57 protein-coding genes (2 of these 57 cut by a window edge) are annotated in these 55,963 nt (G+C 66.4%); 30 read left to right on the top strand and 27 right to left on the bottom strand.

The window, feature by feature from the left end; translation table 11 throughout:
• The 3 genes from ACQP2D_RS34560 to ACQP2D_RS34550 form a co-directional block, all read right to left on the bottom strand.
• Positions 1-1,356, bottom strand: partial view of a vWA domain-containing protein gene (locus tag ACQP2D_RS34560; protein WP_433680131.1) — the 5' portion only. Its footprint begins 69 nt before the window's first position; only the first 1,356 of its 1,425 coding nucleotides appear in the window; it begins with the start codon at positions 1,354-1,356; the stop codon falls past the left edge of the window.
• 2 nt (positions 1,357-1,358) lie between these two features.
• Complete coding sequence (locus tag ACQP2D_RS34555; protein ID WP_354960336.1) at positions 1,359-2,240, bottom strand: AAA family ATPase; 882 nt, start codon at positions 2,238-2,240, stop codon at positions 1,359-1,361.
• An 84-nt stretch (positions 2,241-2,324) separates the two neighbouring features.
• On the bottom strand, positions 2,325-3,590 hold the full coding sequence (locus tag ACQP2D_RS34550; protein ID WP_433680130.1) for a glutamate-5-semialdehyde dehydrogenase: 1,266 nt from the start codon (positions 3,588-3,590) through the stop codon (positions 2,325-2,327).
• Positions 3,591-3,665: 75 nt separating this feature from the next.
• Here ACQP2D_RS34550 and ACQP2D_RS34545 point away from each other — a divergent pair, with 75 nt between their 5' ends.
• Complete coding sequence (locus tag ACQP2D_RS34545) at positions 3,666-3,878, top strand: DUF2510 domain-containing protein (protein WP_433680129.1); 213 nt, start codon at positions 3,666-3,668, stop codon at positions 3,876-3,878.
• 183 nt (positions 3,879-4,061) lie between these two features.
• Here the strand turns inward: ACQP2D_RS34545 and ACQP2D_RS34540 are convergent, their stop codons facing one another.
• Genes ACQP2D_RS34540 through ACQP2D_RS34530 form a run of 3 tightly spaced genes read right to left on the bottom strand, consistent with a single transcriptional unit; the run spans position 4,062 to position 4,928 of the window.
• A complete protein-coding gene (locus tag ACQP2D_RS34540) occupies positions 4,062-4,304 on the bottom strand; it encodes a hypothetical protein (protein ID WP_433680128.1) in 243 nt (80 codons plus the stop codon).
• A 10-nt stretch (positions 4,305-4,314) separates the two neighbouring features.
• Positions 4,315-4,635, bottom strand: a complete 321-nt coding sequence (locus ACQP2D_RS34535) for a hypothetical protein (RefSeq protein ID WP_433680127.1) — start codon at positions 4,633-4,635, stop codon at positions 4,315-4,317.
• Positions 4,635-4,928 (bottom strand): hypothetical protein, encoded by a 294-nt coding sequence (locus ACQP2D_RS34530; RefSeq protein ID WP_433680126.1) that lies wholly within the window; start codon positions 4,926-4,928, stop codon positions 4,635-4,637. The genes ACQP2D_RS34535 and ACQP2D_RS34530 overlap by 1 nt, the downstream gene beginning before the upstream one ends.
• A 312-nt stretch (positions 4,929-5,240) precedes the next feature.
• Here ACQP2D_RS34530 and ACQP2D_RS34525 point away from each other — a divergent pair, with 312 nt between their 5' ends.
• Together ACQP2D_RS34525 and ACQP2D_RS34520 are read left to right on the top strand one after the other, a co-directional pair.
• Positions 5,241-6,149 carry a helix-turn-helix domain-containing protein gene (locus ACQP2D_RS34525; RefSeq protein WP_433680125.1) on the top strand — a complete coding sequence of 303 codons (909 nt, stop codon included), beginning with the start codon at positions 5,241-5,243 and terminating at the stop codon, positions 6,147-6,149.
• Positions 6,139-6,351, top strand: a complete 213-nt coding sequence (locus ACQP2D_RS34520; protein ID WP_433685850.1) for a DUF397 domain-containing protein — start codon at positions 6,139-6,141, stop codon at positions 6,349-6,351. Before ACQP2D_RS34525 ends, ACQP2D_RS34520 begins: the two co-directional genes overlap by 11 nt.
• A gap of 270 nt (positions 6,352-6,621) precedes the next feature.
• On the opposite strand, the gene ACQP2D_RS34515 is transcribed toward ACQP2D_RS34520, so the two are convergent.
• The gene (locus ACQP2D_RS34515) at positions 6,622-7,464 is read right to left on the bottom strand and encodes an SDR family oxidoreductase (RefSeq protein WP_433680124.1); all 843 of its coding nucleotides are present in this window, start codon (positions 7,462-7,464) and stop codon (positions 6,622-6,624) included.
• 145 nt (positions 7,465-7,609) lie between these two features.
• Here ACQP2D_RS34515 and ACQP2D_RS34510 point away from each other — a divergent pair, with 145 nt between their 5' ends.
• Positions 7,610-8,074, top strand: coding sequence for a MarR family winged helix-turn-helix transcriptional regulator (locus ACQP2D_RS34510; protein WP_433680123.1), 465 nt, complete (start codon positions 7,610-7,612; stop codon positions 8,072-8,074).
• A gap of 450 nt (positions 8,075-8,524) precedes the next feature.
• On the opposite strand, the gene ACQP2D_RS34505 is transcribed toward ACQP2D_RS34510, so the two are convergent.
• Positions 8,525-11,974 carry a protein kinase domain-containing protein gene (locus tag ACQP2D_RS34505; RefSeq protein WP_433680122.1) on the bottom strand — a complete coding sequence of 1,150 codons (3,450 nt, stop codon included), beginning with the start codon at positions 11,972-11,974 and terminating at the stop codon, positions 8,525-8,527.
• A gap of 531 nt (positions 11,975-12,505) precedes the next feature.
• Between ACQP2D_RS34505 and ACQP2D_RS34500 the strand changes: the two genes are divergently transcribed.
• The 8 genes from ACQP2D_RS34500 to ACQP2D_RS34465 all read left to right on the top strand — a co-directional run bounded on the left by ACQP2D_RS34500 (position 12,506) and on the right by ACQP2D_RS34465 (position 18,718).
• Positions 12,506-13,285: an RsiV family protein gene (locus ACQP2D_RS34500; protein ID WP_433680121.1), complete on the top strand. Its 780-nt coding sequence runs from the start codon at positions 12,506-12,508 to the stop codon at positions 13,283-13,285.
• A gap of 65 nt (positions 13,286-13,350) precedes the next feature.
• Positions 13,351-14,031, top strand: coding sequence for an RsiV family protein (locus ACQP2D_RS34495; RefSeq protein ID WP_433680120.1), 681 nt, complete (start codon positions 13,351-13,353; stop codon positions 14,029-14,031).
• A gap of 48 nt (positions 14,032-14,079) precedes the next feature.
• Entirely contained in the window at positions 14,080-14,721 is a 642-nt protein-coding gene (nadD, locus tag ACQP2D_RS34490; protein ID WP_433680119.1) for a nicotinate-nucleotide adenylyltransferase, read from the top strand.
• 1 nt (position 14,722) lies between these two features.
• Entirely contained in the window at positions 14,723-15,160 is a 438-nt protein-coding gene (gene rsfS, locus ACQP2D_RS34485) for a ribosome silencing factor (protein ID WP_433680118.1), read from the top strand.
• The gene (locus ACQP2D_RS34480) at positions 15,157-15,816 is read left to right on the top strand and encodes a histidine phosphatase family protein (protein WP_433680117.1); all 660 of its coding nucleotides are present in this window, start codon (positions 15,157-15,159) and stop codon (positions 15,814-15,816) included. The genes rsfS and ACQP2D_RS34480 overlap by 4 nt, the downstream gene beginning before the upstream one ends.
• A gap of 481 nt (positions 15,817-16,297) precedes the next feature.
• Positions 16,298-17,032 carry a diglucosylglycerate octanoyltransferase gene (gene octT, locus ACQP2D_RS34475; protein WP_433685849.1) on the top strand — a complete coding sequence of 245 codons (735 nt, stop codon included), beginning with the start codon at positions 16,298-16,300 and terminating at the stop codon, positions 17,030-17,032.
• Between the two features lie 4 nt (positions 17,033-17,036).
• Entirely contained in the window at positions 17,037-17,879 is an 843-nt protein-coding gene (locus ACQP2D_RS34470; protein WP_433680116.1) for a DegV family protein, read from the top strand.
• Positions 17,880-18,271: 392 nt separating this feature from the next.
• Complete coding sequence (locus ACQP2D_RS34465) at positions 18,272-18,718, top strand: HIT family protein (protein WP_433680115.1); 447 nt, start codon at positions 18,272-18,274, stop codon at positions 18,716-18,718.
• A gap of 61 nt (positions 18,719-18,779) precedes the next feature.
• On the opposite strand, the gene thrS is transcribed toward ACQP2D_RS34465, so the two are convergent.
• The gene (thrS, locus tag ACQP2D_RS34460) at positions 18,780-20,003 is read right to left on the bottom strand and encodes a threonine--tRNA ligase (RefSeq protein WP_433680113.1); all 1,224 of its coding nucleotides are present in this window, start codon (positions 20,001-20,003) and stop codon (positions 18,780-18,782) included.
• Between the two features lie 209 nt (positions 20,004-20,212).
• Entirely contained in the window at positions 20,213-20,971 is a 759-nt protein-coding gene (locus tag ACQP2D_RS34455; RefSeq protein WP_433680112.1) for an SDR family oxidoreductase, read from the bottom strand.
• 158 nt (positions 20,972-21,129) lie between these two features.
• Here ACQP2D_RS34455 and lexA point away from each other — a divergent pair, with 158 nt between their 5' ends.
• The 3 genes from lexA (at position 21,130) to ligD (ending at position 23,634) form a co-directional block, all read left to right on the top strand.
• Positions 21,130-21,792 carry a transcriptional repressor LexA gene (gene lexA, locus ACQP2D_RS34450; protein ID WP_433680111.1) on the top strand — a complete coding sequence of 221 codons (663 nt, stop codon included), beginning with the start codon at positions 21,130-21,132 and terminating at the stop codon, positions 21,790-21,792.
• A 107-nt stretch (positions 21,793-21,899) separates the two neighbouring features.
• Positions 21,900-22,391, top strand: a complete 492-nt coding sequence (locus ACQP2D_RS34445) for an FBP domain-containing protein (protein WP_433680110.1) — start codon at positions 21,900-21,902, stop codon at positions 22,389-22,391.
• A 295-nt stretch (positions 22,392-22,686) separates the two neighbouring features.
• The gene (ligD, locus tag ACQP2D_RS34440; RefSeq protein ID WP_433680108.1) at positions 22,687-23,634 is read left to right on the top strand and encodes a non-homologous end-joining DNA ligase; all 948 of its coding nucleotides are present in this window, start codon (positions 22,687-22,689) and stop codon (positions 23,632-23,634) included.
• A gap of 147 nt (positions 23,635-23,781) precedes the next feature.
• On the opposite strand, the gene ACQP2D_RS34435 is transcribed toward ligD, so the two are convergent.
• Positions 23,782-24,384, bottom strand: coding sequence for a TetR/AcrR family transcriptional regulator (locus ACQP2D_RS34435; protein WP_433680107.1), 603 nt, complete (start codon positions 24,382-24,384; stop codon positions 23,782-23,784).
• Positions 24,385-24,444: 60 nt separating this feature from the next.
• Between ACQP2D_RS34435 and ACQP2D_RS34430 the strand changes: the two genes are divergently transcribed.
• From ACQP2D_RS34430 to holA, 4 genes are all read left to right on the top strand, one after another.
• Positions 24,445-25,326, top strand: coding sequence for a class I SAM-dependent methyltransferase (locus ACQP2D_RS34430; RefSeq protein WP_433680106.1), 882 nt, complete (start codon positions 24,445-24,447; stop codon positions 25,324-25,326).
• A 138-nt stretch (positions 25,327-25,464) separates the two neighbouring features.
• On the top strand, positions 25,465-26,571 hold the full coding sequence (locus tag ACQP2D_RS34425) for a helix-hairpin-helix domain-containing protein (RefSeq protein ID WP_433680105.1): 1,107 nt from the start codon (positions 25,465-25,467) through the stop codon (positions 26,569-26,571).
• Positions 26,568-29,189: a ComEC/Rec2 family competence protein gene (locus ACQP2D_RS34420; RefSeq protein ID WP_433680103.1), complete on the top strand. Its 2,622-nt coding sequence runs from the start codon at positions 26,568-26,570 to the stop codon at positions 29,187-29,189. The genes ACQP2D_RS34425 and ACQP2D_RS34420 overlap by 4 nt, the downstream gene beginning before the upstream one ends.
• Positions 29,190-29,563: 374 nt before the next feature.
• The gene (holA, locus tag ACQP2D_RS34415; RefSeq protein WP_433680102.1) at positions 29,564-30,535 is read left to right on the top strand and encodes a DNA polymerase III subunit delta; all 972 of its coding nucleotides are present in this window, start codon (positions 29,564-29,566) and stop codon (positions 30,533-30,535) included.
• Between the two features lie 134 nt (positions 30,536-30,669).
• Here the strand turns inward: holA and ACQP2D_RS34410 are convergent, their stop codons facing one another.
• Together ACQP2D_RS34410 and ACQP2D_RS34405 are read right to left on the bottom strand one after the other, a co-directional pair.
• Entirely contained in the window at positions 30,670-30,849 is a 180-nt protein-coding gene (locus ACQP2D_RS34410; protein WP_433680101.1) for a toxin-antitoxin system HicB family antitoxin, read from the bottom strand.
• A gap of 178 nt (positions 30,850-31,027) precedes the next feature.
• On the bottom strand, positions 31,028-32,098 hold the full coding sequence (locus ACQP2D_RS34405) for an aldo/keto reductase (protein WP_433680099.1): 1,071 nt from the start codon (positions 32,096-32,098) through the stop codon (positions 31,028-31,030).
• Between the two features lie 123 nt (positions 32,099-32,221).
• On the opposite strand from ACQP2D_RS34405, the gene ACQP2D_RS34400 reads away from it, so the two are divergent.
• Positions 32,222-33,133, top strand: coding sequence for a helix-turn-helix domain-containing protein (locus tag ACQP2D_RS34400; RefSeq protein ID WP_433680098.1), 912 nt, complete (start codon positions 32,222-32,224; stop codon positions 33,131-33,133).
• Positions 33,134-33,190: 57 nt separating this feature from the next.
• Here the strand turns inward: ACQP2D_RS34400 and ACQP2D_RS34395 are convergent, their stop codons facing one another.
• Positions 33,191-33,436, bottom strand: a complete 246-nt coding sequence (locus ACQP2D_RS34395) for a hypothetical protein (protein WP_433680097.1) — start codon at positions 33,434-33,436, stop codon at positions 33,191-33,193.
• Between the two features lie 380 nt (positions 33,437-33,816).
• Positions 33,817-34,077 carry a 30S ribosomal protein S20 gene (gene rpsT / locus ACQP2D_RS34390; RefSeq protein WP_354952934.1) on the bottom strand — a complete coding sequence of 87 codons (261 nt, stop codon included), beginning with the start codon at positions 34,075-34,077 and terminating at the stop codon, positions 33,817-33,819.
• Between the two features lie 281 nt (positions 34,078-34,358).
• On the opposite strand from rpsT, the gene ACQP2D_RS34385 reads away from it, so the two are divergent.
• The 4 genes from ACQP2D_RS34385 to ACQP2D_RS34370 all read left to right on the top strand — a co-directional run bounded on the left by ACQP2D_RS34385 (position 34,359) and on the right by ACQP2D_RS34370 (position 38,866).
• On the top strand, positions 34,359-36,098 hold the full coding sequence (locus ACQP2D_RS34385; RefSeq protein ID WP_433680096.1) for a circularly permuted type 2 ATP-grasp protein: 1,740 nt from the start codon (positions 34,359-34,361) through the stop codon (positions 36,096-36,098).
• Positions 36,098-37,072, top strand: coding sequence for an alpha-E domain-containing protein (locus ACQP2D_RS34380; RefSeq protein ID WP_433680095.1), 975 nt, complete (start codon positions 36,098-36,100; stop codon positions 37,070-37,072). Before ACQP2D_RS34385 ends, ACQP2D_RS34380 begins: the two co-directional genes overlap by 1 nt.
• On the top strand, positions 37,069-37,911 hold the full coding sequence (locus tag ACQP2D_RS34375) for a transglutaminase family protein (RefSeq protein ID WP_433680094.1): 843 nt from the start codon (positions 37,069-37,071) through the stop codon (positions 37,909-37,911). The genes ACQP2D_RS34380 and ACQP2D_RS34375 overlap by 4 nt, the downstream gene beginning before the upstream one ends.
• Before the next feature lie 166 nt (positions 37,912-38,077).
• Positions 38,078-38,866 (top strand): aquaporin, encoded by a 789-nt coding sequence (locus ACQP2D_RS34370; RefSeq protein ID WP_433680093.1) that lies wholly within the window; start codon positions 38,078-38,080, stop codon positions 38,864-38,866.
• Positions 38,867-39,038: 172 nt separating this feature from the next.
• Here the strand turns inward: ACQP2D_RS34370 and ACQP2D_RS34365 are convergent, their stop codons facing one another.
• The 3 genes from ACQP2D_RS34365 to ACQP2D_RS34355 form a co-directional block, all read right to left on the bottom strand.
• Positions 39,039-39,446 (bottom strand): DUF5360 family protein, encoded by a 408-nt coding sequence (locus ACQP2D_RS34365; RefSeq protein ID WP_433680092.1) that lies wholly within the window; start codon positions 39,444-39,446, stop codon positions 39,039-39,041.
• Positions 39,447-39,465: 19 nt separating this feature from the next.
• Entirely contained in the window at positions 39,466-40,044 is a 579-nt protein-coding gene (locus tag ACQP2D_RS34360) for a type II toxin-antitoxin system PemK/MazF family toxin (protein WP_433680091.1), read from the bottom strand.
• 124 nt (positions 40,045-40,168) lie between these two features.
• Positions 40,169-40,891 (bottom strand): EthD domain-containing protein, encoded by a 723-nt coding sequence (locus ACQP2D_RS34355; RefSeq protein ID WP_433680090.1) that lies wholly within the window; start codon positions 40,889-40,891, stop codon positions 40,169-40,171.
• Positions 40,892-41,037: 146 nt separating this feature from the next.
• Here ACQP2D_RS34355 and ACQP2D_RS34350 point away from each other — a divergent pair, with 146 nt between their 5' ends.
• Together ACQP2D_RS34350 and lepA are read left to right on the top strand one after the other, a co-directional pair.
• Positions 41,038-41,691, top strand: coding sequence for a DUF6304 family protein (locus ACQP2D_RS34350; protein WP_433680089.1), 654 nt, complete (start codon positions 41,038-41,040; stop codon positions 41,689-41,691).
• A gap of 64 nt (positions 41,692-41,755) precedes the next feature.
• On the top strand, positions 41,756-43,642 hold the full coding sequence (gene lepA / locus ACQP2D_RS34345; RefSeq protein ID WP_433680088.1) for a translation elongation factor 4: 1,887 nt from the start codon (positions 41,756-41,758) through the stop codon (positions 43,640-43,642).
• Between the two features lie 164 nt (positions 43,643-43,806).
• Here lepA and ACQP2D_RS34340 read toward each other — a convergent pair whose 3' ends face one another.
• From ACQP2D_RS34340 to ACQP2D_RS34330, 3 genes are read right to left on the bottom strand one after another with little or no spacing between them, the layout of a single operon-like run.
• Entirely contained in the window at positions 43,807-45,276 is a 1,470-nt protein-coding gene (locus ACQP2D_RS34340) for a sensor histidine kinase (protein ID WP_433680087.1), read from the bottom strand.
• Positions 45,273-45,971 (bottom strand): response regulator transcription factor, encoded by a 699-nt coding sequence (locus tag ACQP2D_RS34335; RefSeq protein ID WP_433680086.1) that lies wholly within the window; start codon positions 45,969-45,971, stop codon positions 45,273-45,275. Before ACQP2D_RS34335 ends, ACQP2D_RS34340 begins: the two co-directional genes overlap by 4 nt.
• A 60-nt stretch (positions 45,972-46,031) precedes the next feature.
• Positions 46,032-46,415 (bottom strand): hypothetical protein, encoded by a 384-nt coding sequence (locus ACQP2D_RS34330; protein WP_433680085.1) that lies wholly within the window; start codon positions 46,413-46,415, stop codon positions 46,032-46,034.
• A gap of 403 nt (positions 46,416-46,818) precedes the next feature.
• Here ACQP2D_RS34330 and ACQP2D_RS34325 point away from each other — a divergent pair, with 403 nt between their 5' ends.
• Complete coding sequence (locus ACQP2D_RS34325; protein ID WP_433680083.1) at positions 46,819-49,122, top strand: hypothetical protein; 2,304 nt, start codon at positions 46,819-46,821, stop codon at positions 49,120-49,122.
• An 85-nt stretch (positions 49,123-49,207) separates the two neighbouring features.
• Positions 49,208-51,007 carry a hypothetical protein gene (locus ACQP2D_RS34320; RefSeq protein WP_433680081.1) on the top strand — a complete coding sequence of 600 codons (1,800 nt, stop codon included), beginning with the start codon at positions 49,208-49,210 and terminating at the stop codon, positions 51,005-51,007.
• A gap of 7 nt (positions 51,008-51,014) precedes the next feature.
• Here ACQP2D_RS34320 and ACQP2D_RS34315 read toward each other — a convergent pair whose 3' ends face one another.
• Positions 51,015-53,000, bottom strand: a complete 1,986-nt coding sequence (locus ACQP2D_RS34315) for a glycoside hydrolase family 15 protein (RefSeq protein ID WP_433680080.1) — start codon at positions 52,998-53,000, stop codon at positions 51,015-51,017.
• 182 nt (positions 53,001-53,182) lie between these two features.
• Here ACQP2D_RS34315 and ACQP2D_RS34310 point away from each other — a divergent pair, with 182 nt between their 5' ends.
• Entirely contained in the window at positions 53,183-53,491 is a 309-nt protein-coding gene (locus tag ACQP2D_RS34310) for a hypothetical protein (protein ID WP_433680078.1), read from the top strand.
• Between the two features lie 148 nt (positions 53,492-53,639).
• Here the strand turns inward: ACQP2D_RS34310 and ACQP2D_RS34305 are convergent, their stop codons facing one another.
• The 5 genes from ACQP2D_RS34305 to ACQP2D_RS34285 are packed head-to-tail and all read right to left on the bottom strand — an operon-like array spanning position 53,640 to position 55,066.
• Complete coding sequence (locus tag ACQP2D_RS34305) at positions 53,640-53,792, bottom strand: hypothetical protein (RefSeq protein WP_433680077.1); 153 nt, start codon at positions 53,790-53,792, stop codon at positions 53,640-53,642.
• Positions 53,789-54,097, bottom strand: coding sequence for a hypothetical protein (locus ACQP2D_RS34300; RefSeq protein WP_433680076.1), 309 nt, complete (start codon positions 54,095-54,097; stop codon positions 53,789-53,791). The genes ACQP2D_RS34305 and ACQP2D_RS34300 overlap by 4 nt, the downstream gene beginning before the upstream one ends.
• Complete coding sequence (locus ACQP2D_RS34295; RefSeq protein ID WP_433680075.1) at positions 54,094-54,348, bottom strand: hypothetical protein; 255 nt, start codon at positions 54,346-54,348, stop codon at positions 54,094-54,096. The genes ACQP2D_RS34300 and ACQP2D_RS34295 overlap by 4 nt, the downstream gene beginning before the upstream one ends.
• A 14-nt stretch (positions 54,349-54,362) precedes the next feature.
• Complete coding sequence (locus ACQP2D_RS34290; protein ID WP_433680074.1) at positions 54,363-54,707, bottom strand: hypothetical protein; 345 nt, start codon at positions 54,705-54,707, stop codon at positions 54,363-54,365.
• The gene (locus ACQP2D_RS34285; protein WP_433680073.1) at positions 54,707-55,066 is read right to left on the bottom strand and encodes a hypothetical protein; all 360 of its coding nucleotides are present in this window, start codon (positions 55,064-55,066) and stop codon (positions 54,707-54,709) included. The genes ACQP2D_RS34290 and ACQP2D_RS34285 overlap by 1 nt, the downstream gene beginning before the upstream one ends.
• A gap of 269 nt (positions 55,067-55,335) precedes the next feature.
• Between ACQP2D_RS34285 and ACQP2D_RS34280 the strand changes: the two genes are divergently transcribed.
• Positions 55,336-55,963, top strand: the 5' portion of a protein-coding gene (locus ACQP2D_RS34280; protein WP_433680072.1) for a helix-turn-helix domain-containing protein. 248 nt of this gene lie beyond the right edge of the window; the window shows 628 of its 876 coding nt (coding positions 1-628); the start codon lies at positions 55,336-55,338; its stop codon lies beyond the right edge, outside the window.

The following is a 55,963-nucleotide window of genomic DNA, read 5'->3' as shown; positions in this document are numbered from 1 at the left end:
CACCTCGCGGTACTTATCCGCGGCGGAATCGCCTGAGCCCCAATTGCTTTCCTTCTCCGGATTGAGCCAGTGCGCGTGTTTGGCGGTCTGCACCAGTTGGCGCAGCGTATCCAGTCGCGGGTCGCGGTAATTGGTGCGGGCATCGCCGAGGATCAGCAGTGAGCTGCGGGCGGTGACGGCATCGGGCCAGTTGGTGGCGAAGCCGGTGAGCGCATGGCCGTAGTCGGAGTGTCCGTCCAGGCCGACCACTTTGCCCTCGGTGAAGATGCGTGCCATGGCCTGGTCCAGCTGGGTGTTCGGATCGAAGAACCGGGTCACCTCATCGGTGCGGTCCACGAACGCGAAAATGCGCACCCGGGAGAACTGTTCGCGCAGCGCGCTGACGAGTAGCAGCGTGAAGTTGCTGAATCCGGCCACCGATCCGGACACATCGCAGAGCAGGACCAACTCGGGGCGCCCCGGGCGTGGTTTGCGGTTCACCAGGTCGATGGGCACACCGCCGGTGGACATGGATTTGCGCAGCGTTTTGCGCAGATCGATCTCGCCGCGGCGCGCATGTCTGCGTCGCACGGCCAGTCGGGACGCCAGTATCCGGGCCAGGCGCTGGGTGCTGCGCCGCAGCTCCGCGAGCTCGGTTTCCGAGGCACGCAGGAAATCGACATCCTCCGCCTGCCGCGCGACGGCATAGCTGGCGACGCGCTCGCGGCCGATATTCTCGGCCACCCGCCGATGGGTTTCCGCCTCCACGATGGCGCGGAATCCGGCGATGCGCGCCCGGCCGATCCGGCGGGCGACCTCGGTGTCGAATTCGCTGGTATCCGGTCCGGCGCCCAGGCCCGCCAGAATCCGGGCCAGCAGGGTTTCCGGCTGCACCTCGCGCAGGGTGCGGTACGCCGAGAAGGAGGGACCGCGCGAGGACTCGTACTGCCCGAGCTGCTCGACCAACTGCGCGGCGATCATTTCCAGCTGCTGCGCCGAATCCTCGCGGCTCAGCAACGCCGCGAGCAATCCGCGCAGTGCGGGCATGTCGATCTCGCCGGTGGGCGTGCGCGGAATCTCGAGGTCATCCGGTGTGCCGCCGCGCTCGCCGAGCGCGGCGGGGAACCACAGGTCGAACAGACCGTCGAACGTGCTGCGATGTGTGGTGCGGCGCAGCAGTGCGCAGGCCAGACCCTCGCGCAACACCTCGCGGTCCATCAGATCCAGCACCGACACCACCCGGCCCGCGTCCACCGTCTCCGAGGGGCCCACCGCGATGCCGCGCGCCCGCAATGCCTCGACGAAACCGACGAGATGCCCCGAAAGCCCGTGCGGCGCATTGATTGTGGGTGTCGCGGGCACCGATCCGGCCGCCATGATCAGGCCAGCTTCAGCTCGGCCAGCGCGCGCTGGTGGTCGGCCTGATGTTTGAGCACGACACCCAGCGTGGCGCGCACGGTGGTGTCGTCGAGATCCTGCATGCCGAGCGCGAGCAGGGTGCGTCCCCAGTCGATCGACTCGGCGACACTCGGCAGCTTCTTGAGCTGCATACCGCGCAGTACGTGCACGATCCGCACCAGCTGGGCGGCGACCGCGGCGGACAGTTCCGGAACCCGACTGGCCAGGATGCGGCGCTCGAGTTCTTCGTCCGGGAAGTCCAGGTGCAGGTAGAGGCAGCGGCGCTTGAGCGCCTCGGACAGTTCGCGGGTGGCATTGGAGGTCAGCACCACGAACGGCTTGCGGCTGGCGGTAATGGTGCCGAGCTCGGGCACGGTGACCGCGAAATCGCTGAGCACCTCGAGCAGCAGCCCCTCGATCTCGACATCGGCCTTATCGGTTTCGTCGATGAGCAGCACGGTCGGATCGGCGCGCCGGATCGCGGTCAGCAGCGGTCGGGAGAGCAGGAATTCCTCGGTGAAGACGTCGGCCTTGGTCTCTTCCCAGTCGTTTTCACTGGATGCCTGGATGCGCAGGATCTGCTTGGCGTGGTTCCACTCGTACAGCGCGCGGGCCTCGTCGACGCCCTCGTAGCACTGCAGGCGCACCAGTTCCGCGCCAGCGGTCTGCGCCACCGCCCTGGCCAGTTCGGTCTTGCCGACACCGGCCGGACCCTCGATGAGCAGCGGCTTGCCGAGCCGGTCGGCAAGGAATACCGACGTAGCCGTCGCCTTATCGGCCAGGTATCCGGTCGTGGCAAGCCGTTCGATCACATCGTCGACCGATGTGAAGATCGGCTCCTGCACTGCGCTTTCGGTAGCCACCCTTGCGTCCTTCCCTCGAAACCACCCTTCACGCTACGGCAGGCTCCGGAGCAGGCGCTCAGCGGTTCTTACACCGCACGAAATCTAGACCGGACGGATCTGGCCGTCGCCCCAGACGATCCACTTGGTCGAGGTCAGTTCCGGCAGTGCCATCGGGCCGCGGGCGTGCAGTTTCTGGGTGGAGATGCCGATCTCGGCGCCGAAGCCGAATTGCTCACCGTCGGTGAAGGCGGTGGAGGCGTTGACCATGATGGCGGCGGCGTCGACGCGGCTGGTGAATTCGCGGGCCGCGGCCAGCTCGCCGGTGACAATGGCCTCGGTGTGGCCGGTGCCCCAGGTATTGATGTGCTCGACGGCCGCGTCCAGGTTCTCGACCACCTTGAGTGCGATGTCGAGGGTGAGGTATTCCTCGCCCCAGTCCTGATCGTTGGCGGGTACCAGGCCGGGCAGGTCACCGTGCACGGTGACGCCGTGCCGTTCGAGTGCCTCGATCATCCGGGGCACCGCCGTGGCCGCGATCGCGTCGTCGATGAGCACCGTCTCGGCCGCATTGCACACGCTGGGACGGCGGGTCTTGGCATTGATGAGGATCTGCTCGGCCATCTCCAGATCGGCGGCGGCGTGCACGTAGACGTGGCAATTGCCGGTGCCGGTCTCGATGGTCGGCACCTGCGCGTCGCGGACCACGGCGTTGATCAGCCCGGCGCCGCCGCGCGGAATCACCACATCGACCAGGCCCCGGGCCTGGATCAGGTGGGTCACGCTGGAGCGGTCGTGGCTGGGCAGCAGCTGCACCGCATCGGCCGGGATGCCCTGTGCGACAAGCGCTTCCCGCAGCACCTCGACCAGCGCGGCATTGGACTGCGCGGCCGAGGAGGAACCGCGCAGCAGTGCGGCATTACCGGATTTGAGCGCCAGCCCGAACGCATCGACGGTGACATTCGGCCGGGCCTCGTAGACCATGCCGACCACGCCGAGCGGCACCCGGACCTGACGGATCTCCAGCCCGTTCGGCAGCGTCGACCCGCGCACGACCACCCCGACCGGATCGGGCAGCCCGGCGACCTGGCGCAAGCCGGAAGCGATCCCGTCGATGCGGGCCTTGGTCAGCCGCAGTCGATCCAGCAGCGACTCCTCGGTGCCCGCCGCCTGCGCCGTCGCGATGTCCTCGGCATTGGCCGCGAGCACGGTATCGGCCGCCGCGAGCAACGCATCGGCGGCCGCGTGCAGCGCCTCGTTCTTCTGCGCCGTGGTCAGCTGTGCCAGCACCCGCGAAGCCACCCGAGCCTTCCGCGCCGCGTCGTGCACCGCTTCGCGGATATCCTGGCCGGTCGTCGTCCCTACCGTCATAGGTGACAGCCTACTGACCGGTGCGAAAGCGGTTCCAGCCACGGCGCGAACCGGCGGCTCGTCCATACTTGCCGCATGGGACTCCTGCTGCTCTTGATCGTGGCACTGGTGGTCGTCGGCGTGGTCGTCGGGCTGGTCCTGCTCATCGTGCAGTCCGGATCTCGCAGACCGAACCATCCCGGACCATCGATGACACCGGGGTGGTATCCGGATCCGGCGAACCCCGGCGTCGTGCGCTGGTTCGACGGGCAGCAGTGGACGCCGCATACGCAGCCGCGGACGCACTGACCACCGACACTGCCCCAACGCGTCCCCCGGATCCACAGCGATCGAATCGGCTACGACGGATTGAGGTACCGGATCATCGACATAGCGGAGTCGGCGAGTTCCGACCGCCCGATCACGTCGACGCCGGTCACCGATTCATCTTCTTCGGTTGATAGCGCAAACCCAGTGCGGTCAGATCTTGCCCTATGAATGCTCTTGGGGGGATAGGGATTGCGTCCAATACTCGTGGCGTACCGCGTCCCACAACCGCGACAGTTCCGGGAACCGCTCGCGCATCTGCACCAAGTCGGGCGCGGTGGCCCAACTCGCGGCCGACATCAGCGGCTCCGAGTCGAAGAGGTTGCGTACCAGCATCATTCGGATGCAGTGGTAGTCGAGACACCAGAGCGCCTGCCACCCGTCCACTTCGGTGCGATGCTCGCTCATGCCGGACTGTCTACCCGTCCCCGCCCGCGCTTGGTCGCGCGAGAGAGAGTTTGTCCAGCACCTCACACAGGGTCTGCAACGTCGGCCCTCCGCCCGCGAGCACCTGACTGTCGAGCGGTGGAAACTCGAGCCCACGTGCGGCAGCGCGCTCACGCGGCGTCAACGACTGTGGCGCAAGGCGACCCGCCTCTATCAGGGTGTAATACGCCGCCGCTTTCCACACGCACCGCCCGATCCGACAGGCGCGATGCTCGGGCATCTGCTCATGGGCCAACGCGATATCGGCAAACCGGCAAACTCTCGGCGGCGTGACGATCGTGTCCTCGCGCATCACGCCGCCCCCGTCTCGGCGATGGCCGGGCATGCGACCTTCGCCCATGTGGTTGCGGGACAAACGGTTTCGAGATCGAAATCCTCACACACCCGCGCTGGTTGATCGTCGACCTGAGCCAGGTCGTAGACCACGATCGCGGCCACACCCAGCCCGGCGGCGATCCCGAGGGCGTACCCGATCGGATCGGAAGTGTCTTGCGGGGGCCGTACCGTGTAAACGTACTGGTAGCCCAGTAGCCGGGCGTGCTGCGTTACGGCGTTCGCGTGTCGGGGTGTTGCGAGTCCGGACACGTCACGTCACCGCGGACAAATCCAACCGCCTTCGGCGCGTCGAATCTTTCTGTATGTGATTCTGCCACTTGATTGTTCGTCATCGCTCCAGGCCTTCGGTCGATGGAGTTGCGGGGGTGGCGGTCGAATAGGCCTTGTACCTCAACGATTCCCATCTCGAGCGCCGCCCACAGCACAGCATCAGCAACCGATAGACAGCAGCAGAAACGAGAACTCGATTGCGATTGCTCCATAACGCCAGAACGGGGCTCGGTTCTGCAGTAAGAACAGGCTCAGTTTCCGATCCGACGTGACTCGATTCCAGGAGACCCCGTGACCAGCACCGAAGAGGACGGCCCGTCATCAACCCTGCCGCGCCGCCAGCTCGGACGGTTCCTTCGTGAACGCCGCGAAGCAACCGGATTCACCATCGCCGAAGCCGCCAAATTGGTCGACCTTTCGAGAGCCGTGCTTCAGCGCATCGAGACCGGACAGATTCAGAAGGTCCGCCGACAGGATGTGCAGGCGCTATGCGAGGTCTACGACGTCGGCGCCGCCGACACCAAGGCCGCCGTCGACCTCGCCCAGCAAGGCAGAGCCAAGAGCTGGCACCACGTCTACGGCGGCCTGTACAGCACCGCATTCAACATGTACGTCGGCCTCGAAGCGTCTGCACGCCGACTCACCACCTACCACGAGCAACACGTTCCTGGCCTGCTCCAGACGGTCGACTACGCACGGGCAATCATCGCCGCGGTCCCCATGTTCACCAGCCCCGACGACGTCGATCGGCGCGTTGAGCACCGACTGAAACGGCAAGCCCTCGTCACACGCAAGACGAACCCAATCCAGCTGGACGTGATATTGCACGAGTCGGTGCTATACCGCGTGATCGGCAGCCGGAGCATCATGGCCGCGCAACTGAAACATCTCGCCGAGATGTCCAAGCGACCCAACATCACGGTGCGGATGCATCCATTCAGCGCAGGTTTGACCTGGGGGACGCCCTACAGCTCGTTCATCATCCTGGAGTTCGAGCGTGTTGCCAAAGGTGAACTCCTCGAGCCTCCAGTGGTATTCATCGACGGCGGAGCGGCCCAGGACGTATATCTTGAGAAGCCCGAGGACGTGCGATTCTATGCCGAGCTTGCTTCGGCCATCCGGGATACATGTCTGGGCGAGGTGGAAAGCAGAAACCTGCTCCGGCAGGTGGCGAAGGAGCACGAACGTGGTGAACGTTGACCTATCCGGGATGAACTGGTTCAAGAGCAGCTACAGCGAAGGCAGCGGGCAGTGCGTCGAGGTGGCATGGCTCGACAGCGGCAAGGTCGGCGTTCGGGACTCGAAGAACCCAACCGGCCCAGCACTGGTATTCACTCCCAGCGAGTGGGATGCCTTCGCGGCAGGCATGCAAGACGGTGAGTTCACCCGTCCCACCGCCTGACAACCACCCTGATCAACCACAAATGACGGCCTCGATCCGACACGTAACGGGTTGGGGCCGTTATCGTTTCAGCCAGGGTGTGAAGGTGGCATCGTGATTCAGTAGGTCCAGTTCTTGCGAGCACTGGTGTTCACTCCCGGCGAGTGGGATGCCTTCGCGGCAGGCATGCAAGACCGTGAGTTCACCCGTCCCATCACGTAACAGCCTCCCCGAAACGATCACAGTCAACGACCTCGGTCCGACCCGTAATGGACTGAGGTCGTTACCGTTTCAGCCCGGGTTGCCGCTGCCGACGCGCTCGCTGTCTTCCGATGGAGCATCAAGTGCCGCCAACAGCCCGCGCTTCTTGTACTTGGGTCGAAGCGCCCGTCCGACCATGTCGGCCGGTGACAACCAGGAGATGACGGCGCCGTGTTCCTGGTTCGTGAGCAGCCGCGGAACGAGGTCCGCCGCGATGGTTTCGGGTAGATCGGCAAAAGCCGAGTAGAGCCCGCGTCTGCGGGGCGAGGCCGCCCGGTACTGCTCGGCCAGCATGTCGCTGACGACGATCCCGGGGATGATGGTGCCGACGCGGACCGGGCCGCCCGCGACCTCTTTGATCACGGACCGGGTGAAATAGCGAATCGCCTGCTTGGTGGCACCGTAGATCGCCATGCCATTGCGCTTCATGCCGTTACTTCCGAAACCCTCGGTGTTGAAGATCTGACCGGTTGTCTGCTGCTTCCGCATTCCGGCAAGCGCGACGACGCAGCCATTCATGGTGCCGGTGAGATTCGCCGCAACGACGTCGGCTATCTCCGTCGCCGTCAGTTCGACCAAAGGTACGGGGTTTGTGCCGATTCCGGCATTGTTGATCCACAGGTCGACCCGGCCGAACGCGGCTGTGGCGGCCGCGAATAGGTCCTTCACGTCCTCGATACAGCCGACGTCGGCCGCAACCCCGGTGACCATTGCGTTCGGGTGCGTCGAGCGCAACTTCTCGATGCATTCGCCGACCGCGCTCTCGGTTCGCCCCGACACCACAACCGCGCAGCCCGCCTCGAGAAACGCATCAGCCAAAGCGAATCCAAGACCGCGGGTACTTCCGGTGACAACGACGCAATGCTTGTCCATGCGCGCTCCTCTCGAGTTTGGATGCGTTCCGGGACGCCGGAACGTGATAGTGGTGGTCTACCACCACTTTATGAAAGTATGTCTATCACAGCGAAATATGGTGGTCAACCACCACCAATTCTCGGACACCGCTACGGTGAGAAACATGAGTCAGCAACCAACCGGCGCCGACGCGAACCCCAGCAACGCCGAGCTGGTCCAAGCGCTTCAGCAGGCGGTAGGGCTTGTGCGTGCCCACTTCGCCGCAGCCACAGCCCAAGCGGGCGTGACGCCGGTGCAAGCGAAGGTGCTGCGTGAACTCTCCGACCCCCTCACCCTCAAGGATCTGTCGGCACGATTGGGCGCCGACCTGTCCAACACCTCGGGGACCGTCGACCGTCTGGAGTCGCAGGGCCTACTTCGCAAGCAGCCGCACCAAACCGATCGGCGAGCACGCATGCTCACCTTGACCGCCACCGGCAAGCGCATACGGCAAACCCTGGAAGACCTCGCCTTCAGCACCGTGCCCCCACTCGACGTACTCAGCCCACGCCAGCGTCACGACCTGAACACGCTGCTCCGACTGATCACCTCGACACAGACCCCGCCCGTAGATACCGAATCACCGTAGCGACGAATCGCCCGCAGCCCAGCGCGTCGACTCACGCATCGGCGGTCATGGCCCGCCGCCGCAGCCGGAATCGGATTCAACTCCGCATGCCTCATAAACGCCGACGGACCCAAAATCGCGCGGTCATTGTTGCCGAGACCACCCCAAGGGGCCTCGTCACCAGTCTGGAGACTGCTGCCGCATACACAGTGACTATCGCGCAGACGGTATATGTTCTGCGCGATAGTCATTGGGTGTGCGGGACGCTTTGCCGATGACAGACACCGATCCGCCTCGTCGCCGCCGTCGGTGGCCTGCGGGGTGCGGGTCTCGAGCCGTTCCCTGCACTCGCGGTCCGGACTTCCGATCGATTTGCGGAATCTCTTTCCCGGGCAAGGCTTTACAGGTTTCGGTGTGTACTGCGCTACGGGACGCGGTGGATGGTCTTGTCGCTGACAAGGTCGGGGCGGCTTATTCGTGAGATGTCCGCTCGCTGATTCCATCGACCTCTTTCAGGATCTGTCGCAGGAAGGGCCGGGGTGGCTGGTCGGATGCCTCCGGGGCGGCGAGCAGGGCTTCCACGACCGGCGCGAGCGCGGGGGCGCTGTCCACGGCCATCCGGACGAGACCGAGTTCGGCGCACCGAGAAAGGGCCGGAGCCAGGCAGGCGATCGCCTGATCGGCTTGTCCGGCGACGGAAAGGCAACCGCCGTACAGCAATTGAGCCTGCAAGAGCGCGCGGGGGCGGGGTTGGGTACGGATTTCGGCGACGATCTGTTCGGCGTCGGCGGCGGCACGCTCGGCGGCGGCCGATGACTGTTGGGCGAGCAGGAGACGAATGGCCGAGTCGTGGGTGAGTTCGGCGGTGACCGCGAGTGGGTGGTTCGGTTGCCGCTCGTACGCGGGCAGGTGCTCGAGCATGTGCCGGTCTTCGTCGGTGATCGGCAGACCCAGTCGGACCCGCTCGTTCAAAACGCGGGCGGTCAGCCGTGGCAGGACGATGTGCTCCGCGACCGTTTGCCCCTCGTCCAACCGTTGTCGTGCGGCCTCGAGGTCGCCGCGTACTGCCGCAAACCTGGCACCGGTCCCGTAGTTGGCGATCAGGAATTCCACGGCGCCGCTCGCCACGCCGGGACCGGATGCCAGCAGCTCGGCGGCTTCGGTGTATTGCCCTTTCTGGTAGAGCAATTCGCCGAGCAGGCCGCTGGCCAGCCGGGTCGCGTGGGATTGGCTGCCGGTATTCTTGGCGAGGGCGAGCGCGGAGCGGAAGAGTTCCTCGGCGCCGGCGATGTCGAGTTCTTCGGCGGCGGCTTGGCCGGCGATACAGGCGCCGTATACCACGCCGGCCGGGCCGTTGATGCGGGTCCGGTAGGGCTCGGCCCACGCATGCCAGCGGCGGGCACCGACAAAGTCGAAACGATAGTAGGCGGCCGCTTCCGCGGTGGTGGCCGCGACGCTGGCGAAGAACGGTCGTACCCGCTGCTGCAGCCATGCCACGGCGGTATCGGGGAAATCCTTGAAACGGTCCGTCACCAGGTATTCCGCGGCTCGCGTCACATCAGCCTGGATGCGCAGCTCCGTGGTCTCGCGATCGTTCGGTGCGGTTGCCAGTGCCGCGTCCACGCGATCCAGCGCGGCTCGGGTGGCGGCGGGGCGCTGGAGGGAGATGTTGGCCCAGGCCACCGACAGTTGCAGCCGTGGATCGGCAACCGTGATCTCGGCGGGCAGCTTCTTCATCAGCCCCAGGAAGGTGGCCATGCGGGAATCTTCGATCAGCGTGTCGGCGTGTTCTTGCACGAGTTGTTTCGCCTGCTCGGCGGCGTCGGCCGCGAGTGCGTGATCCACGGCTTCGGTGACCATTTCGTGCTCGGCGAACCAGGTCGACGCGGTCAGATGGAGCTGTTCGAGCAAGCCGGGATGCTGCCGGATCAGTCTGCGGCGCAAGAAGTCCGCGAAGAGCGCGTGATAGCGAAACCACCGCAGCTCGTCATCGACGCTGCGCAGGAACAGGTCTCGGCGCCGCACCTCCTCGAGCTGTTCCTGCCCGGACCGAACTCCGGTCAATGCCTCCGCGAGATCTCCACAGACGGTGTCGGTGATCGCAGTCCGCATGACGAAGTCGAGCATCGTCGGTTCGAGCGCGCCGACGACGTTCTCCATCAGGTATTCGCCGATGGCGTAGTGCTGCCCCGTGATCTGGTCCAGGTAGCTCCCGGGATCCTCCTTACCGCGCAGTGACAGTGAGGCGAGCTGCAGCGCGGCCACCCAGCCCTCCGTCGACGCGCGCAGCCGGTCGACGTCGGCGTTCGACAGGTGCAATCTCTTCGCACCGACCAAGAAATCCGTCGCCTCCCCGGAATCGAAACGCAGTGCGCTCTCATCGATTTCCACCAGTTCGTCCTGAACGCTCATGCGCCCCAACGGAAGACCGGTGCGAGTGCGACTGGTGATAATCCATCGCAGGTGGTGGGACCCGTTGTCGAGCAAGAACTCCATCGCGGCGAGGGTCGCGGGACTGGTCACCTCATGCCAATCGTCGATCACGACCGCGATGGGCTCCGCATTGTCGTGGATCTCGTTGATCAAGGCCGTCATCACTTGCTGCGCCGCGCCGGCGGAACGCTCCTCGAGAATCTGCGTCAGTTCGATCGCCAGCGTCGGGCGAACTTGCCGAATCGCCTCGACCAAGTGGCTCAGGAACCACACGGCATTGTTGTCGTCCTCCGCGATCGCCAACCAGGCAACCCGGACGCCGTCCGCTTCGAGGGCGTGCGCCCACTGTGCGGCCAGGCTGCTCTTGCCGAAACCGGCCGGACCATGAATGAGGACCAGTCGCCTGGATTGTCCCTCGCGCAAGATCTCCAGCAACCGCGGGCGACCGACCAGGCGGCGCAGTGTCGTCGGTGGACGGAACCGGGTTGTCGGGGCCGATTGCGGCCGCAACGCGGTTGCGGCGGTCGACCTTGTCAGCGAGATCGGCTGCATGCCCACGACAGAGACGGTTTCGACGGATTCGTCGCACTCCGGGGCAGGCATCGTGTCCACCGGCAGTCCGCAGGAGAACTGCACGGTGCGCAACCGCTCGCCGAATTCCCGGGCGGTGGCCGGCCGGTCGGCGGGTTCGGTGGCCATCGCGGCCTCCAGGACAGTGCACACCATTGCCGGTACACCGGCGGATCGCAGGTCGGGGAGGGGTTCGGAGGTGATGCGCACGAACTGCGCCACCAGCGACTCGCCTGCCTGGCGCTCGAACGCGGCGTGGCCGGTGAGCGCCGCGAACAGCGTCGCGCCGAGCCCGTAGATATCGGAGCGAACCGTCGGAGGTGCGCCGCGTATTACCTCCGGAGCCATGTAGGCCGGGGTCCCCGCGACGACGCCGGCCGCCGTCTCGAACGCGCCGCCGATACGCGCGATACCGAAGTCCGCCAGCTGCGGTTCACCGTAGTCGCTGATCAGCACGTTCGCGGGATTGACGTCGCGATGGACGACGCCGCAGGCGTGCGCGGTCGCCAGCGCGCCCGCCAGCTTCACGCCAACGGCCAGTACCTCCTGCCACGACAACGGCCCGTCCGCGCGAATCCGTGCGTCGAGCGAGCCCCTGGGGTGGAAGGGCATCACGATGAACGGTCGTCCGGTCGGGGTGACGTCGGTCGTCAGCACTTGGACGATGTTCGGGTGGGTCGAGAACTTCCCCAGCGCACGTTGTTCGCGCAGGAAGCGGGTCCGGTCCTCATCATCGACCGTGGAGCCGAGAACCTTGACCGCCACGTCCCGATCGAGTGCGGAGTCGGTGCACCGGTACACGATGCCGAATGCGCCGCGGCCGATCTCGCGAGCGTCGGCCAACCCGGCCGCAGCCAGTTCCGCTGCGATGCCGAAAGTCAGGTCGCGTTGCGTCCCCTGGGCATTACCCTCGGACACCGACCGCTCAACCGATCATCGGCGCAGACTTCCCGGATATTCGCGCGTTCGCGGCTGGCTGCCGCCCCGACCGCACCACGAGCGACTCATGTACTCACCTCTCGAGGCGAAAACCAGCTGGTCCCGACAGGTCGATCATAAGCCGCGACGACAGGAGCAGCGCGCCGGCCATCGAATCGGCCGGATAACTGCGGCGCGACGAGGTGGGCCGAATCCCAGCCGTATCCGCCCGCCGAAATGGCGCTCGTGCGCCGCGCATGCCCCGTTTGTCTGTCTGCTGATCGAATGGGCTGCACGACGGTGATGCCGAGGTGGCGTTCAGTGCGTCCGATTCGCGGCCCACAGCGGGTAACGACGTTGATCTGCGATTGCCTCCGACCTACCCGGCATGCACTGGAATGACGCTGGCGGTGCCGCCTGCTGGCTCGGCCCGTCGGGCGTTTGCCGACGATAAGAAAACTGTTAGGCGGCATCGGCATTGTTGGAGGGACACCGAGATCGCCTCGGTGCGATGTGGATTCGGAGTTCCGGATGAACAAGACCGCCGCTGTTATCGGCGCGCTGGCGAGCGCCGCAGTACTCACGGCCTGCGGGCCGGACGATTCGATGACGACCGGGGGTGGATCGTCGTCGATTACCGCGACCTCGTCCGCGGCGGGAGCAGCGTCGACCGCAACGGCGACGTCGGTCGCCGGATCGCCGCGCACCGATGAAACGGCCACCTTCACCGCGACCACCCTGCACCTCGAGGGCGATGGGTACAAACTCGACGTACCCCAGGTGAGCGGTGGGAAGGCCGACGCGAGAGCCGAATTCAACCAGGGGATGCGGGCCGGGGCGCAGGAGTGGATCGACCGCATCTCCGGTCCGGGCGATTCGGTCACCGGTGGTAGTGACAGCCAGGTCGTGCACATCGGCGCGCATGTGCTCAGCGGACATCTGGTCACCATCATGTACAGCGCGGGCGCCGCGCATCCGAACAGCTTCGACTCCGCGCACGTCACCAATGTCGACACCGGCACGGCGATCACCCTGTCCGATCTGTTCACCGATCTCCAGCAGGGCCTGGATGTGCTCTCGACACAGGCGCAAACCCTGGTCGAGCAGAACCCGAGGGCGGCGGGCTACAGCAAGAGCCAGCTCACTCCCGTGGCCGAGCACTTCCGGACCTGGGTCGCCACGCCCGAGGGCATGAAGATCTATCTCGGTGAAATCGCCTCGCACGCCGCGGGCAATATCGATATCACCGTGCCGTGGTCCGCACTCGACGGCGTGCTGAAGCCGGGGATGCGCGCGGTGGTCGGCAGCTGACGCTCTCGGCACAGCTCGCGGTGGTAGCTTCTCGGGCACGCACGCGAGCCATTCGGGGAGGCGAAATGAAGAAGACCGCTGCCGCTGTCCTGATCAGCGTCCTGTTCGCGGTGCTCACGGCCTGCGGGTCCGGCGATCGGGCCGACTCGTCGGCGGCACCGGCCTTCACCGCGACCTCGGTTCGGCTCGAGGGCCCGTGGTACTCCGTCGACCTGCCGCAGGTGGCGGGTGGCAGCGACGATGCGCGTACCGATTTCAATGAGGGCATGCGCGCCGAGGTCGATCCGTTCCTGCGGAACGCGGCGCAGAAGCAGCAGGTGAAGGGGTTCAACAGCGAGGTCGCCCATATCGGCGGCCATGTGCTCAGCGGTGTGCTCGGCATAGAGGTCAGCGACGGCTATCTGCATCCGATCACCTTCAAGCGGACCCACGTGACGAATATCGACACCGGTAAGGCGCTGACCCTGCCCGAGCTGTTCACCGATCTGCAAAAGGGTCTCGACGTGCTGTCGGCGCAGGCGGCGGTGCAGATTCCGAAGACGCGGGTCGGCCCGAACTCCTACGACAAGGAGCGCATCGAGCCGACGGTGGAGAACTTCAAGGATTGGCTGGCCATGCCCGACGGTCTGCGCGTCTACCTCGGGGAGATCGCATCGCACGCGCTCGGCTATATCGACATCACGATCCCGTGGTCCGAACTCGACGGGACGCTGAAGCCAGGTCTGCGGGCGGTTGTCAGCAGTTGACGGTCCGACGCCGGGGCGGGGCGAACCGACCGGTTAAGCTCGGCACTCATGCAGGAGAACGGTCGGCGCCGACGCAAGCTGGGGGTGATGGGTGGCACTTTCGACCCCATCCACCACGGTCATCTCGTCGCCGCCAGCGAGGTCGCGAATCGGTTCGAACTGGACGAAGTGATCTTCGTCCCAACCGGACAGCCGTGGCAGAAGGCCGATAAACAGGTCAGCCCGGCCGAGGATCGCTACCTGATGACGGTGATCGCGACCGCGTCGAACCCCCGATTCTCGGTCAGCCGAGCCGATATCGACCGGGGCAAGGTCACCTACACCGTCGATACCCTGCGCGAGATGCGTGCCAAGCATCCCGATGCCGAGCTGTACTTCATCACAGGAGCTGACGCACTCGCCAACATCCTGACGTGGCAGGATTGGGCGGAGTTGTTCGAACTGGCGAAATTCGTCGGGGTGAGCCGACCGGGGTATGAGCTGAACACCGATCATCTCGAGGCGCATCTGCGTGACCTGCCGGTCGACGCGGTGACCATGATCGAGATCCCGGCGTTGGCGATCTCATCGAGTGAATGCCGTCGCCGCGCCGCCGAGAACCGGCCGGTGTGGTACCTCGTGCCCGACGGCGTCGTGCAGTACATATCGAAGCGGCATCTGTATGTGCCGGTGGGAGTGGAAGGTAGTTAATTTGAGCGCATCTGTCGAGTCGGTGGAGATGGCGCAGGTCGCCGCGCGCGCGGCGGACGAGAAGCTGGCCTCCGACGTCGTGGTGCTCGACGTGTCCGAGCAGTTGGTGATCACCGACTGCTTCGTGATCGCCTCCGCGCCGAATGAGCGTCAGGTCAATGCCATCGTCGACAATGTCGAGGAGAAATTGCGCGAGGCGGGGCATAAGCCGGTCCGGCGCGAGGGCACCCGCGAGGGCCGCTGGGCGCTGCTGGACTACGTCGACGTCGTGGTGCACATCCAGCACAATGACGAGCGCAATTTCTATGCGCTGGAACGGCTCTGGAAGGACTGCCCGGCGGTGCCGGTGCCGGGGATCGCAGCCGGGAGTGAGGTTTTCAAGCACGCGGACGCGGATGACGCCGCGGCGGTACAGCGAAACGGGGACGTCCGCGAGTGAGTAAGTATGCCGGGGTCCGCACGCTGGTCCTGTTGCGGCACGGGCAGACCGAATGGAATGCCGCCGATCGAATGCAGGGGCAGATCGACACCGATCTCACCGAACTCGGCCGTCGCCAGGCGAAAGAGGCCGCGCGCGAACTGGTTTCGCGCAATGCGATCGCCATCATCTCCTCCGATCTGCGGCGCGCCTTCGATACCGCATCGGCGCTGGCCGATCACACCGATCTCCCCGTGGTCCCGGATGCGCGGCTGCGCGAAACCAATCTCGGCGATTGGGAGGGGCTGACCCATCTGGAGGTCGACGCCGACTATCCGGGTGCGCGGGTGGCCTGGCGGTTGGACGCGGCCTACACCCCGCCGAACGGGGAGAGCAAGCTCGAGGTCGGCGCGCGTTCGCTGCCCGTCGTCCGGGAATTGTTCGCCGATCGGCAGGATTGGCCCGGCCGGACTATCATCCTGGTGGCGCACGGCGGGCTGATCGCCGCCCTCACGGCCGCGCTGCTCGACCTGCCGCCGCGGAATTGGCCTGCCCTTGGGGGGCTGGCCAACACCAGTTGGGTGCAGCTGAGCAGTCACGGCCCGAGCATTGATCAGCCCGGTTGGCGCCTGGATGTGTGGAACGCAGCGGCGAAGGTGGCCCCGGATGTCCTCTGAAGAACCGATCCGGCAGGTACCGGACGAATTGTTCCGTCGGGTTTCGGCGAAGCCCGAACGGGCGATTCCGGATGCGCTATTCGGACCGCCTCCGGTGAAGCAGGTCGAGCCGGAGGTATCGGCCGAGTCGGCGACGTCCGAATCCGAAGGTGATGAGCCGGTTGCCGCCGAGTCCGGCGAGGGCAACGACGAGCCAGCCGCCCCTGCGGCCGAGTCCGGTAGCGGAGCCGAGCCAGCTGAACCAGCGGGCGAACCGCCCGAAGGTGTTGCGGCAGTGTCCAACGCGACCGAGTCCGCGACTGTCGGTGCTGCCGCATCGACAGTCGAGTCCGTGGCCGATGCTGTGACAACAACCCCGGCGGACGAGCCTGTATCCGCCGCAGCGGATGCCACGGCTGCCGAAGCTGTCGGCGTCGGATCCGCGCTCGGTCCGGTCGATTCCGAGGAATCGGTTGTCGATGACGAGGTTTCGGCCGCCGCGCTGGCCTCGACCGATGAGCCGCAGCCGACGGATCGGCCGGTGCTGCTGGTGATCGCGGATTCACTATCCTACTTCGGTCCGAAGGGCGGCCTACCCGCGGACCATCCAAGGATCTGGCCCAATCTGGTTGGCGCCGAACTCGATTGGGATGTCGAGCTGATCGGCCGGATCGGCTGGACCTGCCGCGACGCGTACTGGGCCCTGATCGGCGATCCCCGGGTGTGGGCCGCGGTGCCGCGCGCTGGCGCGGTGGTTTTCGCGGTCGGCGGGATGGATACGTTGCCCTCGCCGCTGCCGACCGCGCTGCGCGAACTGATCCGGTATGTGCGCCCGCCCGTGCTGCGCCGCGGAGTCCGCGCCACCTACAACTGGCTGCAGCCGAAACTGTCGAAACTCGGTCGCCCCGTGGCCCTGCCGCCGAAGGTGAGCGTGGACTACCTGGAGCAGTCGCGGGAGGCGCTGGCACAGCTGCGTCCCGATCTGCCCGTGGTCGCGGTGCTGCCGTCGGTGCACGACTGCGCCGCCTATGGACGCGTGCACAGCGGCCGCGAGCCTGCGGTGCAGGCACTGCGCGCCTGGTCGGCGCGGACCTCGGTGCCGCTGGTCGATCTCGCGGAAGCGGTGCGCGACAATATCTTCTCCGGCGAGGCGAATCCGGATGGCATCCACTGGGGCTGGGACGGGCATACCGCGGTCGCGAATTCGATGGTGAAGACCCTGCAGGAGGTTCGGTAGTCCCGTGGCCGTAGTGGTCGTCACCGATTCGTCCGCCAGCCTTCCCGCCGAACTCGTCGATGAGTTGGGCATTGCCGTTGTCCCGCTGCATGTTCTGGTCGGCGACCGCACCATTCGCGAAGGCATCGACGCCATTGATATCGACTACGGCTCCGATACCGTGACGACCTCGGCGGCCTCGCCGGGTGAGCTGCGCGCGGTCTACGAGCAGGCACTCGCCCGCAGCAACGGGGATGGTGTTGTCGCGGTACATCTTTCGCGCCAGCTCTCTGGCACGTGGGAGGCCGGTCGCCAGGCGGTGCGCGATATGGATGCCGCCGATCGGGTCCGACTGGTCGATTCGCTCGGCGCGGGCCTGGCCACCGGGCTACCGGTGCTCGCGGCCGCCCGCCGGGCGCACAGCGGCGCGGCACTGGATGACGTGTACGAGACCGCTGTCGGCGCGGCGAGCCGGTCGCGCACATTCATCCTGGTGAATCGCACCGAACAATTGCGTCGCGGCGGCCGATTGAGCAGCGCCGCCGCCTTTTTCGGCAGCGAACTGGTGAGTAAACCGCTGCTGCAGATCGTCGAGGGCCGACTGGAACTGCGCGAGAAGGTCCGCACCCGGTCCAAGGCCTACGCCAAACTCGTCGCGGCGGCGGTGGATGCGGCGGGTAGTGACGGTGCCGCCGTCGCCGTCCAGCATCTCGGTGCCGAGGACGCCGCGAATACGGTCGCCGCTCAGCTGCGCGAGCTGGTTCCCGGCATCGGTGAAATGATCGTCGCCGAATTCGGCCCCGCCCTTGGCGTGCACTTGGGTGTTGGTGCCGTCGGCGTGCTGGTCGTCCCCGGCGGCTGCGCCTGATTTTGCCCTTCGAGTAGGTGTGGCTACGGTCCAGCATGCGCGGGGGTGTCGCATCTTCCGGTCGAGTGGCCTGGTAGGCGTAATAATTTCTGGCTGATCGCAACCCCTTTGGTCGGCAGCCGAGGTGACTAACGTCGCGGCATGACCCGTTCCGCAACTCCGATCAATCCGCCGCTGACCGTCGCATCGCTCGAATGGGAGCATCCGGACGCGGTGCGGCGCTGAACCGATCGCCGATGCCACGAACCACGATGTGCGGCGGGGCCGCGCGACGGCCGCGCGCGACCCGACCGCGTCAGCGGGATATCACGAAGTGCCGCAAGGGCTCTCGGCGATGTCGAGTCAGCTGGTCGACCTTCGATATCGAGGCGGTGCGCGACTATGGTGACGACGTGGGGAGCGAATGCCCGATCTGCGATAAGCACCGGGGGATCGGTGCGCTGGTCGGCCCGGTGATCTACGCGGACGACCTGATACTGGTGACACACCGACCGCTCACCGAAGGTACGCCGGTGCCCGGCTATCTCTTCGTGGAGACGCGGCGACACGCACCGACATTGTCGACCCTGACCGATGCCGAGGCGCGGGCGGTGGGCTGGGCGGCCCGCCGCGCCGCGCACGCGTTGCATGTCGAGCTGGCACCGGAATTCGTATTCTCCGCGATTACCGGGCTCAGCGTCGCGCACTTCCATCAGCACGTCTTCGCGCGCCCGCCCGGCACCCCGGAGTCGGTGCCGTGGACCCATGCCGATGCGTGGCCGGACGCACCACACATCGATGCCAGCGCGCTCGGCGAGCTCTGTGATCGGCTGGCGATCCACTTCGTCACCGAGCATTGACGACACGGATCGACCGGGCGCGGTCCGGAACTCGGACGGGCGGGATGCGATCCGGCTGGCCTCACTCCGGAGTCGACCACAGGTCGGTGCTGTGTGCGTCGATGAGTTCGGTTACGGGGGAGAGGAATTCGTCGACCGATAGCGGTTCGAGGCGACGTCCGTCCCGAAGGCGCACCGCGACACGGTCATTGGCGACCTCCTTCGGACCGATGACGACCTGGTACGGGACCAATCTGGCCCGGCGGATGCGCGCGCCGAGACTGCCGAGTTCGGGATCGGCGATCTCGGCGCGCAGCCCCAGCTCGAGACAGCGTCGGACCAGTGCCTCGGCGTGCGCAACCTCGGCCGCCGAGACCGGCAGCAGCACCAGCTGGGTCGGGGCCAGCCAGGCCGGGAACGCACCGCCGTACTCCTCGATCAGATGCGCGACGGCCCGCTCGACGCTGCCGATGATGCTGCGGTGCACCATGACCGGGCGATGTTCGGCACCGTCGGCGCCGATGTAGTGCAGGTCGAACTGCTCCGGTTGGTGAAAGTCGACCTGCACGGTGGACAGGGTGAATTCGCGACCGGCACTGTCGGTGAACTGGATATCTATCTTGGGACCGTAGAACGCGGCTTCATCTTCGGCGGGTTCGTAGGACAGGCCGGAGCGCTCCAGTACCTCGGTCAGCATGGCGCACGAACGCCGCCAAAGCTCAGGGACGGCAACATATTTCCCACCCGGCCCGGGCAATGAGAGCCGATAGCGGGTCGGCATGATGCCCAGCGCCGCATGGGCCCGCCGGATCAGCTCCAGTGCGCCCGCGACCTCGTCGGCGACCTGGTCCACGGTGCAGAAGATATGCGCGTCATTGAGCTGGATCGCGCGGACCCTGGTGAGTCCGCCGAGTACACCGGAGAGCTCGGAGCGATACATGCCACCCAATTCGGCCATGCGCAAGGGCAATTCGCGGTAGCTGTGCGAGCGGGCGCGGAACATCACCGCATGGTGCGGGCACAGGCTCGGCCGCAGTACCACCTGCTCGCCGCTCAGCTCCATCGGCGGGAACATGTCATCGCGGTAATGCGACCAGTGCCCGGATATTTCGTAGAGCTCCCGCTTCCCGAGCAGCGGTGAGTACACGTGCCGGTATCCGGCCCGCCGTTCCGCGCCGCGGATGTATTCCTCCAGGGTGTGGCACACGGTGGCGCCGTCGGGCAGCCAATACGGCAGCCCGGATCCGATCAGTGGGTCGGTATCGAACAGGCCGAGCTCGCGGCCGAGTTTGCGATGGTCGTACATGGGGTCTCCTCGCGGACAGCGGGCGAGTGACCACACAAGACGAAGCCCCGGGGCACTCGCCCCAGGGCTTCGATCAGACAGCAATCAGCGCACCGGGACAATCTCCGGCGTCGTCGTCACAGCAGCGCGCTTCATGGTCGCCACCGTAGCAGATCCGCGGTGGCGTCCGAGTCTCTTGTGCGCGATGGCGCTGGCGTGGCCGAAGTCGGCTAGCCGACCTGCTCCGCGAGGAAGTTCTCCCAGGTGAGCTTGCCGACCGTCGCGCCGCCGATGGTCAGATTCTCCTTGGCCCGGTACGCGCGTCCGACCTTGCCCGGCACCCGAACCGGCAGGAATATCCGGCGCTTGCCCGCGGCCTGCAGATAGCCGCGGATCAGCTCGGCCATCGAGTACACCGTCGGCCCGACCAGATCGGGCACCCGCCCGGCCGGTGCGCCACGCGTCAGTTCCACCAGCCGGGCCGCGACCTCCCGCGAATCGACCGGCTGCCAGTCGATTCCGCCGGGGGCCGGGACGATCGGGCTCTTCGCCATGGCCCGCGCGGTCTTCAGCGCGAGGTCGTGGAACTGGGCCGCACGCAGAATGGTGAACGGTACGCCCGATTCGACAATGGCCTGTTCGGCGGCGAGTTTGGCCTTGAAATAGCCGATCGGCAGCTTGTCGGCGCCGATCACGCCGATGTAGACAATGTGTCGCACCCCCGTCTTTGCCGCGGCGTCGACCAGGTGCCGGGTCGCCACATCATCGTCCTTGGGGCCGCCCGCCAGGTGCAGGATGACCTCCACGCCGTCGACCGCCGCCTCGACGCCCGTGCCCTGCAGCAGGTCACCGGTCACGTATTCGATGCCGTCGGTCGATTCGTGGGCAGTGCGGCTGAGCAACCGAATCTTGAAACCGGCATCGACCAGCAGTGGGGTGACGTGGCGGCCCAGTGTGCCGGTACCGCCGGTCAACAGGATGGTCGTCATGGTTCCTCCAAGCTCGGTGGGCCGGTGTGCGGCCCCGTCAGTAGGTCTTCGTAGGTATGACGACGTCCAGGGGCATGGTGTGACAAGACCGGAGAACACGCAGGTACCAGCTGGTGTGCGTGAACGAATTGTCCGCGCTTACCTCTACGATTCCCCGGGTGACCGGATACGACGACCTCGATGCCTTCGAGCACCTCGACACTTCGACGCTGCCGCCGCGCCAGCAGCGGATTCTCGCCACGATTCGGGACTGGGTGGTGCGCTACGGGTACGCGCCGAATACCCGGGAAATCGGCGACGCCGTCGGGCTGCGCTCCTCGTCGTCGGTCTCCAAACATCTGAAGTCCCTGGAGGACAGGGGATTTCTGCGGCGCAGCGAGACCATGTCGCGGCCGATCGACGTGCGCATGTTCCTGCGGCCGTCCGCGCCGCGGGAGCAGCGCGAGGATTCGGTCACGGTGCCGGTCGTCGGCGATATCGCGGCGGGCACACCCATCCTCGCCGAGGAGCACACCGACGATATGATGACGCTGCCGCGCGAACTCGTCGGGCGCGGAACGGTTTTCGGCCTGCGCGTGCGCGGCGATTCGATGATCGACGCCGCGATCTGTGACGGCGATCTGGTGGTGATCCGCAAACAGCACGAGGCGCATTCGGGTGACATCGTCGCCGCGATGATCGATGGTGAGGCGACGGTCAAGGTCTACCGCCGTCGCAACGGGCACGTGTACCTGGAGCCGCGCAATCCGGCCTACGACGTCATCGATGGTGACGAGGCCGTGGTGCTGGGGAAGGTGGTCTCGGTGATGCGCCGGGTGTGAGCTCGGTGACGCGGTGTGCGGTGGCTCGAAAATCCGTTGTCCGCGCTAACGACCAGCTGTAGCGTCGCTTCGGTTTGTTCCCGATCAACCGAAGGAGTCGATGCCATATGAAAGCCGTCACCGAACGCGACATCAGGTCGTCGTTCATCAACTGTTCCAAGACGACCGCCAAGAAGTTGCCCATGCCCCGGGAGCTGGATACACAGCCATGGGATGACCTGGACTTCCTCGGCTGGAGCGATCCGTCGCTGCCCGGCCGTGGCTATCTCGTTGTGCCGCAGGATGATCGCCTTGTCGGGGTCGCGCTGCGTTACGAGACGGGCGGATCCGGCCGGACCCAGATGTGCGCGATCTGCCTGACCACGCACACCGGCCACGGCGTCTCGCTGATGACCGCGCACAAGGCGGGCGAATCCGGGCGTCGAGGCAATTCGATCGGTACCTATATGTGCACCGATCTCGCCTGCTCGCTCTACGCGCGCGGTAAGCGAACGCCCGCACTCGGCAACCGGTACCGGGAAGATCTCATTACCGAGGAGACGAAGATCGAGCGGGTCCGCGACAATATGACCGCCTTCGTCACCAGGCTCTTCAGCTAGTCCGTTCGCATCCGGACGCATCGAGAAACGGAGGTAGATGCCATGCGCCGACACTTGACAACCCGCGCACTATCGCACCCCGAGTTCCGCGACACCGCACCAGAACTCGGGGTGCTCAGGATTCCGCTCCGGTTGAGACGGCCCGGACATCGGCCGGACCACCTCATCCGGAGCGGAATCCCCGCTGCGTAGCCGATCCCGCGCCGCCGATCCTGCCAGACCAGTCGGTATTATTCAGCTAACTGTCAGCAGCGTTCCAGTTCGCGAGGGGATCGGCGATGGCGACGAGGCGGGTGTGACACGGCTGCCGCATTACGCGGCGATGCTGGCGATGGCAGGCGCCCTCCCCGGCGACGATGACCGATGGGCCTATGAGGTCAAGTTCGACGGCATTCGCGCCATCGGCTATATCGACGACAACCTGAGGCTGGTCTCGCGCAACGATAAGGACATCACCGCGGCCTGGCCCGAACTCGTGGACCTCGCACCGGGAAGTCCGAGATTCGTCGTCGACGGCGAGATCGTCGCCTTCACCGCCGACGGCCGGACCTCCTTCGAGGCGCTGCAGCCACGGATGCATCAGCGCAATCCCGCCGCGATCCGCGCACTGCGGCGCACGATCCCCGCGACGTATCTGATCTTCGACCTGCTCCACATCGGCGACCGCTCGCTGATCGACCTGCCCTATCAGCAGCGCCGCCAGCTACTCGAACAACTCGGCCTGCGCGGCCCGCACTGGCAGGTCCCGCCGCGCTTGGACGGCGCCGGCGCCGATATCCTCGCCGAATCGAAACGCCTCGGGCTCGAAGGCATTCTGTGCAAGCGCCGCGACAGCCCCTACCTCCCCGGTCGACGCAGCCCACTCTGGACCAAGGTCAAGAATGTCCGCGACCAGGAAGTCGTCATCGTCGGCTGGCGCCCCGGAACCGGAAGGCGCGCAGGCAGTATCGGCTCACTCCTGATGGCGGTCAACGACAACACCGGAAATCTCGTCTACATCGGCAATGTCGGCACCGGCTTCACCCAAGCAACCCTCACCGACCTACAGTCGAAACTCCAACCGCTACAACGCAATACCCCCACAGTCGCAACCGACATCAAGGACGCCATCTGGGTCACCCCCGAACTCGTCGGCGAAGTAACCTTCACCGAATGGACCGGCGACGGCCGCCTCCGCCACCCCTCCTGGCGCGGGCTGCGCCCCGACAAATCACCGAACGAAGTCAAAGCGCCATTCGATTAAGTGGTTCACGCGGCACTGGGAGCATACGGAACTCCGGGAGGACGACTATTTCCGCAACCGTGAGGTCGTCGGTCTGGGGGATGTTCGTCATCTCATGTGAGGAGCGCCGATTATGTTGTGCGCGTTCGTTATTCGGGGTGTGTGGTGCTATTGGTCCGCTGGCTCTCGGAGGACGCTACCTATGACTGTGGTTACGACCCTGTGGGTGGCGGCGGGGGCGGGTGGGGTGTCTTTGCGGTCGGCGAAGAGTAGGTGGCCGCTGCCGATCAGGGTGAGGGCGAGGGTTTCGACATCCGCGTCGGGGGTGATGCGGCCCAGGTCGCGTTCGGCGGTGAGGTAGGTCGCGAGCATGGCTGTCGCTTCGGTGAGTACGGGGACGCCGGGTGGTCGGACCTGGCGCAGGCGGGTGCGCAGCTCATCTCGGAAGGTCACCAGGCTGACGATGGCTACCGCGACCGATTCGAAGACGGCGCTCAATGCGTCGGTGAGGTTGGCGGTGACCGTGCCGGTGCCGGCCGATGCGCGCAGGGCGGCGGACTGCTGCTCGATCCGGCCGATCCGATCGAGCACGAGTCCGGTGAGGAAGGCGTCGAAGTCGTCGAAGTGCCGGTGCAGCACACCCTTGGCGCAGCCTGCCTCGGTCGTGACCGCGCGGCTGGTCAGCGCATTCGGTCCATCGCGCAGCAGGATTCGCTCGGCCGCGTCGAACAGCTGCTCGCGCGGATCGCGTATGGCCACGCCTGTGGGCACGGTGCCTCCCTCTTTCATCGACTATTTGGCAAGTGGGCATGCGCCCACTATGGTGGGCGCATGCCCACTCTACCTCCGGAACACTCGCCCGACTCCGCACGCGAATCCCATCAAGCCCGGGAACTGGCCGAATCGTTCGGTTCGGATCCCGACCGGTATGACCGGGCCCGACCACGCTATCCCGAGGCCATGGTGGATGCGATTGTCGCCGCCAGCCCCGGGCTCGATGTCGTCGATGTCGGCATCGGCACCGGCATTGCCGCCCGGCAGTTCCGGGCGGCCGGCTGCCGTGTGCTCGGCGTCGAGGTCGACGCGCGGATGGCGCAGTGGGCGCGTCAGCAGGGGTTCGAGGTCGAGGTGGCGGCTTTCGAAGCCTGGGACCCCGCTGGTCGGATATTCGACGCCGTCATCTCCGGGCAGACCTGGCACTGGGTGGAACCGGTCGGGGGAGCCGCGAAGGCGGCCGAGGCGCTACGGCCGGGTGGGCGGCTTGCCGCATTCTGGAACGCTGGCCAACCGCCGACCGAACTGGCACAGGCCTTCGCCGAGGTCTATCGCCGGGTAGCGCCCGATTCGCTCGCCGCTCGCTGGGCGACGGCGGCCGCACAGGATGCGTACTCGATGCCGCATCAGAAGGTGGTCGACGGGATACGAGCCGCGGGCGGTTTCGGTGATCCCGAGGAATGGCGATTCGACTGGGAGCGGTCCTACACCCGAGACGAGTGGCTGGACCACTTGCCCACCACCGGTGGCCACGCCCAGTTCTCTGCGGCCACGCAGGATGCGGTACTTGTGGGAGTCGGGGCCGCCATCGATGCCGCGGGCGGCTCTTTCCCGGTGCGGTTCACCACGACGGTGGTCACCGCGGTCCTCAGGGAAGGCCATGACCGTCACCTCGAAGATCACCTCCGTCCTGGGGGATACGTCACTGGTTCGAAGTGATGCCGCCACGTCAGTTGCCGACCGAAAATCGGCGCCTCGGCGACCGAGTTGTCCACAGGTCGGGAGTTATCAACAGACTTTCTATTTCGCCTTTTCAGCGCTGATTCCCGGCGTTGCCCCGGGACTAGCGTCGCCGCCATGTCACGACAACATGAGCGCGAGCGGATTCGGCGGCGACTGGGCGCGTTGACCGAGCGAGTCGGTGCCAGCCGAACGATCGGGGCCGGGGGTGCGGTCGATTCCGGGGGCGTCGAGTGTGCGCAGCCGCCTGGATCGGGACAGCGGTTGGGAGCCGAAAATCGGTGTGCGAAACCGGCATTGGGTTCGCGGCGCTCGGCGAATGCGGGGCGGTGGGATGACGAGAAGTTGCCCTCGCATGACCCCGAAGATGCCCGGACCGGGGACGACGGGGATGTGGTGGATGAGGACGACTGGGTAGACGGGGGCGGCGAGGTGCGCACCCCGGGCTGGCTGGACGAGCCGAAGGGACGCTCCGCGTGGCGCGATCATCTTGTGCCGGAACGATTTCGAGGGACGCGGCTGGACCCGGGCTGGCGGGGATTGGTGACGCTGGCCATGGTCGGGCTGGCGGCGGTGGTGGTCGCGTCGGTTGTCGTATTGCGTGAGCGACCGGTGGCGCAGGCGGTGCCGCCACTGTCCGCGGCGCGAACCAGCACCGCCGCGGTATCGGCAGGACTGTCGGGCCCCAGCATGGCCGCCGCGCCTGGCGCAATTTCGCCCGCCGCATCGGTAACAGCCACTCCCGCAGCGGAATTGGTTGTCAGTGTGGTCGGCCTCGTACACCGGGGCGGTCTCGTGCGCTTACCGGCGGGTTCGCGAGTCGCCGACGCACTCACCGCCGCGGGCGGTGCGAAGGACGGCGCCGACCTGAACGGTCTCAACCTGGCCCAGCGCCTCCAGGACGGTGACCAGGTGCTCGTCGGTCCGAGTGGACCGAACGCGGCCCCGCCGCCGCTCGGCAGCGCGACGATCGGCGCGGGCGGACGAGCACCGAGTGGTTCGGCATCGAATTCCGCCGCACCACGCTCATCGGCCAAAGTCGACCTCAATACCGCGACCGAAGCCGAACTCGATGCCCTGCCCGGTATCGGCCCCGTCACCGCTCACGCAATCATCGCCTGGCGCACCGCAAATGGACGATTCACCGATATCGCCCAACTCGGTGAGGTCGACGGTATCGGCCCGGCCCGGCTGGCCCGCCTCCGCGATCTGGTGACGATATGACCGCACCCAGAGGTGTATCGAATCAACGCAGTCGCATCGACCGACCGGCTGGACGACATGGCGGCCGGCGGGCGCTGGCGCAGGTTGATCGGCGGTCGGGTGCGGAGGTCGGTTCCACGGCAGACGAGGTGGCACCGGCGCTCGATGCGCGGTTACTGCCCGCGGCGCTGTGTTGTTGGGGAGCAACGATTGTCGCGCTCACCGCGGGGTGGGTCGCTGGTCTCGTACTCGCGTCGGCGCTGATATTGCTGGCGATCGCCCTCTGGGTGGTGCTCTTGCGTGCGCTGGCGCATCCCCGTGAGCGGTGGCGGGTCGTCGCCATTGCCACGCTGGCCGCGATGCTGCTCGGTGCCGGGTTCGCGGCGGCGGGCGCATGCCGTGCGCACCGGGTGGCAACGCATCCATTGCGGCACACCGCGGCCTCGGTGCGGGTGGTTGCGGTACCGACCGGTGATCCGAAACCGGTGCGGTCCAGTGCCTTCGGTGGTGAGCGGCAGTGGACGGTGCGGGCGCGACTGACCGAGTATCAGCAGGGCGGGGCGACGGTGCGGGCCGGTGGTGCCGTAATGATCCTCGCCTCCGGCGCGGAGTGGGGCGAGCTGCTGCCCGGCCGGGCAGTGGAGTTCCGCGCCGGACCGGAACGGCCGTGGCACCGCGATCTCACCGTCGCCACCCTGCGAGCCCAGGGACAGCCGGTCCCGGTCGGCGCGCTGCCCTGGTGGCAGCGGCTGGCCGGAGCCGTACGCACCGACCTTGCGTCGGCGGCGCGGGTATTGCCCGAGCATCAGGCCGGACTGCTGCCCGCGCTGGTCGTCGGGGACACCTCCGCACTGTCCGACGAGGTCCGCGAGGATTTCGAAACCGCTGGGCTGGAACACCTGTGCGTGGTCAGCGGTGCCAATTTCACGATTCTGCTCGCGGCGGTGCTCGGTGCGATGCGGCTGCTCACCCTCGGCCCGCGCATCGGTGCCGTGGTCGCGGCGGCGGCACTGGTGATGTTCATTGTCATCGCGCGCCCGGATCCCAGCGTGCTGCGGGCAGGCGCGATGGGTGCGATCACCTTGCTCGCGTTGATAACCGGACGCCGCAAACAAGCATTGCCCGCACTCTGCGCGGCCGTCATCGGTTTGCTCGCGGTGTGGCCGGAATTGGCGGTGCGAGCGGGATTCGGACTGTCGGTACTCGCGACGGCCGGACTGATCCTGTTGGCGCCGAGTTGGGCGGACTGGTTGCGCGCTCGCGGCTGGTGGCGGGTCCCGGCCGAGATCGTCGCGGTATCGGCCGCCGCCTTCGTGGTGACGACACCGCTCGTGATCGCGCTCACCGGACGGCTGAGCCTGGTCGCGATTCTCGCGAATATCCTTGTCGAACCGGTGATCGCACCCGTCACGGTGCTCGGCGCGATCGGCACCGCGCTCGCCGCGGTCTGGCCATCGCTGGCCGAACTGGTATTGCGCTGCGCGGAACCGCCGCTGTGGTGGTTGCTGTTCGTCGCCGACCATGCGGCGCGTGTGCCGGGCGCGGAGATTTCGGTACCCGATGGCTCGACCGGCGGGCTGATGGCCTGCGCGGCGGTCGTCCTCGTGCTGCTGGCATTGCGGTCCGCGCTGCTTCGGCGCTTGGCCGCCGCCGTACTGCTCGGTGTCGCGGCGGTGCTGATCCCGATCCGGTTCTGGCATCCGGGCTGGCCACCTGGGGGCTGGGTGCTGGCCGTCTGCGATGTCGGACAGGGCGACGGGCTCGCATTGTCCGTTGGTGACCACACCGCGGTGGTCATCGATGTCGGCCCGGATCCGCGAACCATCCGCGGCTGTCTGGATCGCCTGCGCGTCAACCGGATAGCACTGCTCGTCCTGACCCATCCACACGCCGACCACATCGGCGGTCTCGCCGGTGCCGTACAGGGACGTACGGTCGATGCCCTGGCGGTCGGTCCGGGCGAACTACCGGAAGCGACGATTTCCGGACGTACCGGATCCGAACTCGCGGACGCCGAAAACCCTCCGATATCGAATACGCCCGGATCCGAGCTGGATTCGAGCAAGGCGACCGGCGAGCCACCTGCCGCACGGGAGCGGCACACGGAGGTCAGCGGGCCGGATCAAGTCGCCAGCATCGTGGCACAGGCACACATCCCGGTACTCGAGCTGACCTCCGGACACGTATTGCGTTTCGGCGCTGTCGAATTGGACGTACTCGCACCCGCCCCACGCGAGCGCCGCCCGACCGGCACTCCCAGCGCCGACGATGCCAACGACCGCTCGATCGTCATCGCCGCCGCCACCCCCGCGGGCCGAATCCTGCTCACCGGCGATATCGAGGCCCCGGCACAAGAGCGACTGCTGCGCTCCGGTGCCGCCGTCCAGGCCGATATCCTGAAGGTCCCGCACCACGGATCCCGAACCACCACGAGGGAATTCCTAGCTGCCGTCCGGCCTCGTCTCGCGCTGGTGAGCGTCGGCGCCCACAACACCTTCGGCCATCCGAATCCCGGCGTACTGGCCGACCTCGCCGACATCGGCACCCGAGTGATCCGCACCGACCGATCCGGCGACACGGTGATCAGCGGCTCCGGTCCGAACCTTCGCACCTTGACCTCACGATCGACCAAATCTTGACAGCAGGCACCCACGGATCCCCTCGGCCCGCGATCGGGACCGGACTCCCCTGGAATGCGCCATCGCGTATCAGGAGGAGCGGTTGGACGCCGACAACACCGCGGATCACGACCTGAACAATGGCTCGGGCCTTGGGGCACGACCACCATGCGAAACAACTGCCGCGCACCACGCCGTCGCCTACCGGGCATATCGCCGATGTGGTCTGGGGTTGGTTGGTACGGCGGGGGGCGCTTGTGGTTGGAGTGCGGGTATGAGTTGGCTGGTGCGGTGGGGGGCGCTTGTGGTTGGAGTGCGGGTACGAGTCGGCTGGTGCGGCGGGGCACGCTATGCGGCCCGGTGGTTGTGTCGGTCCGGGTACGTAGGATGCTCCCGTGAGCGAACGGACTGCGGCAGTGCACCTGGTGCTCGGTGATGAAGAGTTGCTGGTCGAGCGGGCCATCGCGGGGATTACCGCGCAGGTCCGGGCGGGTGCGCCCGATCCCGATGCGGTGCCCGTCGATCGGCTGCGGGCGGGTGATGCCAGTACCGCGGAACTGGCCGAGCTATTGAGTCCTTCGCTGTTCGCCGAGGATCGGGTGATCGTGCTCGAGTCGGCGGCGGATGCGGGCAAGGATGCGGTCGCGGTGATCACCGCCGCCGCCGGGGATCCGCCCGAGGGCGTGGTGCTGGTGGTGCTGCACTCCGGGGGCGGTCGGGCCAAGGCATTGGCGCCAGCGCTGCAGAAATCGGGTGCGCAGGTGCACGATTGCGCCAAGTTGACCAAGGCGTCCGAACGGGTGGAGTTCGTGCGCGGCGAATTCCGGAATGCCGGGGTGCGGGTCTCCAGCGAGGTAGTGCAGGCGATGTTGGAGGCGGTCGGCTCGGATCTGCGGGAATTGTCCGCGGCCTGTTCGCAATTGGCCTCCGATACCGGTGGCAAGGTCGATATCGCCGCGGTGCGCCGCTACTACTCCGGCAAGGCCGAGATCTCCGGCTTCGATGTCGCGGAACTCGCGGTGGCGGGCGATCGGCCCGGCGCCATGGAGGCATTACGCTGGGCCAACGATCGCGGCGTGCCACATGTACTACTCGCCGACGCACTCGCCGATTCCGTGCACACCATTGCCCGCGTCGGTTCCGCGGGCCGCGGCGACCCGTTCAAGCTGGCCCAGCAATTGGGTATGCCGCCCTGGAAGGTGAAGAAGGCGCAGGCCCAAGCGCGGGGTTGGAACCAGGCCAGCATCGGCACGGCCCTACAGGTCGTCGCCACGCTGAATGCCGATGTCAAAGGCGGTGCCGCCGACGCCAGTTACGCCTTGGAACACGCACTCACCCAGATCCTGGACCTGCACTCCGCAAGTTGATGCGATTCCCCGACAACAAATTGCCCAGCGGATTGCCACCGAGACCAGGCTGACAGCGATAGGCGCCGGGGTAGCCGACATCCGGGACTACCGCTCAGTCGACGCCAACTTCTCGTTGACCCACTTATTGATGCTCACCCGTGCTCGGCCGCCTCCGTAGCCAGGCGCCGATGCAGAGCTGGAGATATTCGCAACGCGAAGTGCCCGCTGAACTTCCGATCCGCCAGCGGATCGGGAACCGGCTCCTGCGACTCCCGAAGATCGGCCACCACGTCGACGACCAGGTGCACGATCCCCTCGAATGCCTCTGCCATCGACTCCGCCAGCCAGGACAGCGAGGGGAATTCGAGTCATCGGCCGACGAACTCCTCGTCGTCTGGCGACCATTCCACCCGGAACGAAATAGTGCAGATCGGGAGAGTGCTCATCGGTGGCCGACACGCTGATGCGGTGGGTGTGAGTCGGGCTCGCACCCACCGCATGATGTGAAACTCAGTCGCGGCCTTCGACTTTCAGGTCGCCGAAGGTCACTCCGCGGGTCATCGGACGGGCCAGCATGTCGTGCGGGAAGCCCAGCTCGATCGCGCTGGCCGCTTGCAGTTGATCCAACTGCGCCGCATCGAATTCGACCTCGAGCGCACCGAGGTTGTCCTCCAACTGTGCCGCGGTGCGCGCGCCGATGATCGGCGCCGTGACGCCCGGGTTCTGCAGGGTCCAGGCGAGTGCCACCTGCGACGGCGTCTTACCTAGTTGTGCCGCAACATCTTTCACCACATCGGCAATGGCGAGCCCGCGTTCGGTGAGCGAGCCGTTTGCGGCGGCCACATTCTTGCGGGTGCCCTCGGGCGAGCCCGCGGCGTCATGATCGAGATCGGCGCGGCTGTACTTGCCGGTGAGCACGCCGCTGGCCAGCGGCGACCACGGCACCACGCCGAGTCCGAGTTCGCGTGCCATCGGAATGAGCTCGCGTTCAACGGTCCGCTCGATCAGGCTGTATTCGATCTGCAGTGCGATCAGCGGCGACCAGCCGCGCAGATCGGCAATGGTCTGCATGCGCGCGATCTGCCAGGCCGGTGCGTCGGAGATGCCAACGTAGAGCACCTTTCCCGCGCGGACCAGATCGTCCATGGCGCGCAGGATCTCCTCGACCGGGGTCAGGAAGTCCCAGGCGTGCAGATACAGCAGATCGATGTAGTCGGTGTTCAGCCGGCGCAGGCTGGCCTCCACCGAGCCGACCATGCTCTTGCGGTGGTTGCCGCCGGAGTTGGGATCGCCGGGCCGCCGCAGCATCGTGTATTTCGTTGCCAGCACCAGACTTTCGCGATTGTCGGCGCTGAACTCACCGAGCAGCTGCTCCGAGGTGCCGTTGGTGTACTGGCTCGCGGTATCGATGAAGTTGCCGCCGCGCTCGACGTAGGTGTCGAAGATCTTGCGGGCCTCGTCCTTATCGGCGCCCCAACCCCAATCGGCGCCGAATGTCATGGTCCCCAGGGACAGCGGAGACACCCGAAGACCCGAACGGCCGAGCAGCCGGTAGGTATCGAGGGTGCGTGCTCCGGACATGTCGTGCTCCCGTCATTCGTACTTCGTTTCCGTTGTGATCAAGTCTGGAGCGATTCGGGACCATGGGTAAGGGAAGGTTCATCCTGGGAAGGTCAGTCCTACCCAGCCGTAAGATCGAGGGCGATGACCAGCACCGTGAAGGCGACACAGCGGGGCGAGCACAGGCCTGACGGCGGTGGCTCGCGTGATCATGCCGGGTCGGGGAGCACCGACAATTGGGCACAGGCACTCGCGGACTTTCTGCGCGCCCGACGCGAGCGATTGAATCCGGGCGATCTCGGTCTGCCCGCACGCAAACACGCGCGGCGCACCCCGGGTTTGCGTCGCGAGGAGGTCGCCGAACTGGCCGGCGTGAGCACCGACTACATCGTCCGGTTGGAACAGGGTCGCGGCCTGCGCCCGTCCGCGGACGTCCTGGAGGCGCTCACCCGCGCCCTGCGCCTCGACACCGACGAGCGCGCCTATCTCTTCGATCTGGCCCAGCAGCGGCAGCCGAATGCCGGGAAACCGAACACCGTCCCCGCGCCCGCACTGGCGATGCTGGTGCGCGATCTGTCGCCGCTGCCGGCGATGCTGGTCAACCACCGCTACGACATCCTGGCGTGGAATCCGGAGATGGCCGGCCTGATCGTCGACTTCGGCGCCCTGCCACCGCGGCAGCGCAACACCATGTGGCTATGCCTGATGGATCCCGCGCTGCGCGACTTCTACGGTGAGCGCGATCGCGTCATTCGCGAGGGCGTCGCCGACTTGCGCGCCGCGTGGGCGGCCCATCCCGACGATCCGGAACTGGCCGATCTGGTCGCCGAGTTCACCGCCCGCAGCGGGGAGTTCGCGCAGGCTTGGGCCAGGCACGACGTCAAGGTCCATGGCCGCGGGCAGAAGCCACTGCGGCATCCTCGGGTCGGCCCGCTGGTCGTCAATTATGAGGTGCTCATGCCGCTGCAGGATCCGGACCAGCGCATCGTCATCTATCGCGCGGCCGATGCGGACTCCCAGGACGCGCTGGATCGCCTGCGTGCCGACCTGGAGTGAGCACGCACCCAACAATCATCCGCACCCGCTCGGTGCGGGTGCGGATGCCCGGGGGGATTATTCGACCGAGCTGAGAACTAACTCGATATCCTCTTCCGGCTCCTCATAGCGGCCCTCCCATTCCTCGTAGACCGGAATCTCCTCGTCCCGGGTGACGATCCACTCCAGCGAGTAGCCGCCGTCCTCATCGGGGACCATGACGTTCTCGATCTTCAGTCCGATGCCTAGGACCTCGGCGGCGCGAATGACATCCGGGAGATCTTCGGAGCGAACCGGCGTCTGATTGGCGTACACGGTAACCATGCGCCGAATCGTAGCGGGAACCTCCGACATGTGGCTGCCCGATCCGAATCCGGCTCGAGGAGTGGGATGCGGCAATGGCTCGGTGCGGTCGCCGCCCGGCGTTTCTCTACCGATTTGCCAGGGCAGTCTCGATGACATGGCACCTATCGGGGTCGTTCCGCTCAACGCCCAGGGAGTGGCATTGCCGCCACAGTGGAAGTTTGCTGAACGGTTGCGATTACCGTACGAATCGGTAGGTTTCGCGCCGGACCTGCCGCACCGGCAGTGCGAGAAAGTGATCCTCGCAATAGTCGATCGGGGACGACAAAAGCCGCCGTGGTCATCGAGGCCACGACGGCTGCGTCAACGTATGAGGTGGTACCGCGGCGGTACCGAGGCGATCAGAGCTTGTTCAGCGCCAGCGCGAGGGCCGACTTCTTGTTGGCGGCCTGGTTGGCGTGGATGACGCCCTTCGAGGCGGCCTTGTCCAGCTTGCGGCTGGCGAAGACCAGCTGCTCGGTGGCCTTTTCCTTATCGCCGGCGGCAGCGGCCTCCCGGAAGCTGCGGATCGCGGTGCGCAGCCCGGACTTGACCGACTGGTTGCGCTTGCGCGCCGCCTCGTTGGTGCGGATCCGCTTCATCTGGGACTTGATGTTGGCCACGCCTGTTTCCTCGTGTTCCTGTCGCTGAATGGACTGTGCTGAAAAGTTCGCGAGCGCGCGTTGGTAACCGGAGTGATCAGGTAACGCGACGCCGAAGATCGAGGGTACCAGCCGCCGCGTCGCACACGAAATCACGACCACTCGACATGCGTAATCGCCACCGCGCGAACGGTTCGATCGGCAACGTCACCGACCGCAGTAATTGAGCGGAAACCAGGAGTGATGCGAGAAATTTACCTGCGTCTCACACGCATCGGTGCTGCGTGTAGCACGATTTTTGCATGACTCCCGCCTCGCCGCCACGTTCGGCTCGATCTCTCGCGCCGGCGCGTGCCCGGTCGAACGGGCATGCGAATGGCAACGGTCGAGCAACCACTTCGGGACTGTTCGAGGGATACGGCCCCGGTCGGTACGCAGATGCGTTCGACGAGATGTTCGACGGCCAGGGTCGGGTGCGCCAGCCCTACCGGGGCATCTTCTCGGCACTGGCGCCCATCGATGTGGCCGATCTCGCGGCCCGCTCCGATGCGCTGGACCGCGCCTTCATCGATCAGGGCATCACCTTCTCGCTGTCCGGACAGGAGCGGCCCTTCCCGCTCGATCTGGTGCCGCGGGTGATCGCGGCCGCCGAATGGGCCAAGCTGGAGCGCGGGATCAAGCAGCGGGTGACCGCGCTGGAACTGTTCCTCGCCGACGTCTACGGCGAGCAGAACATCCTGCGCGACGAGGTCATCCCGAAGCGGCTGGTGACCTCGTGCCAGCACTTCCATCGCGAGGCCGCCGGACTGGTGCCGCCCAACGGGGTGCGCATCCATGTGGCGGGCATCGACCTGATCCGCGACGAACGCGGCGATTTCCGGGTGCTGGAGGACAATCTGCGCTCGCCGTCCGGGGTCTCCTATGTCATGGAGAACCGGCGCACCATGGCCCGGGTCTTCCCTGATCTGTTCTCCTCGCACCGGGTCCGCGCGGTAGGGGACTATCCGGCCCATCTGCTGGCCGCGCTGCGCGCTTCGGCCGCGCCGAACGAGGCCGATCCGACGGTCGTGGTGCTGACGCCGGGCGTCTACAACTCGGCCTACTTCGAACATTCGCTGCTGGCCAGGCAGATGGGGGTGGAATTGGTCGAGGGGCGCGACCTGTTCTGCCGCGACAATGTCGTCTATATGCGGACCACGGCGGGGGAGCGCCAGGTCGACGTGATCTACCGGCGCATCGACGACACCTTCCTGGACCCGATGCACTTCCGGCCCGATTCGGTGCTCGGCGTCGCCGGACTGATGAATGCCGCGCGCGCGGGCAATGTGGTCATCTCCAGCGCGATCGGCAATGGCGTCGGCGATGACAAGCTGACGTACGCGTATGTGCCGACGATCATCGAGTACTACCTCGGCGAGAAGCCGGTGCTGCCCAACGTCGACACCTATCGGTGCTGGCTCGACGAAGAGCGCGAAGAGGTGCTCGATCGCCTCGATGAACTGGTTATCAAGCCCGTCGAGGGCTCCGGCGGCTACGGCATCGTCATCGGACCGGTGGCCACGCCACGGGAGCTGGAGGCGACCCGGCGCAAGATCAAGTCGGATCCGCGGGGCTGGATCGCGCAGCCGGTGGTGCAGCTGTCCACCGTGCCGACCAAGATCGGAAGCGCGCTGGTCCCGCGCCACGTCGACCTGCGGCCGTTCGCGGTCAACGACGGTGACGACATCTGGGTGCTGCCGGGCGGTCTGACCCGGGTGGCATTGCCGGAGGGTTCGCTGGTGGTCAATTCCAGTCAGGGCGGCGGCAGTAAGGACACCTGGGTGCTGAGCGGACGTACCTCACCTGCCGACCGTGAGCTCGCTGGCGAGGAGTTGGTCAGCGATCCGCCGCAGTCCGACCAGCGCGAGCTGGGCCGGGAATTGACCGCGGCGCAGGCGAATCAGCAACAGCTGCAGCAACAGCAGGAACAGCGGCTGGGATCGATGTGGCAGCGGCAAAGCGGATCGACCGGGCAGCAGCAACAGGGCGGGGTGATGCGCTGATGCTGGCCCGCAATGCCGAATCCCTGTACTGGATCGGACGATACGTCGAACGCGCCGACGACACCGCCCGCATCCTGGATGTCGCGGTGCACCAGCTGCTCGAGGACGCCACGGTGGATCCGGACCGCACTTCGCGAGTCCTGTTGCGGGTATTGGGGATCGAACCGCCCGATGTCGAACTCGATGTCTGGTCGGTGACCGACCTCGTCGCGTTCAGCCATGCCCACGGCAATTCCATCGTCGATTCGATTGCCAACGCCCGCGAAAACGCCAGGGGCGCACGCGAAGTCACCTCCAGCGAGATGTGGGAGTGCCTCAACGCCACTTTTATCGGACTCACCGCGACCGAGAAGGCCGCCCGCAGCCTCGGCCCGCACGAATTCTTCCACTACATCAAGGACCGGGCGGCAATGTTCGCCGGACTCTCCGATTCCACCCTCAGTCGCGACGACGGCTACCGCTTCCTCTTGCTCGGCCGCTCCATCGAACGCGTGGATATGACCGTGCGCCTGCTGCTTTCGCGCGCGGGTGACCGCACCTCGTCACCGGCCTGGGTGACCGTACTGCGCTCGGCGGGCGCGCACGACACCTATCTGCGCACCCATCGCGGCGCACTCGACGCCAATCTGGTCGCCGAATTCATCCTGCTCGACCGGCTCTTCCCGCGTTCGGTCTTCCATTCGGTGCGAGTGGCCGAGGCCTGCCTAGCCGAACTCGACCAGCGCCCGAGCAGCCGGGTCGGCGCGCGTCACGAGGCACAGCGGCTGCTCGGCCGGGCCCGCAGCGAACTCGAATTCCTCCCGCCCGGCGCGCTGCTGGAGGATCTGCAGAACCGCCTGCTCTCACTGCAGAAGACCTGCCGTGAGGTCAGCGAGGCGATCGCATTGCAGTACTTCCACGCCGCACCGTGGGTGGCCTGGACCGATCTGCGCAGTAGTCACGATAACCATGCGCAGGTGGAGGGAGAGCTGTGAGCTGGCGGATCAGGGTGGTGCACACCACCGGTTATGTATACGACGCTCCGGTTACCAGGTCGTTCAATGAGGCTCGGCTGACCCCGCGTGCGGACAGCAGGCAGAACGTCATCCTGAACCGGGTCGAGACGGTGCCGTCCACCCGTTCCTACCGCTACACCGACTACTGGGGTACCGCGGTCACCTCCTTCGATCTGCATGCGCCGCATACCGAATTGGAGGTCACCGGGTCATCGGTGGTGGAGACCGAACCGTTCGCGGGTCCGGCCGAGGAGCTGTCCTGGGAGGAGTTGGGCTCCGAGTACATCCGTGACCGCTTCGACGAAATGCTCTCGCCCACCGCCTATGTGCCGCAGGACAAGAAGCTGGCCGCGGTCGCGCGGCAACTCGCCCGTGCAGTGCCGCCCGCGAAGGCCGTTGTGCGCGCGGCCGAATGGGTGCACGCCGAAATGAACTACATCGCGGGTACCACCTCGGTGCACACCTCGGCCGTACAGGCCTTCGCCGATCGCCGAGGCGTATGCCAGGATTACGCGCATTTGACGCTGGTGTTGTTGCGCAGCATGGGGATTCCCAGCCGCTACGTCTCCGGATATCTGCACCCCAATCCGGCCGCCGAGATCAATGCGACGGTCGCCGGGCAGTCGCACGCCTGGATCGAGGCGTGGACCGGCGCGTGGTGGGGCTACGACCCGACGAACAATATCGCCATCAATGAACAGCACATATCCGTCGGCGTCGGCCGCGACTACGCGGATGTGCCGCCGCTGAAGGGCATCTTCTCCGGCGGTGGCTCGACCGATCTGGAGGTCGTCGTGGAGATCACCCGCCTCGCCTAGCGTCGCTATCGCTTGCGGGTCGCTCGAATAGGTCGGCACCCGCGCGGGGCGTTGTAGTGCTCACCGGTCTCGCGTAACGTCCATTTCACTTCAGCCGTGATTTTCGTAGCAGGTCCCAGGCAGATCCCCGTGACCACGGGGATGATCCTCTCGGAAGGTGGCGCGTATGTCTCCCACTGCTCAGGAAGTCGTCGAGGAAGTCACCGAACTGGAGCCGACACCGGAGCCCAAGAAGTGGGCGGCCGAGGCGTTGGGCACCTTCGTCCTGGTTATCGGCGGTGTCGGCACCGCCGTGCTGGCCGGTGAGCGCGTCGGCGCACTCGGGGTGGCATTCGCATTCGGACTGTCCCTGCTGTTCCTGATGTATGCGATCGGGCCGATCTCGGGCTGCCACGTCAATCCGGCCGTGACCGTCGGACAGCTGCTGATGGGCAGGCTCTCGGTGATCTCCGCGATCGGCTATGTGATCGCACAGCTGATCGGCGGATTCCTGGCCGGGCTGGTGCTGTTCGCGATCGCCAAGAACCTGCCGTCCTATGACCGCGCGGTCAATGGGCTCGGTGCGAACGGCTGGGGTAAGCACAGCCCGTCCGCGGTGCGCGGTCCACTGGGGCAGGTGGTGATCCAGAATGGGTACGGCCTGTCGGCCACGATCATTGTCGAGGTCATGCTGACCGCGCTGCTGGTCTTCGTGGTGCTGGCCTCGACCGACCAGATCTCCGATATCCCACAGGCCGGACTGTCGATCGGTCTCACGCTCACGGTCATCCACCTGATCTCGATCCCGGTGGATAACACCTCGGTGAACCCGGCCCGCAGCCTCGCCGTCGCCTTCTATCAGGACGGCGCCGGTCCCCAGGTCTGGGCGTTCGTCGTCTTCCCGCTGATCGGTGGTGTACTCGGCGCTCTGGTCTACGGCGTGCTGTTCGGCCGCTCCCGCGAGATGGTGTCCTGACCGCCTCCCCGCGCCTCAGGCCGGCCGGTGAGTGCCGCGAGCGTTGCGTTGTGGACCAGGTGGTCGATGCTGGTTGAGCGAGTTCGTCCCCGGCGAGCTACCCATGTAATTGCGAGATCAGTTGTTGCGTGGACATTCTCGTGGCTGCCCAGGTCGATCAGACCGGGACGTGCTATGCCGCCTGGTGCTTTTCGGTCCCAGCGTCGCAGGTCAGGGCGACCAGTGCGGGCAGCGGGAACAGCAGTAGCAACAGGTTGGGCACCCACCACAGTGGGCTGAAATCCGCACGCAACGTCCAGAATGCGAGGGCTTGCAGTCCGGCCACGCAGGTCAAGGTCAGCGAGACGGTCATCAGCGTGCGCCAACCGGGTGCGCGACACAGGCTGGCGAGCCCGGTGCCGCTGGCCGCCAGATCGAGCAGCACGAACGAGTTGTTCCAATCGGTCAGTATCGGATCGGTGTAGTCCTTATATGCCCATTCGGGCGGGATGACGTGCGCGAAGGCGATCGCCCAGTAGAGCAGGAAGCCGACATCGGTGATCAGCATGGCGATCTTCGTCGGCCCGAGAACCCGATTCATGATGGCACCCGATTCCCCGTTAGTGCCAGGCGTATTCGGCGCACAGACGATGTGCGACCAGGTCGAAGGTCTTGCGCGCCAGGATCGCGCCCTCGCGGCGGATGCCGTCCTCCGGCACGTCGAGGACCCGGTCGAGGCGGACCCAGCTCGGCCTGCCCTCGTGATCCCAACTGCCGCCGCCGATTCCGATCCAATTCCGGTCGTACGCGCGCTCCGGATTCGACGACAGCATCAGGCCGAGCAGGGTCCTGCGGTCGCGCCCGACGACGAGTACCGGGCGGTCCTTGCCGTTATTCGGATCCTCCTCATAGGGCACCCAGGTCCACACGATCTCGCCGGGATCGGCGCGGCCGTCCAATTGCGGGCAGTAGACGATCTGCCTGGCCCGCTCGCCCGTCGGCACCGGGGCCGAGGCGGCCGGACGAATCGCCACCGCGGGCGCCTTGCGGGTCGCCAGCGAGCCGACCGCACGTTCGAGCAATGACGAACGCTGCAGCTTGTCGACCAGCTTCGGTCCCTGCTCCTTGACGATCTTGGGACTCTGCGCCTTCGCGATGAGGCCTAGCTGCTTGCCGATCGAGTTCCAACTTCGGGCCATCCTTGGATGGTAACGGCGCGGTCTCGTCTTCTCATCCGCACCGCCTACCGGTCGGTAGCACTGCCGGTTTGCGGTCGCGGTCGCGGTCATGGTGACGTGCGCGTGGACGATTCGCGCATCATGCTCAGCTGTGCTGGTGTGTCCGTAGTGAAAACGGTTGCAGCACCGGATATCTGCTGACGGAGACGGTATCGAGGTCGCGATCGGCGCCGATCCGCGCGACCGAGTCCAGCATGCGTCGCACCCGATTCTGGAATTCGGCCGCGTCGCGCGTGTCGTACCAGACCATGGGGTCGGTGAGCGCCGCCGCCGGAAACTGTTCCTCGACAATGGCATCGATGGCGGGCGCGTCCGGTGTGATCGCCCGGACCACCACGTTCTGGGTATAGCCGAACGTCGACTGCGTCTCGATGGCCACTGCGGTGTGCTCGTGCTGCCAGCGTCGCAGCCATTCGTCGGGGGTGAGTTCGGCGGGGCGGCGCAGAAAGGCCAGATTGCCGAAGCCGTCGGTGCGTGTCGGGACCGCATCGTCGAGCCGCAGCGGCACGGACTCGGTCACCAGGTAGCCGTGTGCCGCCGTGGCGCAGGCACCGAGTATCTCCGCCGCGGCGGTGGCCGCGGGACCGTAGCTCTGCTCGACCCAGATGGTGACGACGGCGGCGATCGGCGGATCCAGCGTGACCATGCGCATCAGCGCGCCCTGGACCGCCGCATCGCGGACATAGACCGTGACACCCGCCGCGCCGATGTCGACCAGGCGCGCGGCCACGGTGGTGCGCAGCGATTCGCACCACGAGTCGGTCGCGTCGGAATCGGACCGGCGCAGAACGAAGACCAATTTCTCCACACGCCGAACCTAAGGCCGCGAAACTGCGGGTGTGCGAGATTCGTCCGATTGCCGGGACGGATTCGGCGATGTCGCGCAACCTGGTTCGCCGCGCGCGCATTCTCCGCTAGAGTCTGCGAAATTCGTCGTGCGGAAGGTATCCAGCTGTGCAGCCGCAGGTCTTTCCGGGAACCTACGAGGACGGACACGGTATCGAGCGCATCATGTGGCGGATCGGGCCATCGCGGCACTGGGGTCCGAACCGCTTCGATATCCGAACCGTGATCCGGGGCGTCCCTGTGGCGGGTCCGGATTTCGACGCACTCGGCCCCTATGACCGGGATGCCGCACTTCGGGTCGGGCTGCCCATCGACGAATGGGATGCCATCTCCGGCTGCGCCTTCTCCGGCGAGTTGCCCGGCACGGTGCAGGTGGGCGCCGAGCGGCGACCCGGTCCGATCCATTTCCGGCTGACACTGCCGCCGGGTGGGACCGGTGAGTCACTGCAGCTCGCCGTCGAGATCGATGGGCAGACCTATCAGGCCGCGGACCGGTACTTCGAGGACGCGCTGTTCCGACTCGGACAGCAGTTTCCCGATGACGTCCGCCTGATCTCCTGCATGACGTGCCTGTTCTCCGACTACTCGCCATACGGTCACGGCCTTACCGGCATGTGGTGTCATCGCGAGGCCAGGGACAAGTACCTCGCGGTCCGCTCCAAGGACGACTATTTCGAGGTGCCGGTCACCGAGCAGGTACCCGAGACCTATCTGTGCGCAGACTACGAGCGACGCATCCCCGGCACCGGCTATCGCGGCTGAAAAAGGCGGTTCGGAACGCAGAACGGTGCACCGCTGACAGGGGCTTTACCGTGCGCATGGGACGATGGACGGCAGTTTGCCGATACCCATGAGGAGTGGAGTGCCCGCCAGCTTCGCCGACACGACGTTCACCGATCCCGCCCGGATCCGGAACTTCTGCATCATCGCGCACATCGACCATGGCAAGTCGACGCTGGCCGACCGCATGCTGCAACTGACCGGAGTGGTCGAGGAGCGGGCGATGCGCGCCCAGTACCTGGACCGAATGGATATCGAGCGCGAGCGCGGCATCACCATCAAGGCCCAGAACGTCCGACTGCCCTGGCAGGTCGACGGCACCGACTACGTCCTGCACCTCATCGATACGCCCGGTCACGTCGACTTCACCTACGAGGTGTCGCGCGCGCTCGAGGCGTGTGAGGGCGCGGTGCTGCTGGTCGACGCGGCGCAGGGCATCGAGGCGCAGACGCTGGCGAATCTGTACCTGGCGCTGGACAAGGATCTGACGATCATCCCGGTGCTCAACAAGATCGATCTCCCGGCCGCGGATCCGGATCGCTACGCGGGCGAGATCGCGCACATCATCGGCTGCGAACCCGAGGACGTGCTGCGGGTCTCCGGTAAGACCGGTGTCGGTGTGCCGGAACTGCTGAACAAGGTCATCGAGGCGGTGCCAGCGCCGGTCGGCGATCCGGACGCACCGGCACGCGCCATGATCTTCGACTCGGTCTACGACACCTACCGCGGCGTGGTCACCTATGTCCGGGTGGTGGACGGCAAGATCATTCCGCGCGAGAAGATCAAGATGATGTCCACCGGCGCGACGCACGAACTGCTCGAGGTCGGCATCGTCTCTCCGGAACCCAAACCCACCCAGGGTCTGGGTGTCGGCGAGGTCGGCTATCTGATCACCGGCGTGAAGGATGTGCGCCAGTCGAAGGTCGGCGATACCGTGACCTCCGCGCGCGCAGGTGCGACCGAACCGCTCACCGGCTACCGCGAGCCGCGCCCCATGGTGTACTCCGGTCTCTACCCGGTCGACGGCTCGGACTACCCGGACTTGCGCGACGCACTGGACAAGCTCCAGCTCAACGACGCCGCACTGACCTACGAGCCGGAGACCTCGGTGGCCCTCGGCTTCGGATTCCGGTGCGGGTTCCTCGGTCTGCTGCATATGGAGATCACCCGCGAGCGGCTGCAGCGCGAATTCGATCTGGATCTGATCTCCACCGCGCCCAACGTGGTCTACAAGGTGCAGATGGAGGACGGCGCCGAACACGTCGTGACCAATCCCTCGTACTGGCCCGAGGGCAAGGTCCGCCATGTGTACGAGCCGGTGGTCAAGTGCACCATCATCTCGCCGAGCGAATTCATCGGTTCGATCATGGAACTGTGCCAGGCACGTCGCGGTGAGCTCGGCGGTATGGACTACCTGTCCGAGACCCGCGTCGAACTGCGCTACACCATGCCGATGGCCGAGATCATCTTCGACTTCTTCGACTCGCTGAAATCGCGCACCCGCGGCTATGCCAGCCTCGATTACGAGGAGGCGGGTGTGCAGGAGTCGGCGCTGGTGAAGGTGGACATCCTGCTGCAGGGCGAGGCGGTGGACGCGTTCTCGGCGATCGTGCACCGCGATGCCGCCCAGGCCTACGGCCACAAGATGACCACCAAACTGCGTGAACTCATCCCGCGCCAGCAGTTCGAGGTGCCCATCCAGGCCGCCATCGGCTCGAAAATCATTGCCCGCGAAAACATCCGCGCCATCCGCAAGGACGTTCTCGCCAAGTGCTACGGCGGTGACATCAGCCGCAAGCGCAAACTGCTCGAGAAGCAGAAGGAAGGCAAGAAGCGCATGAAGACGATCGGCCGCGTCGACGTCCCCCAGGAAGCCTTCGTAGCCGCCCTGTCCTCCGACGCCGCCGCTGACAAGCCCAAGGGCCAGAAGTAGGGCCGGCCGCTCGGCGTCGAGAGCAGAACTGAGAGATACAGCCAGCCGGACAACGGCGAATACCTTGATGTGCACAGGTATGCCATCGGGCTCGCGGTGACGCTACCGCACCCGGTAGGGGTCACGCTCGACACGGCACCGCTGCGGGATTGGATCAGCTGAGTTCAGCCTGTTCGGTTGGCGATGCGGACGAGCAGACGGGTGCCACCGTGTGGTCGAGGAATGAGTTCAGCTGTGCCGGAATGGAGTTCGGCCTGTTGGCGGACGAGGGCGAGGCCTAAGCCGGAGCCGGGGGAGCCGGGGCCTTTGGTGAAGCGGTCGAAGGCGGTGGGGCGGAGGGGTTCGGGGATGCCGGTGCCGTCGTCGTCGATGATGATCTCGACTTGGGCGGGGGCGTCGGAGGCGTTGTGGGGGAAGGTGTTCGGATCGGCCGGGTGCACATGGGCCTTCGGATTCGCACCATTCGGATCGGCAAAGGTCGCGTCACCTGGGCTTGTGGCGGCGGTGCTCGGATCGGCACGGCCTGGACCAGCCGCGCTCGGCTCAGTAGGGCTCGCCTCGGCGGTGCTCGGATCGCAGCATCGGGCGGCGATGGTGATGGTGCGGGCGTGACCGTGTTGTACGGCGTTGGTGACGGCGTTCGTGACGATCAGCATGAGGCCGCCGGGTAGACCGGTCACCGTGATCGGGGCGCATTCGGTGAGGTCGATATGTGTGTCGGGGTGTCGGCGGCGGGCATCCTGTACCGCGCGGTCGAGGGTTTCGCAGAGTTCGAAGGGCTCGAAGGCGTCGGATTCGGTGAGTTCGCCGACCGCGAGTCGTTCCAGATCGGTCAGGGTGTTCTCGATGTGGCGCTCGGCGAGCAGCACGTCGGCGAGTACCGCGCGCTGCTGCTCGGCGGGTAATTCCTTGGTGGCCAGGACTTCCAGGTCGGTGCGCATCGCGGTCAGCGGTGTACGCAGCTCATGGGCGCAGACCGCGGCGAAGTCCCGGGCGCTGGCCAGCGCGCGATTGGTGGCACCGTGCGCCGCCTCCAGCCGCGCCAGCATTCGGGTGATGGCGTCGGAGAGTTCCTCGGCCTCACGCGCGCCGCGGCCGGACAATGGCGGCAGTTTCTCCAGGGTGTCGATGCCGTGCGTGGCGGTGGCCAGTTTCCGCAGCGGTCGGGCGGCGTAACCGGCCAGGAACCAGCCGAGCGCGGCGGCCAGCAGCACGCCGCCGACCGCGACGGACAGGCCGATCAGCTGGCTGCGCCGGATCGCCGAGTCGACGGCGGCGCGGTTCGGGCGCAACACCACGGCGAGCCCGGGCGCTCCGGCGACCGGGGCGACAGCGTTGTCGGCGAACTGGACCACATGCGGCGGAGCAGTCGGAAGTGGTATGGGCGCAATGCCTTCTGGTAAGGGCAGCGGGGGTAATACATCGAGCGGCTGACCGGGAGACGCCACGATATCCGCGGGCCGCGCGACCCGGACGTTCATCGTCGACACCGTCTGATCCAGCTGCCGTGAACTCGCGGTGGTGAGCAGTGCGAAGTACGCGACCCCGAGCACGACCGCCACCAGCGCGGCGACAACACCCGACACCAGCGCCACCCGGGCGCGCAACGATAGCGACACCTTCGGCGCCTTCACGCTTCCTCCCGCAGGACGAAACCCACTCCGCGCACGGTGTGGATGACCCGTGGCGCACCGTGTACCTCCAACTTCCGCCGTAAATAGGAGACGAACACATCCACCACATTGGTGTCGGTGGTGAAGTCGTAGCCCCAGACCGCGGACAGGATCTGCTCGCGGCTGAGCACGATGCCGGTGTTGTCGGCCAGCAGTGCGAGCACCTCGAATTCTCGTTTGGTCAGCTCCACCTGCTGTCCGCCGGCGAAGACTCGATGTCCGGCCCGATCGATCCGCACCTGTCCGATCTGGCGGTGGCCGTCGCCGGACGGCTGGACGGCCGCCGGCCGACGGCGCAGCAGTGCGTGCAGCCGGGCGACCAGCTCACCGAGGTCGAAGGGTTTGGTCAGGTAGTCGTCGGCGCCGCGCTCCAGGGCGGCGATGCGATCGCTGACCGCGGTACGGGCGCTGAGCACGCAGATCGGAATGTCGTTGCCCATCGCGCGCAATGCCGTAACCACACCCGCCCCATCGAGATTCGGCATATTCACATCGAGCACCATGGCGTCCGGTTCGGTCCGGTGGACCATGGCCAGCGCCTCGGCCCCGTCACCCGCGGTGACCACCTCGAAGTCGGACAGTTCGAGCCCGCGCCGCAGCGACGCGAGAACTCGAACCTCATCGTCGACGACCAAGATGCGCTGTCCACCCGTCATCCGGCCAACCCCCTCGTCGAATCGCTGCCGTCATGGGGCCACGATAGAGCCGCTGCGTGCTCAGCCGCCGCTGCTGCCGGTCGGCGCCGGTTGCGCGGGGTGGACCTGCACGACGCCGGGCCCGCGTTCGATGATCACGTGCGAACCACCGGGCTGTGCGGGGCCGCCCGGCCCGGACGGATCGATATCCGGGCAGCCGGGCAGCGGGGCGCCCGGTGGCAGCGGTGTGGCCGGAACGACGACCTGCGGCCCCGGCCCGCCCTGGATCACCACGTGCGGGTCGCCGGGAGCGATCAGCACACACGTCACGGTCGGGCCGCCGCCCGGCTGCGGTGGCTGGGCCGAGGCGGCGCCCGCGACCAGCGTGGCCGCGGTGGCGGCGAATGCCGTTCCGGTGACGATGGCGACGGTGCGGGCTCGGCCGCGGCCGAGGGGTGCGGTCATGATGCGATCTCCTTCGCGTCGGTGCCGGGTCGTCCCGGCGAGATAGACGCTAGGGAGCCGAACTTCACCGTCTCTTGAGCAATTGTTAGAGATCTCTTGCGGCGCATCGAAAGGGCTGTACGGGTCGCCATCCGACGAGTTAGTGTCGTCGGCAAGCCGCACCGCGCGGTTCGGAGTGCACGATCGGGTCCAAATGACGACGCCTGCACCCGGTTTGGGATGCCCGCAGAATCAGGGCTTCCGTTCTGGTTTCTCCAATGGCAAGGTTGTGTTGCTTGTCACAGTCGCATTCTTTGCGGACCTGCAGAATGTGACAGTTGGGTTTTCCGGAATATCGTTAAGTGATCTTCACTCGGTCTGCCCGGCGTGGTGAGGATGCTGGAAACCTGAGAGTGGAGCTTGCATGACGAGTGACCTGCCCTTCGACAGCGATGACACCGATGCTGACGACCGTGCGGGAGATACCGCCTATCGCGTCGCCACCGGCGTCGCGCGGGTAGCGAGGGCGGGGGCGTACGTCACCGGTGGCGCCCTGGTCGCTGCCAACGGCGGTACCGCGCCCGTGCATCCCGGTGGGCAACGGCTCGACAGCTGGACCTCGGCCTACTCTCGTGATCCCGATGCGGACGCGCCGAGCCCGGTGGTGACCTTCCCGGATCCGGATCCGAATTGGGTACCGCCCGCGCCGATTCACGCGCAGACGCCGACACCTCGTGATATCGCCGTCAATGCTCCGTTCACCATCCCGAACGCGCCGAACCCCGGTCTGCACATCGGCTCGCCGCCGCCGCAGCAGCACGCGCCGCAGCCGTGGCAGGACGCCGCCCATGGCAACGGTCACCAGCCCGGACTCGGCCTCGGTGCCGAGAGCGAGCGGTCCGGACTCGATCTGCGCGGCGAGACGCCGCAGTCCGGACTCGATTTCGGCACCGACCACGCGGGCGGTGGCTTCGGCGGCGCACCCGGACTCGACTTCGGCCAGGGCGGTTTCGGGCTGCCCGGCCACGGTCTGGGGCAGGAGGGACACGGCTTCGGGCTGCCCGGCCCGAACGGCTTCGTCGCACCCGGCTCGAACCCCTTTGTCCTGCCCCGCGTTCCGGTGGCCGGTACGCCCGGCGACACCGCGACCGCGGAACCGGTCAGCGAGGCCGAGGACTCCGACGGCAGCAGCACCGCGGACACGGGCGGTGGCCTTCCGTACTTCGGCGGCAATATGTTTCACACCGGCGCGCCCGCGGGCAGCGGTGATCTGTTCCACGGCACCGACGCGTTCCACGGCACCGACGCGTTCCATGGTGCGGACGCGTTCCACGGCGCGGATATGTTCCATGGCATCGGAAATCCGGATGCCGTCGGCGTATTCCTCAACGCGGACGCCAGTTTCAGCGTGCACACCGAACTCGAAGTGGACTTCGGCGTCGGCCCGAACGGGATGTACCTGAACACGCAGTCCAAGGTCGAGGTCAACGGCGCGCTGAAGGTCGAGACCGGTGCGGGTCGGGTCGGCGACAATATCGACCGGTTCTCCGACTGGCTCGGCCAGACCCCCGGCACGACCGGACGTTCGGGGCTGGACCAGACCGGCACCTCGGGACACAGCCCGAGCAGCGCGGCCACCACGCAGCCTGCCGGATCCGTCTCCCAGTACTCTTCCGCCGCACAGCCCGTCGCGGTGCAGCCCGCCCAGCCGTTCGTCGCACCGGTCGCCCCGATCGCACCGGCCGTCGTGCCGCCGGCACCGGTGGTCGCGCCCGCCGCGGTCGCCGCGCCGGTCGCGGCCACCCCGCTGCAGACCACGATCCAGCCGGATGTGGCGAGCACCCCGGTCGCCAATGTGCTCGTGGCGCCGACGGGTCCGTCGCCGCTGACCGCGCCCGCCGCAGTGGTGCCCGCGCTGTTCGAGCCCAGGCCCGCACCGGCCAAGCCCGTCCTCGTCGACGATTCGCATGCGCCGCACACGCCGCTGACCAACACCCCGACCACCATCACCAAGACGGTGCCGGTTCCGGTCGTCCCCGGCGACAGCACCGGGCATCCGACCAAGGTGCCCGACTCTGGCAACACCAAGACCCCCGGTGCCACCCTCCCCGGCACCGACATCACCGGCACGACCAAGATCCCGGGCACCCAGGCGCCGACCACGCACGCGCCGAGCACAAATGTGCCCAGCACCAACGCGCCGAGTCACACCGCACCCCCGACTGTGCCGGACGATGACGATGTGACGCTGCCCAGCACCGGCCACGGTGGCGCCACCACCCCGAGCACCGGCCACGGCGGGGCGCCCCCCAGCACCGTCAACGGCGGGACCGGCGGCAACTCGGCGCCGACCACGCACACTCCGCCGACGGTGGACATCCCGACCAACGAGCCGACGGTTTCGGTGCCCACGGTCACCCACGGAGCGCCGACCGTGGACATCGACATCCCGACCGCGAATTCCCCCGCGCCGATCCCGACTCAGACCCACGTGCCGGCCCCGACGATGCCGGCACCGGTCACCCCGATGCAGCCGCCGATCGACGTCAAACCGCATCCGATCGCCGCGGAGCTCGGCGGCCCGGCCGACTTCGCGCATCCGGTATACGAACCCGACCACTCGGCGCTGACCATGATCGCCGGTGGTCTGTCCACCCCGCTGCTGCCCGATGCGGCCGTCGACGACGGCCACCACCTGGCATCGGGCTTGGACATCGCCCTGATCTAGGAATCAGGATGGGGGTCGCGCGCACCCGTCGCGCTGGCGCATGTCATCGTCGAATGCGAAATCCGTACGACAGTTAGGAGGAGGGTTGTCCGCCGCAGCCGGGCTGGAGGCCGCCACGGTGAAACACCCGCAGGTCATGGCGCCGGTGATCGGAATTCTCGATCAACTGCAGGAGATGACCCGCTCCGCCGGCCGGGACGACCTCAGCGGCCGACTGAATATGGTGCGGGCCAGGGTCGGTGACCCGCGGCTGCGCTTGGTGGTCGTCGGTGCGTCCAAGAACGGTATGAGCACCCTGGTCAACGGTTTGATCGGGGCCAGGGTCAGCGCTACCGAGAGCGCGCTGAGCGTGCCGGTGATCGCCGAGTACGGACCGGAGCCGACCGCGGTGCTGGTGAAATCGCTCGGCGCCGGCCGCATCGAACGTCAGTCGGTCGATCCGCTGGATCCCGGTCCGGCATTGGCCGCCGACGGGGTGATCCGCGCCGAATTCACCGAGCCGAGTCCGCTGCTGGCCGATGGCGTGGTCCTGATGGACGCACCCGGCGGCAATGGCGAGGACCACACCACCTGGTCGATGATCGCCGCCGCCGATGCCGTGCTCTACGTCGGTGACGCCGGAACCGAGTTCACCGCGGAGCAGATCGCTTATCTGGACCGCATCCAGCAGATCTGCCCCATGGTGGTCTGCGTGCTGAACAAGATCGACCTGCACCCGCACTGGCAGCACACCCAGCAGCGCAATCGCGAGCTGCTGGACGCGGCCGGACTCGGCTTCGCGGTGGCCCCGGTTTCGGCGCTGCTGCACCAGCAGGCGGGCAACTACCAGCGCGATATCGAATCGGGCGTACCTCAGCTCGTCGACCATCTGCGCGACTACGTGGTGGCCAGGGCCGACACCCTGGTCCTGACGGCCGCGGCCAATGACATCCGGCTGGTCTCCGACCATCTCGCGGTGACCCTGCGGACCGAGGCCGAGGCGCTGCGCGATCCGCGCCGCCGGGTGGAGATCACCGAACAACTGGTGGCCGCCCGCGACCAGGCCGATCAGCTACGGCAGCGCTCGGCCAACTGGCAGGTCACCCTCGGCGATGGCAGCACCGAGTTGATGGCCGATATCGAACACGATCTGCGGCACCGGTTGCGCAGTCTGGTCCGCGACGCCGAGGCCGAGATCGCCCAGACCGATCCGGCTCGGCGCTGGAAGGATTTCGGCGCCGATCTGGACGCGCGCATCTGCGAGGCCGTCGAAGAGAATTTCGTGATGGCGCACTACCGGGCGGTGGAACTGTCCGAGCAGGTGGCCGCCAAATTCCCGGCCGATCACCGCACCCCGCCACTACCGGACCTACGCCTGCACAATCCCGGTGAAGTGCTCGGGCCCGTCGCGCCGCTGGATTCCCTGACCAGTGCGAAAGCCGGTGTGCTCGCGCAATTCCTGACCGTTATGCGCGGCTCCTACGGTGGTCTGCTGATGGTGGGCGTGCTGACCAGTCTGCTGAAAATGCCGCTGGTGAACTGGTATTCGGCCGCCGCTGCGCTGCTGCTCGGCGGGAATGCGCTCTGGGACGATCGCAAGGCGCGCAAGCAGCGCCGCCAGGCCGAGGCGAAGGTCTCGGTGGCCAGGCTGATGGACGACGTGGTCTTCCAAGTCGGCAAGGAATCGCGAAATCGGTTGCGCGCACTGCAGCGCACGTTGCGCGACCACTTCACCGATATCGCCACCGATGTGCTGCGCACCGCCGACGAGCGGTTGCGCGTGGCGGAGGTGGCCTATGGGAAGTACGGCGATCACCGCGAGGAGCGGATCGCCGACCTCGATGTCCAGCTCGGCAAGCTGCGCGGACTGCGCGCCGATGCCGATGGCATCAGCGCGGCCGCGTAGATATCTGTCAGGACGGGTGAATCGCCGGTGTGTGCGCCGGTTGGAACATGCCGCTGGTGTGTGCCTGCTCGGCCCTGATCACATGCGTCACCGCGTTGATCAGTGCCAGATGGGTGAAGGCCTGCGGGAAATTGCCGAGGTGGCGTCCACTGCGCGAATCGATTTCCTCGGCATAGAGCCGCAGCGGGCTGGCATAGCCGAGCAGGCGCTCGCACAGGTGCCGGGCCCGTTGCACTTCGCCGATTTCCACCAGCGCGGAGACCAGCCAGAACGAACAGATGGTGAAGGTGCCCTCGGCTCCGGACAAGCCGTCGTCGGTGGTCTCGGTCCGATAGCGCAGCACCAGACCGTTTTCGGTGAGCCGGTCGGCGATCGAGAGCACGGTGGCGCGCACCCGGTGGTCGGTGGGCGGCAGGAAACGGTTCAGCACCACCAACAGCAGTGACGCGTCCAGCGTGTCGCCGCCGTAGGTCTGGGTGAAGACACCGTTGTCGTTCACGCCATTGGTGAGGACATCGGCTTTGATCTGGTCGGCAATGGCGTACCACTCGGTGGCGCGTTCGTATTCGCCGTGCAATTCGGCCAGTTTCGCGCCGCGGTCCAGCGCCACCCAGCACATCACCTTCGAGGAGGTGAAATGCTGTGGCTCGCCGCGGACTTCCCAGATGCCGCGATCGGGCTCGCGCCAGCGCTTGATGGTCGCCTCGACCTGGCGCTCCAACAGTGGCCACAGCGATTCCGGCACCTGCTGGCGGGACTTCACGTGCAAATACACCGCGTCCAGCATGGTGCCCCAGATATCGTGCTGGTCCTGGTTGTAGGCGCCATTGCCGATGCGCACCGGTTTTGCGCCGTCGTAGCCGGTCAGATTGTCGAGTGTGCTCTCGGCGAGTTCACGTTCGCCGCCGATGCCGTAGAGCACCTGCAGCGGAACGGGTTCGCCGTTATCGCCGGTGGTGGCGTCTCGCAGGAACGCGAAGAAGTCGTTGGCCTCGCGGTCCAGGCCGAGGGTGTACAGGCCCCACAGCGCGAAACTGGAATCGCGCACCCAGGTATAGCGGTAGTCCCAGTTGCGTTGACCGCCAGGGGTTTCCGGTAGGGAGGTGGTGGCGGCGGCCATCAGCGCACCGGTCGGCGCGTAGGTGAGTCCTTTGAGCGTCAGCGCGCTGCGCTGCAAGTAGTTGCGCCACGGATGATCCGGGAAATCGCCGAGGGTGATCCACTGCCGCCAGCACTCGGTGGTCTGCCACATCTTCTGCGCCGCGTCCTCGAAGGTGCGCGGTGCGGGCAACTCCGACCAGGTCAGTGCGACGAACACCTCGTCGCCCTCCTTCATCCTGGTCCTGGCGCGCGCCTCCCGGCCCTCCAGACCCAGCCGCAGGTCGGTGGTCAGCACCAGGTTCGGGCCCGCGGTCGGGTCGAGCGTGCGCACCGCGGTCGCCTCCTCGTAGACCTTGCCGGTGTACTCCCAGTGGGCCGGGGCGCGGTGGTAGTCGAAGGCGGGTTCGCAGCTCATCTCCAGCTCGACCGTGCCGTTCACGCATTTCACCGTGCGCAGCAGGACGTGCTCGGCGTCCCAGTCCATCGGCGTGCGGCGATGGGTCTTGCTGCGCTGCTCATTGTTGTGCCATGGGCCGAGCACAAGGGCGTCGCGCACGATCAGCCAGCCCGTCTCGCTCTGCCAGGTGGTTTCCAGGATCATGCCGCCCGGCAGATACCGGCGCGCGGCGGGCACATTGACCCCGTACGGGCCGATCCGGAAGTGTCCGGCGCTGCGGTCGAGCATCGCGCCGAAGATGCTCGGCGAATCGGGCCGGGGCACACACATCCACTCGACCGAGCCATTGCTGGCGATCAGGCAGCTCGTTTCACAGTCGGACAGGAATGCGTAATCGTCGATCGGCGGATAGGTGGCGTGGCGACCCACCTTCAGCTGACTGAGCGCGGGCAGGTCGTCAGGCTCGTCGACGGTCAGATCATCGGTAGACGCCATACCTCATCTTCGGTCCGTTGAAGCATCTCGTCCACCGACAGCGCCGAGTTCGACCCGACGATCGGTCGACGCCATGGCCCGAGGCGTGACGATGACGACCTACGTGACCAGTACGGAACGAGTCTTACGAGCGAACACGCCGCGCTTAAGGCGCGGCCATGGGACAGAGCTAGGCTGGGGGCGTGCACAGTATCGCAGGATGGTGGGACGGCTTCGAGCTGTGGATCGCGGGGTTGCCGTTCATCCCGCAATTCATCGTGGTGCTGGTCGGTATGGTCCCGGTCAGCTTCGCCATCGCCTATGTCCTGGATCGCGTACTGCGGGTCTCCCTGCAACTGCTCGGCCGCAATAGCGAGTCTGTGACGGCCGTGACATCTGCTGTGACAGCCCTGACACCTGAGGATGTCGTGACCGCGGAACCCACCCTGATTCCCGAACTCGTCGGGCCGCCGGTCCCGGTGCGCGAGATCGCACAGAGCGGAGCGCTTTGATGCCGCGCTCACGGGTTCAGCTCGCTCTCGTCGCTCTGCTGGTTCTCATCGTCATCGCGTGGTTGTTCACGCGCTGACATCGTGCTCGGGGCGAGGTATCCCGACAACGATTGTCCGAACGAGACCGTCACCACATTGCCCGAGGGCGCTATCGGTATTCGGCCTGTTCGCGGGGCAGCCTGTCGAGGATTTCCCGTAGCAGGCTGCCGTGCTCGGCCAGCGTTGTCTTCACTTCCGCGAACTCGTCGCGCACTTCCCGCCGCAGATCATTGACGTCTTCCGGAGTGAGGTGTCTGTTCATTCGGTAGGTTCGGTTGCTTTCGGTTCGAATACGTCGATGGTGCCCGGTTGGATGTCGGTTACCAACCCGGCCTCGACCAGCGCTTCGAGTAGTGTCCCGATGTCCTCGCCCTTGAACGCGATCATCTGGGCATAGGAGAACGGGGTGCCGGTCCGGCCGTCCGGGTAGACGGGGCTCCAGGTGCCGTCGTCGTGTTGCAGCCACGCGCTGGGTTCTTCGACGGGTTCCGGGGTCCGTTCCGGTAGGTTCCGCAGACCATCGGCCAGGCGGGCGAGCTCGATTTCGTTGAGATGCCCCTCGTTCATATCGTGCCTTGCGAATGCTCTTGGGGTGCGAGGCATTCCGCCCAGTACTCGTGTCGTACCGCGTCCCACAACCGGGACAGCCGCGGGAACTGCTCACGCATCTGCGCCAGGTCCGGTGCGGCGGCCACAGTGCTTACCGACATCAGCGGTTGCGATTCGGATGCGTTGCGCACCAGCATCATTCGAATGTGTTGGCGGTCGAGCCGCCAGATCGCCTGCCAGCCGTCTACCTCCGTGCGATGCTCGCTCATCCCGGGCTCCGGCGCTACCCGTGGCCGCCGACGTTCGTACCCGCACTGGGGACCGGTAATCCCAGCTCCGAGAGCCGGTCCAGCACCTCGCACAGGGTTCGATACGTCGGCCCGCCAGCTACGAGTGGCTCGCTGCCCAGGGGCGGGAACCGGATACCCCGCGCGGCGGCTCGTTCGCGCGGAGTCAGCGATTGCGGCGCGAGTCGGCCCGCGTCGACCAGCGTGTAATACGCCGCCGCCTTCCACACACACCGCCCGAGGCGGCAGGCGCGTTGGGCGCGCATCTGCTCGTGCGCCAACTCGATATCGGCGTACCCGCACACCCCGGGCGGTATCACGATCGTGTTCTCGTCGGACATCACGCCGCCCCTGCCTCGACGGTGGCCGTGCGCACGGTCCGCGCCCATGTCGTTGCGGGGCATACGGTTTCGAGGTCGAAGTCCTCGCAGACCCGCGCGGGTTGGTTGTCGACGTGGGCCAAATCGAAGACCCCGATCGCCACCGCACCCAGCCCCGCCGCGATACCGAGCGCGTAGCCGATCGGATCGGGGGCATCCTGCGGGGGACGCACGGTATAGATGTACTGATAGCCAAGGGCGCGGGCATGCCGTTGGATCGCGACAGCGTGCCGGGGTGCGTCCAGTCCCGACACCTCACCGCGCACCAAGCCGACCGCCTTCGGTCGAGTACCGTCATATCCTGTAACTGCTTCTGTCACTTGTTCGTTCGTCATGGTCCTGATGCCTTCGATAGTGAGGGAACCTCGCAGTCCGACGCCTCCTGCCCGAACCCGAGTTCCGGCTGTTCAGCCTTCTGCGTTGCTCGGCTGTGGCCATATGGTGGCGCGCGTCGGTCGCGGCGCGGGGTCTCTGTGTGCGGGTCCAGAGAAGAGGCGCAAACGCCCAGCATGATTCTTGAGAGTCATCTAGCCTGGCTCTCCGACTGAGAAACATTTGGTGTATCGGTTGAGAAAGCAGGGGGCCAATAATGCCGAGCAAGGCAGACCTCAGCAGCACGACACTTCCGCGTCGTCAGCTGGGGCGAGCACTACGAGATGCGCGCCAGGCGCGAGGTTTGACACTTGATCAGGTAGCGGCAGCGACCAGGATCAGCCGCGCTACGCTGAGTCGAATCGAGTTGGGGCAGTACGCGAGGGTCCGGGATATGGAAGTCGATTACCTCAGCCGGTACTACTGCCTACCGGAAGCGCGGATCGACTACCTGAAAGCGCTTGCGAGCGAAGCCAGTACCAAGGTGTGGTACCAGGACTATCGGCACCTGATCTTGCCACGATTCAACACGTATCTAGAGCTGGAATCGTTCGCGTCGGAATTCTGGTTCTATCAGCCGATCGTCATACCCGGTCTGCTGCAAACAGCGGACTATGCCCGGACTTTGGAACGGCTGCACCGGCCGGACGACTCGCTGGACGAGATCAATAACCGGGTGGATCTCCGAATGCAGCGGACGAGAATTCTCGCCCGACAGCACCTGCCGGTTCGAGCGGAATTCTTGTTGCAGGAGAACATTCTCTACACGCTCGTTGGATCCAGCCAGATCATGGGCACCCAGCTGCGGCACATTGCCGATCTGAGTACCCGCGACAACGTGACGA

This window comes from Nocardia sp. CA-119907 (assembly GCF_050955995.1).
In the GTDB taxonomy this organism is placed as follows: domain Bacteria; phylum Actinomycetota; class Actinomycetes; order Mycobacteriales; family Mycobacteriaceae; genus Nocardia.
This window is presented reverse-complemented; position numbering and strand designations above follow the sequence as displayed.

Bases quoted from the DNA above. Each gene is read 5' to 3' on its own strand.
- ACQP2D_RS34550 (WP_433680130.1), bottom strand. From the start codon at position 3,590: ATGACGGTAGGGACGACGACCGGCCAGGATATCCGCGAAGCGGTGCAC.
- ACQP2D_RS34545 (WP_433680129.1), top strand. From the start codon at position 3,666: ATGGGACTCCTGCTGCTCTTGATCGTGGCACTGGTGGTCGTCGGCGTG.
- ACQP2D_RS34540 (WP_433680128.1), bottom strand. From the start codon at position 4,304: ATGAGCGAGCATCGCACCGAAGTGGACGGGTGGCAGGCGCTCTGGTGT.
- ACQP2D_RS34535 (WP_433680127.1), bottom strand. From the start codon at position 4,635: ATGCGCGAGGACACGATCGTCACGCCGCCGAGAGTTTGCCGGTTTGCC.
- ACQP2D_RS34515 (WP_433680124.1), bottom strand. From the start codon at position 7,464: ATGGACAAGCATTGCGTCGTTGTCACCGGAAGTACCCGCGGTCTTGGA.
- ACQP2D_RS34510 (WP_433680123.1), top strand. From the start codon at position 7,610: ATGAGTCAGCAACCAACCGGCGCCGACGCGAACCCCAGCAACGCCGAG.
- ACQP2D_RS34500 (WP_433680121.1), top strand. From the start codon at position 12,506: ATGAACAAGACCGCCGCTGTTATCGGCGCGCTGGCGAGCGCCGCAGTA.
- ACQP2D_RS34495 (WP_433680120.1), top strand. From the start codon at position 13,351: ATGAAGAAGACCGCTGCCGCTGTCCTGATCAGCGTCCTGTTCGCGGTG.
- nadD (WP_433680119.1), top strand. From the start codon at position 14,080: ATGCAGGAGAACGGTCGGCGCCGACGCAAGCTGGGGGTGATGGGTGGC.
- thrS (WP_433680113.1), bottom strand. From the start codon at position 20,003: ATGTACGACCATCGCAAACTCGGCCGCGAGCTCGGCCTGTTCGATACC.
- ACQP2D_RS34455 (WP_433680112.1), bottom strand. From the start codon at position 20,971: ATGACGACCATCCTGTTGACCGGCGGTACCGGCACACTGGGCCGCCAC.
- ACQP2D_RS34445 (WP_433680110.1), top strand. From the start codon at position 21,900: ATGAAAGCCGTCACCGAACGCGACATCAGGTCGTCGTTCATCAACTGT.
- ACQP2D_RS34430 (WP_433680106.1), top strand. From the start codon at position 24,445: ATGCCCACTCTACCTCCGGAACACTCGCCCGACTCCGCACGCGAATCC.
- ACQP2D_RS34425 (WP_433680105.1), top strand. From the start codon at position 25,465: ATGTCACGACAACATGAGCGCGAGCGGATTCGGCGGCGACTGGGCGCG.
- ACQP2D_RS34420 (WP_433680103.1), top strand. From the start codon at position 26,568: ATGACCGCACCCAGAGGTGTATCGAATCAACGCAGTCGCATCGACCGA.
- ACQP2D_RS34410 (WP_433680101.1), bottom strand. From the start codon at position 30,849: ATGGCAGAGGCATTCGAGGGGATCGTGCACCTGGTCGTCGACGTGGTG.
- ACQP2D_RS34405 (WP_433680099.1), bottom strand. From the start codon at position 32,098: ATGTCCGGAGCACGCACCCTCGATACCTACCGGCTGCTCGGCCGTTCG.
- ACQP2D_RS34400 (WP_433680098.1), top strand. From the start codon at position 32,222: ATGACCAGCACCGTGAAGGCGACACAGCGGGGCGAGCACAGGCCTGAC.
- ACQP2D_RS34395 (WP_433680097.1), bottom strand. From the start codon at position 33,436: ATGGTTACCGTGTACGCCAATCAGACGCCGGTTCGCTCCGAAGATCTC.
- ACQP2D_RS34385 (WP_433680096.1), top strand. From the start codon at position 34,359: ATGACTCCCGCCTCGCCGCCACGTTCGGCTCGATCTCTCGCGCCGGCG.
- ACQP2D_RS34380 (WP_433680095.1), top strand. From the start codon at position 36,098: ATGCTGGCCCGCAATGCCGAATCCCTGTACTGGATCGGACGATACGTC.
- ACQP2D_RS34370 (WP_433680093.1), top strand. From the start codon at position 38,078: ATGTCTCCCACTGCTCAGGAAGTCGTCGAGGAAGTCACCGAACTGGAG.
- ACQP2D_RS34365 (WP_433680092.1), bottom strand. From the start codon at position 39,446: ATGAATCGGGTTCTCGGGCCGACGAAGATCGCCATGCTGATCACCGAT.
- ACQP2D_RS34360 (WP_433680091.1), bottom strand. From the start codon at position 40,044: ATGGCCCGAAGTTGGAACTCGATCGGCAAGCAGCTAGGCCTCATCGCG.
- lepA (WP_433680088.1), top strand. From the start codon at position 41,756: ATGGACGGCAGTTTGCCGATACCCATGAGGAGTGGAGTGCCCGCCAGC.
- ACQP2D_RS34335 (WP_433680086.1), bottom strand. From the start codon at position 45,971: ATGACGGGTGGACAGCGCATCTTGGTCGTCGACGATGAGGTTCGAGTT.
- ACQP2D_RS34330 (WP_433680085.1), bottom strand. From the start codon at position 46,415: ATGACCGCACCCCTCGGCCGCGGCCGAGCCCGCACCGTCGCCATCGTC.
- ACQP2D_RS34325 (WP_433680083.1), top strand. From the start codon at position 46,819: ATGACGAGTGACCTGCCCTTCGACAGCGATGACACCGATGCTGACGAC.
- ACQP2D_RS34315 (WP_433680080.1), bottom strand. From the start codon at position 53,000: ATGGCGTCTACCGATGATCTGACCGTCGACGAGCCTGACGACCTGCCC.
- ACQP2D_RS34305 (WP_433680077.1), bottom strand. From the start codon at position 53,792: ATGAACAGACACCTCACTCCGGAAGACGTCAATGATCTGCGGCGGGAA.
- ACQP2D_RS34300 (WP_433680076.1), bottom strand. From the start codon at position 54,097: ATGAACGAGGGGCATCTCAACGAAATCGAGCTCGCCCGCCTGGCCGAT.
- ACQP2D_RS34295 (WP_433680075.1), bottom strand. From the start codon at position 54,348: ATGAGCGAGCATCGCACGGAGGTAGACGGCTGGCAGGCGATCTGGCGG.
- ACQP2D_RS34290 (WP_433680074.1), bottom strand. From the start codon at position 54,707: ATGTCCGACGAGAACACGATCGTGATACCGCCCGGGGTGTGCGGGTAC.